This window comes from Nonomuraea sp. NPDC005501 (assembly GCF_040605905.1).
GTDB lineage: Bacteria > Actinomycetota > Actinomycetes > Streptosporangiales > Streptosporangiaceae > Nonomuraea.
In genome coordinates this window covers 1-56,777 of record NZ_JBEXDT010000037.1, presented here as the reverse complement: position 1 = coordinate 56,777, position 56,777 = coordinate 1, and the positions used below count along the sequence as shown (strand labels likewise).

Annotated in this window: 50 protein-coding genes; 20 read left to right on the top strand and 30 right to left on the bottom strand. The window is 72.0% G+C overall.

Annotated features, from left to right (window positions below):
- Positions 1-109: 109 nt before the first annotated feature.
- From ABZS51_RS19700 to ftsE, 4 genes are all read right to left on the bottom strand, one after another.
- Complete coding sequence (locus ABZS51_RS19700) at positions 110-1,984, bottom strand: penicillin-binding transpeptidase domain-containing protein (protein WP_355442736.1); 1,875 nt, start codon at positions 1,982-1,984, stop codon at positions 110-112.
- Positions 1,981-2,448, bottom strand: a complete 468-nt coding sequence (smpB, locus tag ABZS51_RS19695) for an SsrA-binding protein SmpB (RefSeq protein WP_310715704.1) — start codon at positions 2,446-2,448, stop codon at positions 1,981-1,983. Before smpB ends, ABZS51_RS19700 begins: the two co-directional genes overlap by 4 nt.
- A 99-nt stretch (positions 2,449-2,547) precedes the next feature.
- Positions 2,548-3,453, bottom strand: a complete 906-nt coding sequence (gene ftsX, locus ABZS51_RS19690) for a permease-like cell division protein FtsX (protein WP_355442733.1) — start codon at positions 3,451-3,453, stop codon at positions 2,548-2,550.
- Positions 3,454-3,473: 20 nt separating this feature from the next.
- Positions 3,474-4,163 carry a cell division ATP-binding protein FtsE gene (gene ftsE / locus ABZS51_RS19685; protein WP_185088544.1) on the bottom strand — a complete coding sequence of 230 codons (690 nt, stop codon included), beginning with the start codon at positions 4,161-4,163 and terminating at the stop codon, positions 3,474-3,476.
- 203 nt (positions 4,164-4,366) lie between these two features.
- On the opposite strand from ftsE, the gene ABZS51_RS19680 reads away from it, so the two are divergent.
- Positions 4,367-4,558 (top strand): hypothetical protein, encoded by a 192-nt coding sequence (locus tag ABZS51_RS19680; protein ID WP_355442730.1) that lies wholly within the window; start codon positions 4,367-4,369, stop codon positions 4,556-4,558.
- Here the strand turns inward: ABZS51_RS19680 and prfB are convergent.
- The gene (gene prfB, locus ABZS51_RS19675; RefSeq protein ID WP_355442727.1) at positions 4,555-5,670 is read right to left on the bottom strand and encodes a peptide chain release factor 2; all 1,116 of its coding nucleotides are present in this window, start codon (positions 5,668-5,670) and stop codon (positions 4,555-4,557) included. The two genes, ABZS51_RS19680 and prfB, sit on opposite strands and share 4 nt — an antisense overlap.
- 47 nt (positions 5,671-5,717) lie before the next feature.
- Here prfB and ABZS51_RS19670 point away from each other — a divergent pair, with 47 nt between their 5' ends.
- Positions 5,718-6,758, top strand: coding sequence for a hypothetical protein (locus ABZS51_RS19670; protein WP_355442724.1), 1,041 nt, complete (start codon positions 5,718-5,720; stop codon positions 6,756-6,758).
- 57 nt (positions 6,759-6,815) lie between these two features.
- Here ABZS51_RS19670 and ABZS51_RS19665 read toward each other — a convergent pair whose 3' ends face one another.
- From ABZS51_RS19665 to ABZS51_RS19655, 3 genes are all read right to left on the bottom strand, one after another.
- Positions 6,816-11,759 (bottom strand): NAD-glutamate dehydrogenase, encoded by a 4,944-nt coding sequence (locus ABZS51_RS19665; protein ID WP_355442722.1) that lies wholly within the window; start codon positions 11,757-11,759, stop codon positions 6,816-6,818.
- A 444-nt stretch (positions 11,760-12,203) separates the two neighbouring features.
- On the bottom strand, positions 12,204-12,401 hold the full coding sequence (locus ABZS51_RS19660; RefSeq protein ID WP_355442718.1) for a zf-HC2 domain-containing protein: 198 nt from the start codon (positions 12,399-12,401) through the stop codon (positions 12,204-12,206).
- A complete protein-coding gene (locus tag ABZS51_RS19655; protein WP_310715716.1) occupies positions 12,401-12,955 on the bottom strand; it encodes a sigma-70 family RNA polymerase sigma factor in 555 nt (184 codons plus the stop codon). The genes ABZS51_RS19660 and ABZS51_RS19655 overlap by 1 nt, the downstream gene beginning before the upstream one ends.
- Positions 12,956-13,063: 108 nt before the next feature.
- Here ABZS51_RS19655 and ABZS51_RS19650 point away from each other — a divergent pair, with 108 nt between their 5' ends.
- The 6 genes from ABZS51_RS19650 (at position 13,064) to ABZS51_RS19625 (ending at position 19,468) form a co-directional block, all read left to right on the top strand.
- Positions 13,064-13,708: a DUF4142 domain-containing protein gene (locus ABZS51_RS19650; RefSeq protein ID WP_310715717.1), complete on the top strand. Its 645-nt coding sequence runs from the start codon at positions 13,064-13,066 to the stop codon at positions 13,706-13,708.
- On the top strand, positions 13,705-15,240 hold the full coding sequence (locus ABZS51_RS19645) for a DUF1996 domain-containing protein (protein ID WP_355442714.1): 1,536 nt from the start codon (positions 13,705-13,707) through the stop codon (positions 15,238-15,240). Before ABZS51_RS19650 ends, ABZS51_RS19645 begins: the two co-directional genes overlap by 4 nt.
- A gap of 224 nt (positions 15,241-15,464) precedes the next feature.
- Entirely contained in the window at positions 15,465-16,247 is a 783-nt protein-coding gene (locus ABZS51_RS19640; protein ID WP_355442711.1) for a hypothetical protein, read from the top strand.
- Positions 16,244-16,390 carry a hypothetical protein gene (locus ABZS51_RS19635; protein ID WP_355442708.1) on the top strand — a complete coding sequence of 49 codons (147 nt, stop codon included), beginning with the start codon at positions 16,244-16,246 and terminating at the stop codon, positions 16,388-16,390. The genes ABZS51_RS19640 and ABZS51_RS19635 overlap by 4 nt, the downstream gene beginning before the upstream one ends.
- Positions 16,387-17,883 (top strand): NADH-ubiquinone oxidoreductase-F iron-sulfur binding region domain-containing protein, encoded by a 1,497-nt coding sequence (locus ABZS51_RS19630; protein ID WP_310715721.1) that lies wholly within the window; start codon positions 16,387-16,389, stop codon positions 17,881-17,883. Before ABZS51_RS19635 ends, ABZS51_RS19630 begins: the two co-directional genes overlap by 4 nt.
- Before the next feature lie 160 nt (positions 17,884-18,043).
- Complete coding sequence (locus ABZS51_RS19625) at positions 18,044-19,468, top strand: FAD-binding oxidoreductase (RefSeq protein WP_355442705.1); 1,425 nt, start codon at positions 18,044-18,046, stop codon at positions 19,466-19,468.
- Here the strand turns inward: ABZS51_RS19625 and ABZS51_RS19620 are convergent.
- The 3 genes from ABZS51_RS19620 to ABZS51_RS19610 are packed head-to-tail and all read right to left on the bottom strand — an operon-like array spanning position 19,436 to position 23,254.
- Positions 19,436-21,424: an acetoacetate--CoA ligase gene (locus ABZS51_RS19620; RefSeq protein WP_355442702.1), complete on the bottom strand. Its 1,989-nt coding sequence runs from the start codon at positions 21,422-21,424 to the stop codon at positions 19,436-19,438. The genes ABZS51_RS19625 and ABZS51_RS19620 overlap by 33 nt on opposite strands.
- A gap of 58 nt (positions 21,425-21,482) precedes the next feature.
- Positions 21,483-22,340: a serine hydrolase gene (locus ABZS51_RS19615; protein WP_310715726.1), complete on the bottom strand. Its 858-nt coding sequence runs from the start codon at positions 22,338-22,340 to the stop codon at positions 21,483-21,485.
- Positions 22,337-23,254 (bottom strand): LysR substrate-binding domain-containing protein, encoded by a 918-nt coding sequence (locus ABZS51_RS19610; RefSeq protein ID WP_355442699.1) that lies wholly within the window; start codon positions 23,252-23,254, stop codon positions 22,337-22,339. Before ABZS51_RS19610 ends, ABZS51_RS19615 begins: the two co-directional genes overlap by 4 nt.
- Positions 23,255-23,361: 107 nt before the next feature.
- Here ABZS51_RS19610 and ABZS51_RS19605 point away from each other — a divergent pair, with 107 nt between their 5' ends.
- Positions 23,362-24,951, top strand: coding sequence for a penicillin-binding transpeptidase domain-containing protein (locus ABZS51_RS19605; RefSeq protein WP_355442696.1), 1,590 nt, complete (start codon positions 23,362-23,364; stop codon positions 24,949-24,951).
- 3 nt (positions 24,952-24,954) lie between these two features.
- Here the strand turns inward: ABZS51_RS19605 and ABZS51_RS19600 are convergent, their stop codons facing one another.
- The 11 genes from ABZS51_RS19600 to ABZS51_RS19550 form a co-directional block, all read right to left on the bottom strand.
- On the bottom strand, positions 24,955-25,647 hold the full coding sequence (locus tag ABZS51_RS19600; RefSeq protein ID WP_310715731.1) for a haloacid dehalogenase-like hydrolase: 693 nt from the start codon (positions 25,645-25,647) through the stop codon (positions 24,955-24,957).
- An 83-nt stretch (positions 25,648-25,730) separates the two neighbouring features.
- Positions 25,731-26,357, bottom strand: coding sequence for an HAD family hydrolase (locus ABZS51_RS19595; RefSeq protein ID WP_310715733.1), 627 nt, complete (start codon positions 26,355-26,357; stop codon positions 25,731-25,733).
- Between the two features lie 93 nt (positions 26,358-26,450).
- Positions 26,451-26,900, bottom strand: coding sequence for a DUF2690 domain-containing protein (locus tag ABZS51_RS19590; protein WP_355442692.1), 450 nt, complete (start codon positions 26,898-26,900; stop codon positions 26,451-26,453).
- A 99-nt stretch (positions 26,901-26,999) separates the two neighbouring features.
- Positions 27,000-27,581 (bottom strand): hypothetical protein, encoded by a 582-nt coding sequence (locus tag ABZS51_RS19585; protein WP_355442689.1) that lies wholly within the window; start codon positions 27,579-27,581, stop codon positions 27,000-27,002.
- 54 nt (positions 27,582-27,635) lie between these two features.
- Positions 27,636-28,283 carry an HAD family phosphatase gene (locus tag ABZS51_RS19580; RefSeq protein ID WP_310715739.1) on the bottom strand — a complete coding sequence of 216 codons (648 nt, stop codon included), beginning with the start codon at positions 28,281-28,283 and terminating at the stop codon, positions 27,636-27,638.
- A gap of 235 nt (positions 28,284-28,518) precedes the next feature.
- Positions 28,519-29,880: a beta-N-acetylhexosaminidase gene (gene nagZ / locus ABZS51_RS19575; protein WP_355442685.1), complete on the bottom strand. Its 1,362-nt coding sequence runs from the start codon at positions 29,878-29,880 to the stop codon at positions 28,519-28,521.
- Positions 29,881-30,000: 120 nt separating this feature from the next.
- Positions 30,001-31,728 carry a phosphoenolpyruvate--protein phosphotransferase gene (ptsP, locus tag ABZS51_RS19570; RefSeq protein WP_355442682.1) on the bottom strand — a complete coding sequence of 576 codons (1,728 nt, stop codon included), beginning with the start codon at positions 31,726-31,728 and terminating at the stop codon, positions 30,001-30,003.
- A complete protein-coding gene (locus ABZS51_RS19565; protein ID WP_310715744.1) occupies positions 31,725-31,982 on the bottom strand; it encodes an HPr family phosphocarrier protein in 258 nt (85 codons plus the stop codon). The genes ptsP and ABZS51_RS19565 overlap by 4 nt, the downstream gene beginning before the upstream one ends.
- Positions 31,983-32,096: 114 nt before the next feature.
- Positions 32,097-32,543, bottom strand: coding sequence for a PTS glucose transporter subunit IIA (locus ABZS51_RS19560; protein WP_355442679.1), 447 nt, complete (start codon positions 32,541-32,543; stop codon positions 32,097-32,099).
- 11 nt (positions 32,544-32,554) lie between these two features.
- Positions 32,555-32,791: a glucose PTS transporter subunit EIIB gene (locus ABZS51_RS19555; RefSeq protein ID WP_310715748.1), complete on the bottom strand. Its 237-nt coding sequence runs from the start codon at positions 32,789-32,791 to the stop codon at positions 32,555-32,557.
- A gap of 59 nt (positions 32,792-32,850) precedes the next feature.
- A complete protein-coding gene (locus tag ABZS51_RS19550; protein WP_355442676.1) occupies positions 32,851-33,885 on the bottom strand; it encodes an SIS domain-containing protein in 1,035 nt (344 codons plus the stop codon).
- Between the two features lie 118 nt (positions 33,886-34,003).
- Here ABZS51_RS19550 and ABZS51_RS19545 point away from each other — a divergent pair, with 118 nt between their 5' ends.
- The 3 genes from ABZS51_RS19545 (at position 34,004) to ABZS51_RS19535 (ending at position 37,006) form a co-directional block, all read left to right on the top strand.
- Positions 34,004-34,744 (top strand): GntR family transcriptional regulator, encoded by a 741-nt coding sequence (locus tag ABZS51_RS19545; protein ID WP_355442673.1) that lies wholly within the window; start codon positions 34,004-34,006, stop codon positions 34,742-34,744.
- Positions 34,745-34,777: 33 nt separating this feature from the next.
- Positions 34,778-36,244 (top strand): PTS transporter subunit EIIC, encoded by a 1,467-nt coding sequence (locus ABZS51_RS19540; RefSeq protein WP_355442669.1) that lies wholly within the window; start codon positions 34,778-34,780, stop codon positions 36,242-36,244.
- A gap of 321 nt (positions 36,245-36,565) precedes the next feature.
- Positions 36,566-37,006, top strand: a complete 441-nt coding sequence (locus tag ABZS51_RS19535; RefSeq protein WP_355442666.1) for an Rv3235 family protein — start codon at positions 36,566-36,568, stop codon at positions 37,004-37,006.
- Between the two features lie 86 nt (positions 37,007-37,092).
- On the opposite strand, the gene secA is transcribed toward ABZS51_RS19535, so the two are convergent.
- Positions 37,093-39,885 carry a preprotein translocase subunit SecA gene (gene secA / locus ABZS51_RS19530; RefSeq protein ID WP_355442662.1) on the bottom strand — a complete coding sequence of 931 codons (2,793 nt, stop codon included), beginning with the start codon at positions 39,883-39,885 and terminating at the stop codon, positions 37,093-37,095.
- Positions 39,886-40,047: 162 nt separating this feature from the next.
- On the opposite strand from secA, the gene ABZS51_RS19525 reads away from it, so the two are divergent.
- Together ABZS51_RS19525 and ABZS51_RS19520 are read left to right on the top strand one after the other, a co-directional pair.
- Positions 40,048-40,371 (top strand): HGxxPAAW family protein, encoded by a 324-nt coding sequence (locus ABZS51_RS19525; RefSeq protein ID WP_310715760.1) that lies wholly within the window; start codon positions 40,048-40,050, stop codon positions 40,369-40,371.
- A 403-nt stretch (positions 40,372-40,774) separates the two neighbouring features.
- The gene (locus ABZS51_RS19520) at positions 40,775-42,079 is read left to right on the top strand and encodes a crosslink repair DNA glycosylase YcaQ family protein (RefSeq protein WP_355442659.1); all 1,305 of its coding nucleotides are present in this window, start codon (positions 40,775-40,777) and stop codon (positions 42,077-42,079) included.
- Here ABZS51_RS19520 and ABZS51_RS19515 read toward each other — a convergent pair.
- The 6 genes from ABZS51_RS19515 to mtrA all read right to left on the bottom strand — a co-directional run bounded on the left by ABZS51_RS19515 (position 42,072) and on the right by mtrA (position 49,183).
- Positions 42,072-42,770: a response regulator transcription factor gene (locus ABZS51_RS19515; protein ID WP_310715763.1), complete on the bottom strand. Its 699-nt coding sequence runs from the start codon at positions 42,768-42,770 to the stop codon at positions 42,072-42,074. The two genes, ABZS51_RS19520 and ABZS51_RS19515, sit on opposite strands and share 8 nt — an antisense overlap.
- Before the next feature lie 160 nt (positions 42,771-42,930).
- The gene (gene raiA, locus ABZS51_RS19510) at positions 42,931-43,608 is read right to left on the bottom strand and encodes a ribosome-associated translation inhibitor RaiA (protein ID WP_355442656.1); all 678 of its coding nucleotides are present in this window, start codon (positions 43,606-43,608) and stop codon (positions 42,931-42,933) included.
- A 623-nt stretch (positions 43,609-44,231) separates the two neighbouring features.
- Positions 44,232-44,927, bottom strand: a complete 696-nt coding sequence (locus ABZS51_RS19505; protein WP_355442653.1) for a phosphoribosyltransferase family protein — start codon at positions 44,925-44,927, stop codon at positions 44,232-44,234.
- A 46-nt stretch (positions 44,928-44,973) separates the two neighbouring features.
- A complete protein-coding gene (locus ABZS51_RS19500; RefSeq protein WP_355442649.1) occupies positions 44,974-46,755 on the bottom strand; it encodes an LpqB family beta-propeller domain-containing protein in 1,782 nt (593 codons plus the stop codon).
- Positions 46,742-48,484, bottom strand: a complete 1,743-nt coding sequence (mtrB, locus tag ABZS51_RS19495; protein WP_355442646.1) for an MtrAB system histidine kinase MtrB — start codon at positions 48,482-48,484, stop codon at positions 46,742-46,744. The genes ABZS51_RS19500 and mtrB overlap by 14 nt, the downstream gene beginning before the upstream one ends.
- A 21-nt stretch (positions 48,485-48,505) precedes the next feature.
- Complete coding sequence (gene mtrA / locus ABZS51_RS19490) at positions 48,506-49,183, bottom strand: MtrAB system response regulator MtrA (protein ID WP_106236674.1); 678 nt, start codon at positions 49,181-49,183, stop codon at positions 48,506-48,508.
- 267 nt (positions 49,184-49,450) lie between these two features.
- Between mtrA and ABZS51_RS19485 the strand changes: the two genes are divergently transcribed.
- Genes ABZS51_RS19485 through ABZS51_RS19465 form a run of 5 tightly spaced genes read left to right on the top strand, consistent with a single transcriptional unit; the run spans position 49,451 to position 54,988 of the window.
- Positions 49,451-50,746: a glycerophosphoryl diester phosphodiesterase membrane domain-containing protein gene (locus ABZS51_RS19485; protein ID WP_355442642.1), complete on the top strand. Its 1,296-nt coding sequence runs from the start codon at positions 49,451-49,453 to the stop codon at positions 50,744-50,746.
- Positions 50,747-50,757: 11 nt separating this feature from the next.
- Positions 50,758-51,399: a DUF4129 domain-containing protein gene (locus ABZS51_RS19480; protein WP_355442639.1), complete on the top strand. Its 642-nt coding sequence runs from the start codon at positions 50,758-50,760 to the stop codon at positions 51,397-51,399.
- A gap of 52 nt (positions 51,400-51,451) precedes the next feature.
- Complete coding sequence (locus ABZS51_RS19475; RefSeq protein ID WP_355442636.1) at positions 51,452-52,645, top strand: DUF4350 domain-containing protein; 1,194 nt, start codon at positions 51,452-51,454, stop codon at positions 52,643-52,645.
- Positions 52,635-53,615, top strand: coding sequence for a MoxR family ATPase (locus ABZS51_RS19470; protein ID WP_310715780.1), 981 nt, complete (start codon positions 52,635-52,637; stop codon positions 53,613-53,615). Before ABZS51_RS19475 ends, ABZS51_RS19470 begins: the two co-directional genes overlap by 11 nt.
- A complete protein-coding gene (locus ABZS51_RS19465; RefSeq protein ID WP_355442633.1) occupies positions 53,615-54,988 on the top strand; it encodes a DUF58 domain-containing protein in 1,374 nt (457 codons plus the stop codon). Before ABZS51_RS19470 ends, ABZS51_RS19465 begins: the two co-directional genes overlap by 1 nt.
- A 36-nt stretch (positions 54,989-55,024) precedes the next feature.
- On the opposite strand, the gene ABZS51_RS19460 is transcribed toward ABZS51_RS19465, so the two are convergent.
- Complete coding sequence (locus tag ABZS51_RS19460; RefSeq protein WP_355442630.1) at positions 55,025-56,017, bottom strand: stage II sporulation protein M; 993 nt, start codon at positions 56,015-56,017, stop codon at positions 55,025-55,027.
- Between the two features lie 51 nt (positions 56,018-56,068).
- Here ABZS51_RS19460 and ABZS51_RS19455 point away from each other — a divergent pair.
- A partial coding sequence (locus ABZS51_RS19455) for an RDD family protein (RefSeq protein ID WP_355442627.1) occupies positions 56,069-56,777 on the top strand: 709 nt, incomplete at its 3' end.

Below are 56,777 nucleotides of genomic sequence, written 5' to 3'. Positions count from 1 at the left end.
TCACTCTGTAAGACGCCACCGGAGGCCCGCCGGGTTGCTCCCTCGTGTCAGCGTTGCGCCAGCACCTGGTCACGGAACGACATGAGCGCCCTCACCCGGGGGCGGGCGATCAGGTCTGGTCGCGCAGGGCGCCGAAGAACTCGCCCGCGATGGCCGCCGGGTCGTAGCTCTTGGCCAGGACGGCGATCGCCAGGTCGCCCTGCCAGCCGACGAACCACCGCTGCCGGCTCTCCTCCTCGCCCGCGGGCGCGGTCACGCCGTACACGGTGCCGTCGCCCGCCTGCGCGGGCGTGCCGGCTGCGCCGGCCCGCATCATCGCCGTCAGCGCCGTGCGGACCTTCGGGTCGAGCGGCACCGGCCGCGGCGCGGGTACGGGCGTGATCTCGCCGGCCGGGTCGGGCGAGACAGGGTCGGTGACGAGCACCGGCGGCCGCCACGTGCCGGAGGCCACGGCCCCCGCGACGAGCGCCATGGACAGCGGGCTGACCTGCACGTTCTGCCCCGCGATGGCCCTGGCCTTGTCGGCGTCGCTGCTGAGCTCCCCCAGCGAGCCGCTGAACGACTTGAGCGGGAGCTGCCACGGCTGCCCGATGCCGAACGCCTGGGCGCTGCGCGCGAGCGCTCCGGCGTCGACGCGGCGGGCGAGGGAGGCCAGCGCGGTGACGCAGCCCTTGGCGAAGTTCTCCTGGAACGTCGGCGCCGCCTCTGACACGCCGCTCACCTGGCCGGTCTCGACGAACCGGGCGCCACCGACCGTGCGCTCGGCCGGGCACGCCAGCCGCAGCCTGGTGCTCACGCCCGCCTTGACGAGGGCGTCGGTGGCCACGATGGAGAACGCGGTGCCTGCCGGGTACTTGCCGGCCAGCGCGTCCTTCTCCTGGTTCATCCCGCTCGTGGCGACGGCCCGGATCTCCCCCGTCGACTTGTCCACCGCGACGAGGGCGCCCGCCTCGCCCTCGGAGAGCGCCCGGTCGGCGGCCTCCTGGACGGAGCTGTCGATGGTGGTCTTGACCGGCTGGTTCTTGCGGCCGGGCCACTCCTTGAGCAGCGCGACCTCCTTGCCGGTCTTGGAGTCGAGGATGACCACCCGGGTCTGGGTGGAGCCGGTCAGGTAGTCCTGGTACGCCTTCTGCAGGCCGCTCTGGCCGACGGAGTCGCCGGCGCGCTGCGGCCCGCCGAGCTTCTGCTCGGTCTGGGGCGTGAGCGCGCTGACCTTGCCCACGATGTCCTTGGGCTCCTTGGGCGCGAACGGCTGCTCCTGCGGCTGGACCGTGAGCTGCGCGATCTGCCCGAGCCTGTCCTTCAGCTGCTGGTAGCGCTTGCTGCCGAAGTGGGCGAGCGGCACGAACTCGTTGGGCGGCGACGACCGGATGCGGTTGAGCAGCCGGTCGTGGGCGAACCCCGTCTCCTTCGACAGCTGCTGGACGACCTCCTCGGCCCGCGCGCCGAGCTGCGACGGGCGCACCCCGGCCACGTACACCACCTGGGAGGTCTGCAGCGACTGACCGGTGCGGTCGTCGATCGGCTTGCGCTGGATGGCCTGGGGGTCCACCGCGAACCGCTGCCCCTCCTTGAGCTGCGGGTGGATGACCGAGGGCGACCAGCGCACCTTCCACACGCCGTCGACCAGGTGCAGCGGCAGCGTGCCGTCGTAGACCCAGAGCGGGCTGTTCTCGCCCAGGTCGACCTCGGCCCGGAAGTCGGCCCGCGACTCGTCGCCGTTCAGGCCGACGCGCTTGATCTTGAAGCGGAAGGACGCCGCGTCCAGCTCCACCTTCACGTCCGAGAGCGTCTTGCGCACCGCCGCCTCGTCGCCGTCGGTACGGCGGGCGGCGAGCGTGTAGTCACCCGTCTGCCAGCCCACGAGGAAGTCGCGCAGCGCGTCGTGCGGCGACGACTCGTCGAGGCACCCGGTCAGGGTGGTGGACGCGGCCGCGACGGCGAGCGTCGCGGACAGCGTACGGCGAAGACGGGAACGGCTCATCGGTTGCGGTGGCGCAGTGCCCTGGCCATCTCCCGCTTGGCCTGCTGCTCGGCCAGCGACTGCCGCTTGTCCCAGTCCTTCTTGCCCCGGGCCACGCCGATCTCGACCTTGGCCCGGCCGTCCTTGAAGTACAGGGAGAGCGGCACGATCGTCAGGCCGCCCTCCTTGGTCTTGGCGGCCAGCTTGGCGATCTCCTTGCGGTGCAGCAGCAGCTTGCGCTTGCGGCGCGCGGCGTGGTTGGTCCACGTCCCCTGGGTGTACTCGGGGATGTGGACGTTGAGCAGCCACGCCTCTCCGTCGTCGATGCTGGCGTAACCGTCGACGAGCGAGGCGCGTCCTTCGCGCAGGGACTTGACCTCGGTGCCCTGCAGCACCAGACCCGCCTCGAAGGTGTCCTCGACATGGTAGTCGTGCCGAGCACGCTTGTTCTGGGCGATGACCTTCCGCCCCGTCTCACGTGGCATGCCTCGACCTTACCGGCGTCCGGAGCGACGAGCAGGACCGCAGAGAGCGAGCCTGCGATGCCAACGGAGGTCCGTCGGGAGTGCGACCATGAACACGGCTCAGACCCTGAGATAGCGGCGGAGCGTCACGAACGAGGCCAGCACACAGATCACCACGCCGATCACCATGGTCAGCGTGATGGCCTGCGCCACCTGGTCCCAGCCCAGCTCGGCGCCGATGGCGACGAACCGGCTCAGCTCCTCGAACATGAAGACCTTCGCCACGATGAGCATGACCGCGGCCAGCACGCCGCCGATCAGGCCGGCGATCATGCCTTCCATCACGAACGGGAGCTGGATGTACAGGTTCGAGGCGCCGACCAGTCGCATGATCCCGGTCTCGCGGCGGCGGTTGAAGGCCGACAGCCGCACCGTGTTGCCGATCAGCAGGGCGGCGGCGAGCACCAGGATGATGGCCACCGTGAGGGCCCCGGATCTGAGCGTGTCCAGCATGCCGAAGAACTTGCCGATCAGCTCCTTCTGGTTGATCACCTGAGAGACGCCCTGCTGTCCCTGCATCGCCTGGATGACAGGTTGGTAGATGTCGGGGTCCTTCAGCTTCACCCGGAACGAGGTCGGCATGTCCTTGACCGTCGTGGCCGCGAGCAGCGCCTTGTTGGAGGCGTAGGTCTGCTTGAAGTTCTCGTAGGCCTGCGTCTGGTCCTCGTAGATGACATCGGCGACGCCGGTGGTCTTGAGGAGCTTGTCCTTGAGCGCCGCGGTCTGCTGTGGAGTGATGGCCTTGCCGCCGCACGACTCGGCGGGCGAGGTCCTGTCACAGAGGAAGACCGAGATCTCGACCTTGTCGTACCAGAAGTCCTTCATCATGCCGACCTGGGCGTTGATCATCAAGCCGACGCCCAGCATCGCCATGCCGACCGCCACGGTGATCACCACCGCGATCGTCATGGTCAGGTTGCGACGGAGGCCGATCCAGACCTCGGAGAAGATGAAATTCGCCCGCATGGTTTGCCTGCTGCTCCCTGTCAGTACGCCTGGCCGTAAACGCCACGCGACTGGTCGCGGACGATCTTGCCGTCCTCCAGCTCCACGACACGCTTGCGCATGGAGTCGACGATGGCCGCGTCGTGCGTGGCCATGACGACAGTAGTGCCGGTCCGGTTGATCCGGTCGAGCACCTTCATGATGCCGATGCTCGTCGCCGGGTCGATGTTGCCCGTCGGCTCGTCGGCCAGCAGGATCATCGGCCGGTTGACGAACGCGCGGGCCATGGCGACGCGCTGCTGCTCGCCGCCGGACAGCTCGTCGGGCATCCGGTGCGCCTTGCCCTCCAGGCCGACCAGCTCGATGACCTCGGGCACCACCTTGCGGATGAACCGCCGCGGCTTGCCGATGACCTCGAGCGCGAACGCCACGTTCTCGTAGACGTTCTTGTTCGGGAGCAGGCGGAAGTCCTGGAACACGCAGCCGATGCGGCGGCGCAGGTGCGGCACCTTGAAGTTGGAGAGGCGGCCCAGGTCCTTGCCGGCGACGTGGATGGCGCCGGAGTTGGGTCGCTCCTCCTTGAGTACCAAGCGCAGGAACGTGGACTTGCCTGATCCCGAGGGACCGACGAGGAACACGAACTCGCCCTTGTCCACGTCAACCGAGACGTGGTCGAGCGCGGGCCGGTTCTGGTTCGCGTAGACCTTGGTGACATTATCGAAATGGATCACGAGAGCATCACGGCATGCCAGTCTAGGGGTCAGGACGGAAGCGAGGGTGGCACATGCCCACTTCCCGCCGCGCGGCTATCGGGGACGCCAGGTTTTACCAATGATCGACGTTCCGATTGGCCAGAGGACAGTCTAGGGGGAAGACTGGCATGGAACGTCCATAACGGAAACAAAACGATTGTGCGGCTACACTTGGGGCTGACATGAGTTGCCAACACCTCGTCTGCGCGCAGTGCGCCCACCCCGTCATCGAGGGGCGCTGTGCCTTGTGCCGCGCCAATCGCGAGCGGCTGCACAACCACGGCTTCGCCGGGCTGTCACCCGCTCTCATCGTCGGGCTGCTGCTCGCGCTGCTGTTCCTGACCCTGGTGCTCGAGCACCTGAGCCGTCTCTAGGCGGTCTCCGACTCCTGCCGGCGCATCCACCGGATTTCCGACTCGATGAACCCGTCGAGGTCGCCGTCCAGGACCGCCGTCGGGTTGCCCGCCTCCGTGCCCGTGCGCAGGTCCTTCACGATCTGGTACGGGTGCAGCACGTAGTTGCGGATCTGCGTGCCCCATGACGTGGTGGTGGCGCCGCGCAGCTCCGACATCTTCTCCGCCTCCTCCTGGCGCTTGCGCTCCAGCAGCTTGGCCTGGAGCACGACCATGGCCGTCGCGCGGTTCTGGAGCTGGGAGCGCTCGTTCTGGCAGGAGACGACGATGTTGGTCGGCAGGTGGGTGATGCGGACCGCCGAGTCGGTCGTGTTGACGCCCTGGCCGCCGGGGCCGGAGGAGCGGTAGACGTCGACGCGGATCTCGTCCTCGTTGATGTCGATGTGGTCGGTCTGCTCGACGACCGGCACGATGTCCACGCCGGCGAACGAGGTCTGCCGGCGGCCCTGGTTGTCGAACGGGCTGATGCGCACCAGGCGGTGGGTGCCGTGCTCGCCGCGCAGCGTGCCGTAGGCATAGGGGGCCTTGACCGTGAACGTGGCCGACTTGATGCCGGCCTCCTCCGCGTAGGAGGTCTCGTAGACCTCGGTCGGGTAGCCCTTGCGCTCGGCCCAGCGCAGGTACATGCGCAGCAGCATCTCGGCCCAGTCGGCGGCGTCGACGCCGCCGGCCTGGGAGTTGATCGTGACGAGCGCCTCGCGCGCGTCGTACTCGCCCGACAGCAGGGTGCGGACCTCCAGCGCGCCGATGTCGGAGCGCAGCGTGGCCAGCTCCTTGTCGGCCTCGGCCCGCGTGTCGTCGTCGGCCTCCTCGGCGGCCAGCTCGTAGAGGACGGTCAGGTCGTCCATCCGGCGCGCCAGCCCGTCCACCCGGTTGAGCTCGCTCTGGAGGTGGGACAGCTTGCTGGTGACCTTCTGGGCCTGCTCGGGGTCGTCCCACAGGTCGGGGGCGGCCACCTGCTGCTCCAGCTCCTCGATCTGCTTGCGCATCCCGTCGAGGTCGAGGACGTCCTGGATGCTCCGGAGCGTGCCCGCGAGCTCGTTGATCTCTTCTGCCGGATCGATGACTGCCACGTCTCCCAAGGGTACGCGACCCTCGCGCGCCCGAATAACATGGCGAGGTGCGTGCATACGGTCGGCTGAAGGCGCTGGCGCTCGCCGGCGGGCTGCTGGCCGGTGCGGTCGCTTGTTCGAGCGGTCCGGCCGCGCCCGTGCCGGCCCCCACGGGCGCCGCTGTCACCTCCTCGGCGTCCGCCGCGCCGGCGCTGCCGCTGCCGGCCGTCACGCCCGCGCAGGCCGGCGAGGTGTTCTCCACGCTGACGGCCACCGACGACGTGCTGCGGGCCGCCGCGCCCAAGCTGCGCGACGGCACGCTGCGCGACGCGCTCGACCTCACCCGGGACGCCGAGGCCCAGCTCACCACCGCCGCCTACCAGTCCACCGGCTTCCGTCCGCAGCGCTACGAATGGGGCTCGCCCGTCCTGTACGTTCCGCGCTTCCCGACCGGCCCCGGAGCGCCGGCGCCGTGGTTCACGGCGCTGGTGACCCGCGACGGCCATCCGACCCTGGTGACCTTCGCCAAGGGCGCCGAGTGGCAGATCAGCGCGGTCACGCGGCTGCTCGACGGGCAGGACCCGCCGCCGGTCCAGCTCGACGCCGAGGGCTACGCGACGGCGCTGGCCCTGGGCGACAAGAGCGTCACCATCAGCCCGCAGTACATGGGCCCCCTGCACGCGACCGTGGCCGAGGCGGGCGCCACCGGCGTGACGGCCGGCCTGATCGCGCCCGGCCCCTACACCACCGACCTCGCCGAGGAGATCAGCCATGAGCGCGAGCAGGCCAAGGGGTCCGGCTTGAGCTACGACTCGATCTTCAGCGGCAACGACTACCCGGTCTACGCGCTGCGCACCCGCGACGGCGGCGCGCTGATCCAGTACTCCCTGTCGCGCAACACGACCACGACGACGCGGACGGACGAGAAGGGCCCCGGCATCCCGGTGCCCGACGACGCCGAGTGGGCGATCGACACCAAGACGGTCCGGCGCACGCTGAAGCTGACCGAGACCCACCAGTACGCCACGGTCGTCCCCCCGGCTTCGGCTCCGGCCGCGGCCCGGGTCATCGCCCATGAGGGCTCACTCACCCGCGCCTCGGGCGAGTGAGCCGGGGCGGTCGAGGCGGTACGGCCCGCCCGCGGCGGGACGGGCCGTACCGGTGAGTCAGGACTCGGCGTGCGGGAGGTTGCTGGTGGCGACCAGCGTGCGGACGGCGCGCAGCGCGACCGAGAGCGTGGCCAGGTCGAAGTTGTCGCTCTCCCAGATCTCCGACAGCGTCTGCCTGGCGCGGCTGACGGCGGCCGAGTTGGCCTCCGTCCACAGGGCCAGCCGCTCCTCCGGCGACAGACCGGACGTGCTGTGGGCCAGGACGTCGCGGGTGAGCGAGGCGTGCGCGGCGTAGAGGTCGTCGCGCAGCGCCGAGCGGGCCATCGCGTTCCACCGGTTGTCACGCGGCAGGGCGATGACGCGCTCCCGGAGCCGGGCGAGCTGGAGCCGGTCGGCCAGGTCGAAGTAGACCTCGGCCACCTCGTTGGCCGGCCGCTCCGTCACCGCCGAGACCTCCACCAGGTCGAACGTGGAGTAGGCCGGCACCATCGCCGCGACCCGCTCGGCCAGGTCCACGGGTACGTCCCGGGCCACGAAGGAGTCGCGGCGCTCCTCGAAGGCCGCCAGGTCGGGGCCGGTGAGCAGCTTGGGGATGTGCGCGAGCAGGCCGTTGACGCCCTTGAGGAAGAAGCCGGCCGAGCCCGCGAGGTCGAGCGGCGGGCGGCGGTTGGTGAGCAGCCAGCGGGTGCCGCGCTCGGCCAGCTTGCGGGCCTCCAGCAGCATGGCGATCTGCGTGCTCGTGTCGACGACGTTGTCCAGCTCCTCCACCTGGCGGTAGAAGCTGGGCAGGTCGAAGACCTCGCGGGCGACCAGGTAGGCGCGCACGATGTCGGGCGTCGAGGCGCCGGTCTCCTCCGCGAAGCGGAACATGAACGTGGTGCCCATGGAGTTGACCAGCTCGTTCACCACGCAGGTCGTGATGATCTCGCGGCGCAGCGGGTGGGCGTCCATGTACTCCCGGAACCGCTGGCGCAGCGCCGACGGGAAGTACGACACCAGCCAGGACGCGAGGTACGGGTCGTCGGGCAGGTCGGAGGCGAGCAGCTCGGCGTCCACCACCAGCTTGGTGTAGGCGAGCAGGACCGAGAACTCGGGCGCGGTGAGCCCGAGCCGGGCCTGGCGGCGCTCGGCCAGCGTCTTGTCCGACGGCAGGAACTCCAGCTCCCGGTTGACCAGCCCTTCGCGTTCGAGCCGCCGCAGGTAGCGGGCGTGGATGTGGAGCATCTCCACGGCCTGGGCGCGGGCGGCGGCGAGCACCACGTTCTGCGCGTGGTTGTCGCGCAGGACGAGGTGCGCGACCTCGTCGGTCATCGAGGTGAAGACCTCGTTGCGCTGCGTGTCGGTGAGCCGGCCGTCGCGGACGACCTGGTCGAGCAGGATCTTGATGTTCACCTCGTGGTCGGAGGTGTCGACGCCCGCGGAGTTGTCGATGAAGTCGGTGTTGACCAGGCCGCCGTTGAGCGCGAACTCGATGCGGGCGAGCTGGGTGAAGCCGAGGTTGCCGCCCTCGCCGATGACCTTGCAGCGCAGGTCGGCGGCGTCGACGCGGAGCGGGTCGTTCGCCTTGTCGCCGACGTCGGCGTTGGACTCGGCGCTCGCCTTGACGTAGGTGCCGATGCCGCCGTTCCACAGCAGGTCGACCGGGGCCTTGAGGATGGCGCTGATCAGGTCGTTGGGCGCCAGGGAGTTGACGCCGGCGGGCAGGGCGAGCGCCTCGCGCATCTGCGGGGTGATGGAGATCGACTTGGCGGTGCGCGGGAAGACGCCGCCGCCGGGGGAGATCAGCTCGGGCGCGTAGTCGGCCCAGGAGCTGCGGGGCAGCTCGAACAGGCGCTGCCGCTCGGCGAAGGAGGCGGCGGCGTCGGGCGTGGGGTCGATGAAGATGTGGCGGTGGTCGAACGCGGCGACCAGGCGGATGTGCCGTGACAGCAGCATGCCGTTGCCGAACACGTCCCCGGACATGTCGCCGACGCCCGCCACGGTGAAGTCGGTGCTCTGGACATCCACCCCCATGGTGCGGAAGTGGTACTTGACCGACTCCCAGGCGCCGCGGGCGGTGATGCCCATGACCTTGTGGTCGTAGCCGATGGAGCCGCCGGAGGCGAAGGCGTCGCCCAGCCAGAAGCCGTACTCCTTGGCCACGCCGTTGGCGATGTCGGAGAACGTCGCGGTGCCCTTGTCGGCGGCCACGACCAGGTAGGGGTCGTCGCCGTCGTGCCGGACGACGTCGGCCGGCGGCACGACCTTGCCGTCGACGAGGTTGTCGGTGACGTCGAGCAGGCCGGAGATGAACATCCGGTAGCAGGCCACGCCCTCGGCCAGCACCTCCTCGCGGGAGCCGGACGCCGGGGGCCGCTTGACGACGAACCCGCCCTTGGAGCCGGTCGGCACGATGACGGTGTTCTTCACCATCTGCGCCTTGACCAGGCCGAGGACCTCCGTCCGGAAGTCCTCCATCCGGTCCGACCAGCGCAGGCCGCCCCGGGCCACCTTGCCGAAACGCAGGTGGACGCCCTCGACGCGCGGCGAGTACACGAAAATCTCGTACTTGGGCCGTGGCAGCGGCAGCGCGCTGATCGCCTGCGAGTCGAACTTCAGCGAGATGTACGGCTTGCGACGCCCGTCGACCGTCTGGAAGTAGTTGGTGCGCAGCGTCGCCCGCATCATCTCCAGGTACGCCCGCAGGATCCGGTCCTCGTCGAGCGAGGCGACCTCGTCGAGCGCGCCCAGGATCTCCTCCTCCAGGGCGCCGGCCAGGTCGGCGCGCGCGTCCTCGGAGCGCCGCGGGTCGAGCCGGGCCTCGAACAGCCGCACCAGCAGGCGCGACAGCCGGACGTTGCCGGTCAGCACCCGCTCCATGTACCGCTCGGAGTAGGCGCTGCCCGCCTGGCGCAGGTACTTGGCGTAGACCCGCAGGATCTCGACCTGCTCCCAGGTCAGGCCGGCGCGCAGGATCAGCGCGTTGAAGTTGTCGGCCTGGATCCGGCCGCTCCACAGCGCGACGAGGCCGTCCTCGAACAGGCGCTTGACGTCGTCGCCGGCGGCCTCCTCCGAGGCGGTGAAGCGCAGGCCGAAGTCGTAGATCCAGCAGTTGCGGACGTCCTCGCCGGGCTCCCCGGAGTTCTCCTCCAGGGTGACGCCGGTGGCGGAGTCGGGGACGGCCGTCCGGTACGTGTCGATCTCGTACGGGCGCTCGTCCACGACCTCGACGCCGAGCCGCTGGATGAGCGGCAGCGCCTTGGACAGCGAGATCGGGCGGCCGACCTTGTAGATCTTCAGCCGCCGCTCGCCCTCCTCGGCGTCGTCCGGCACGTACAGGTCGATGTCGATGGCGTCGTCGTCGCCGGCGGCCAGCCGCTCCAGCCGGCGCACGTCGGCGACGGCCGTCTCGGGCGAGAAGTCCGCTTTATACCCCTCGGGGAACGCCTGCTGGTAGCGCCTGACCAGGCGGGGCGCCTCCTCCTCGGAGGACGTCTCGGTCAGCGCCACGGCCAGGTCGTCGGGCCAGGAGCGGGTGATCGCGGCCAGCCGCGCCTCCAGCTCCTCGACGTCCACCTCGGGCTGCGGCAGCTGCTTGCCCCGCTCGCCGCGCACGACGACGTGCAGCCGGGCCAGGGCCGACTCGCCGATCATCGCGCTGTAGTCGAGCGACCTGCCGCCGAGCGCCTTCAGCAGCACCTCCTGCATCTTGAGCCGTACCTGCGTGGTGTAGCGGTCGCGCGGCAGGTAGATGAGGCAGGAGATGTAGCGGCCGTAGTCGTCGCGGCGCAGGAACAGCTTGACCTGCTTGCGCTCGCGCAGCCGCAGCACGCCCAGCGCGATCGGCAGGAGCTGGTCGATCGAGGTCTGGAACAGCTCGTCGCGCGGGAACGTCTCCAGGATCTCGATGAGGTCCTTGCCGTCGTGGCTGTCGGCGGCGAGCCCGGCGCGCTCCAGGACCGCGCCCAGCTTGCGCCGCAGCACGGGGATCCGGGAGATCGACTCGTTGTAGGCCACGTGGGTGAACAGGCCGAGGAAGCGGCGCTCGCCGATGACCTCGCCCTCGGGCGAGAACAGCTTCACCCCGATGTAGTCGAGGTAGGCGGCCCGGTGGACGGTGGCGCGGGAGTTGGCCTTGGTGATGATGAGGAGCTGCTTCTCGCGGGCCTTCGCGCGCACCTCGGGCGGCAGCACGGAGAAGCTGGTGGAGCCGATCTTGTCGTCGCGCAGGATGCCGAACGCCGTGCCGGGCAGCGCGCGCAGCGCGTCGCCCTCGTCGGTGCTCTCCAGGCGGTACTCGCGGTAGCCGAGGAACGTGAAGTGCCCGTCGGCGAGCCAGCGCAGCAGGTCGAGGCTGTCCTCGACCTCGGCCGGCTCCAGCGGCGGCGGGTTCATCGACAGGTCCTCGGCGGTCTGCACGGCCAGGGCCCGCATCTTCGAGAAGTCCTCGACCGCGTGCCGGACGTCGGCCAGCACCCGCTGGAGGTCGCCCTCCAGCCGCTTGAGCGCCTCGGGGTCGGTCTGCCGGTCGATCTCCAGGTGCATCCACGACTCGACCATGAGCTGGCCGGTGACGTCCTCCTGGCCGCGGCCGAGCATGCGGCCCGTCATGTCGCGGCGCACCCTCATCTGGGGGTGGACGAGCAGGTGGATGCCGATGTCGTGCCGGTCGAGCTCCATCGTGACGGAGTCGACCAGGAACGGCATGTCGTCGGTGACCACCTCCACCACCGAGCGGCCGGGGTCCCAGCCGTGCTCGGCCACCGTGGGGGTGTAGACCCGGACCGTCGCGCGGCCCTGCGGGCGCACCGCGGCCAGCCGTCGCTGGGACATGGCCGGGCCGTACACCTCGACGGGGCCGCGGTCGAGCAGGTCCTCCGGCGCCACGTGCCGGTAGTACACCCGCAGCAGGGCCAGTGCCTCCTCTGGACTCATGTGGTCGCTCACGGCCGCGTACCTCTGCGCGGCTCGCTGGAGCAACTCGTCCTTGGCCTCGTCGAGCTTGGCCTCGTCGAGCGGCATGTCGCTCTCACTCCTTTGTGAGGGTTTGCCATACATGTTCATAGCCAGGCCTCTGGTTCCCACGGGGGCGGGAAGTAGTACGCGCGCGTCATCGCCCGCGGACGGCAAGGGCCCTTCGGACCGCCCGTGCCCGGACCTTCTGTGTCCGGCACGGCGCCGGTCCGCATGCGGGGGCCGCCGCGGTGAAGCGGCAGGCCACGCTGGGAAAAGGCGGTGCCACCAGCATCCCACAAGGCGGGCGCGCCCGCCTTGGAGAAGGGAGTGCCGTGCCGACGCGGCAAAGCGCCGCGGGATGGCGGGCCGCCTTCTTCGCCGGCCCATCCGTACGGGAGGATGGGCGCAGCCGTGTCGGGCCCCACCGAACACCTCCCCCAGATCGCCCGGCCTTCGGTCGGCCGGACGCATGCCTTGCCGTACCGATATCACCCGAAAAGGGCGAAGACGTCAACGTGACATCGACATGGGGGGATCGTCCTCGGAGGCGGAGGGGTGGTGCTTCAACTCGTCGAGCTGGTCGGGGAGCGTGGCCAGCTCCTTGAGCTCCTCCTGGCATGACGCGCACGCGTCGAGGTGACGCTCGAACGCCTCCAGCTCCTCTTCGTCGAGGACGCCAAGGACGTAAGCGGCCACCTCTTCGTGCATCAGCCGGCTACCCCCTTGTCCCGCAGAAGCTCGCGCAGAGCGCGGATCCCGTAATACAGCCTTGACTTCACCGTACCCGGTGGGATCCCCAGTATCTCCGCCGCCTCGCTTATCGTACGGTCCCGGAGATAGGTCTGCTCAATGACTTCGCGGTGCTCCTCCGACAGGCTCCGCAGCGCGTCGGCGACGACGATCGCCGACAACGCCCGCTCGGACCCGTCGGGGACCGCCAACATGTCGACTTCGGGGGGTTCGACCTCATGGGGCCGGACGCTCTTGCGCCGGCGACCGTCGATCACGATGCGGCGGGCCACGGTCAGCAGCCACGCCCAGATGAGACTCGGTTCCCATTGCAGTCTTGCCGAGTTACGCCAGGCCCTGACGAGCGTCTCCTGTACGACGTCCTCAGCCCATTGAAGATCGTTACCGGTCGACTTGCGTATGTGGCGCAGCAGAGGGCCGCCGAACTCCTGGTAGAGCACCGCGATGCGATGCTCCGCCTCGGCATCCGCACTCTCGAACCTGCCGTCGAGGTGACTTAGCACGGGGCACATCTTTACACCTTCGTTATGCGTCCGGTAGCCACTCCGATAACTCCAGTCATTTCTGACTATTCGCCGCTATGAGTGAACCGGTCCTGGAGGCTCCGCGTACCTCCGGTCATGCACAGGCTTCTACGCGGTGAGGTCCTCATGTTCGGCGGCTTCGCCGTGGCCGCGGTGGCGACGATTTTCCTGGTCATGCCATCGTCGGCCGCGCCCGTGTCCGCCGAGTGGACGGTGCTGCCCTCCGGCCCGCTGGGGCCGGCCGACCGCGACCTCCTGGTCAAGGTACGGCAGGCAGGGCTCTGGGAGATACCCGTCGGACGGTACGCGCAGGAACGCGCGGGGTCCGATCGGGTCAAGGACGTCGGCATGCATCTGGTGGAGGACCACACCAAGCTGGACGTGGTCACCCGCCGGCTCGCGGCCAAGCTGGGCGTGCCGCTGCCCGACCAGCCCAATCCCGACCAGCAGAGCTGGATGGCTCAACTGGCGGCCGAGAACGGCCCCGCCTTCGACCGCGACTTCGCCAACCTGCTGCGCGCGGCGCACGGGAAGGTCTTCACCGTCGTGGCGGGCGTCCGATCCGGGACCCGGAACGGCGAGGTGCGCAAGTTCGCCCAGCAGGCGGTGAACGTGGTCATGAAGCACATGACGCTGCTGGAGTCCACCGGCCTGGTCGACTTCGACGAGCTGCCCGAGCCCCCGACCCCCTCGGCCACTCCACCCGCCCCCGCGGCGGTCGAAACAAGGAGACAACCATGAGTAAGTCGAGACGCATGGCCGCGGCCATGTCCGCCCTGGCCGTGGTGGCCGGCGGTCTGGTGTCCGCGGCCGTCTTCAGCGTCAGCCCGGCGCTCGCCGACCACTGCGACCCCGCAGGCCAGGGCCACCAGGAGCAGACGACGACGAGGGCCCAGCGCCAGGGGCAGCCCACGCAGGCGCCGGACGGCCAGGACCAGGACAACCAGGACCAAGGCCAGCAGGACCAAGGCCAGCAGGACCAGGGCCAGCAGGACCAGGGCAACCAGGACCAAGGCCGGCAGGACCAGGGTCAGGACCAGAACAACCAGAACCAGGACCCGGACCAGGCCAACCAGCCCCCCGACGGCCGGCAGCAGAACACGAACCAGCGCAACGGCGACCAGCAGCAGAACACCGACCAGCAGGGCGACGGCGGCGGTGCGCTCTCCCCGGCACCCGACCCGAACGGCCAGGACCAGGACAACCAGGACCAGGGCCGGCAGGACCAGGGCGACCAGCAGGCCGACGAGAACGGCCAGGACCAGAACGACCAGCAGGCGGCCCAGCCCACCCAGTCGGCGAACCCGCTGTTCCGCCGGCGCGGCCGGGGCAACCAGCAGCAGCCGACCCGGCGGCCCACCGCCACGCCGTCCCCCACGGCCACCGGCGGCGGCGAGGCGGAGTGCGCCGACCTGGGCCCGTTCCTGACCGACTTCGTCGACATCCGCCAGGTCCAGCAGACCTCGATCGACCCGCCTCGTGGCGGCCGGGGCGGTTCGCGTGGCACGTTCGTCTCCGCGTGCGGCACCAACCGCAACGGGCACAACAACCCGGACAACTTCATCGTCGCGCCGGGCGTGTCGAACGGCGCCCACCACCTGCACGACTACGTGGGCAACCTGTCCACGAACGGGTTCTCGACCGACGAGAGCCTCTCGGCGGCGGGAACGACGTGCCGGTTCGGCGACAAGTCGACGTACTTCTGGCCGGTGCTCCGCGACCGCAAGGTGGACGTGAACGTCAACGACCCGGACGGCAACGTCGGCCAGGTGCTGCGTGCCCGCTCGGTGACGCTCCAGTTCCGCGGCAACCCGACGTCCCGGGTGACGGCCATGCCGCGGTTCCTGCGACTGATCACCGGTGACGCCAAGGCGGCCACGAACGGCGGGGCCAACGCCCGCGCGGCCTGGAGCTGCACCGGCTTCCAGAACCGAATCACCACGAAATATCCGCTTTGCCCGCGGGGTAGTCAGGTGCTGCGTATTCTGGACTTCCCGAGTTGCTGGGACGGGCAGAACACCGACAGCGCCAACCACCGCACGCACCTGGTCTTCCCTGACCAGAGCGGTGCCTGCCCCGGAGGTATGAAGGCTGTTCCGCAGCTGCGGATGACCCTCTCCTACAGCGTTCCGCAGGGTCCCTCGTTCGCCGTGGACGCCTTCCCCGAACAGCAGCACAACCCCATCACCGACCACGCGGACTTCGCCAACGTCATGCCCGACCGGCTGATGTCCTTCGTGGTCGACTGCATCAACCGGGGCCGCCGCTGCTGACCTGATCACGCGCCATCCACCGGGTCGCCCGCCGGCCCCGCCACCCGACACCGCCCTCCCGCCGTACCGCGCACGAGCCCGCCTCCCCGGGCAGGCGCGGCGGCAAGCCGGAGCGGCGGTCACGGGCCGGCGGGCGCCGGACGGGCGATCTGGGTGGACGGCGAAGGATCAGAACGGCCCGGACCCTCCCGAGGCGCACCCTCAACTGACCTTGGAGGGAAAGAATGCTCCACAGACGACACCCTCGGCACGCGCCGGCCAAGCTGGACACCAGGAACGTCCGGCTCGGCTTGAGCGCGGCCATCATGGCGCTGGCCCTGTCGGCCTTCGCCCTGACCAGGACCGACCGCGGCATGTCCGTGTTCGGTCAGGGGGTGAGCTTCCTCGAGTTCTACGCCGGGGTCTTCGCCCTGGTGCTGCTGACCGCCACCGTCGGGCTCGGCCTGCTCACGACCGAGCGCGTCTTCCTCTCCCCGTCGAACCGCGTCAGGGCCCAGCTCGCACACCGGGCCACCGCCGCGATCGGCATGGGTTACATGTTCACCCACATCGGTCTCATGGTCAGCCTCGGCCACGTCCCGCCGGCCGCGGCCGTGATCCCCGTGGCCGGTGTCTGGGTGGGCTTCGGCGCCCTCGCCTCCAACCTCATGATCGCGGTCGTGGTGACGGGCGTCATCCGGGGACGCTTCGCGGTGACGGGCAAGCCGTGGATGTGGCGGACGATGCACGCCGGCGCCTACCTGGCCTGGCCGGTGGCCATCCTGCACGGGCTGACCGCCGGCCGTAACGCCGCGGCCTGGGTCACCTGGTCGTACTCGGCCTGCCTGGCGGCGGTCGGGTCGGCATTGCTCGTCCGGGTGCTGGCCACGGTCCTGCGCCCGGCGGTACGGCCGGAGCTCGTGCCCACTCCCGCGGTCTCCGACGCGCCCGCGGCTCGCCGCCTGAAGGAGGTCGACGCCCCGGTCAGCCTGGCCGCCGCACGGCGGAAGTACAGGGAGGCGGGATGATCCCGCCCCGCGCCTCCCAGGAGACCCCCGCTCCCACGGGGCTCCTCGCTTTTCAGGAGACCCCCGCTCCCGGGGACCTCCGCATCACCAAGGAGATCTCTCTCCTCGCCCCCCAGGAGACGACCATCCAGGAGACGTTGTGATCCCGCACCGAGCACCGGATGTGCTGCGGCTGGGCCCCGCCCGGCTGACCGCCGGGCTGGACCACACCAGGCGGCTCGACCTGCCGGCGCACCGCACGCTGCACGGCGAGCCCGCCCCCCGCGACGTGGAGACCCTCATCGCGGAGGTGAACGAGGTCGACATGCGCGGCCGGGGCGGCGCCGCCTTCCCCTTCGGCCGCAAGCTGCGCGCCGTCGCCGACGCCGCCGGCTCCCGCGAGAGCGTGGTGCTGGTCAACGGCGCCGAGGGCGAGCCGGCCAGCTCGAAGGACGCGATGCTGCTCATCCGCGCCCCCCATCTCGTCCTCGACGGCGCCGTGCTGGCCGCCGAGGCGCTGAACGCCCGCGAGGTGATCGTCGCCACCGCCCGCGGCGAGGTGGCCGAGTCCTCCATCGCCGCCGCCGTGGCCGAGCGGCGCGCCGCCAAGGTCGCGGGCGCGACCGAGAGCCACATCCCGATCCGCGTGGTCGGGATCGAGGAGCGGTTCATCTCCGGCGAGGGCGGGGCACTCGTCCGCGCCGTGAACGGCCTGGAGGGCATCCCGCCGGGCCGCAAGAAGCGGGCCGCGACGAGCGGCGTGGACGGCCTGCCTACCCTGCTGTCCAACACCGAGACCTTCGCCCAGCTCGCCCTGCTCGCCGAGCTGGGCCCGGAGAAGTACGCCGAGGTGGGCACCAGCAAGGAGCCCGGGACCGTGCTGCTCACGGTCAGCGGCGGCGCCGCGACCAACGTGGTCATCGAGGCGCAGACGGGCACGCTGCTGGCCGACGTGCTCGACCTGTGCGACGCCGAGCCGGGCGAGGGCGTGCTGATGGGCGGCTACCACGGCGCCTTCCTGACGCCCCAGGCGGCCGTGTCGGCGGTCATCTCCCGCGAGGGCATGAAGCAGGCCGGCGCCGACCTCGGCGCGGGGATCATCGTGCCGCTGGGCGAGGCGACCTGCCCGCTGGGCGAGGCGGCCCGGGTGGCCGCCTACCTGGCCGCGCAGTCGGCCGGCCAGTGCGGCCCGTGCCGGCTGGGCCTGCCGGACGTCGCCCGGCAGCTCCTCGCGCTGGCGGACGGGACCGGCTCGACCGACGCCGTGCGCCGGGCGGTGCGGGCCGTCGAGCGGCGGGGCGCGTGCTTCCACCCGGACGGCACGGCCAAGTTCGTGCTGTCGGCGCTGGACGCGTTCGAGAGCGACATCGCGCTGCACCTGGAGTTCGGCTCGTGCGGCCGGCCGGTGCTCGGCGTGCTGCCGCTGCCGGAGCAGGAGGTGGAGCCGGAGTACCGGCTGGACGTGGACTGGACCCGCTGCCAGGGGCACGGGCTGTGCGCGCACCTGCTGCCGGAGTTCGTGGAGCTGGACGAGTACGGCTTCCCCTCGTTCCGGACCGTGCCGGGCTGGATGGCGAAGGAGGCGCGCCGCGCGGTCGACATGTGCCCCGCGCTGGCGCTGCGCCTGGCCGAGTCGTCGATGGCGCGCACGGGCTGAGCGGCCCCGGGCCCGCCGGGAGGGGCTCCGGCGGGCCCGGGGCTCCCCGCGCGCGCCTGCGACGGGCGTGTCCTGCGCGCATACATCAGATCGTGATGAACCCGCACGTCCACGGCGGCATCTCACCGGATGTACCGACGATGACCGCTGGGAGCCGATCATGGACCGCCGCCACTTCCTCCGCGCCGCGGCGCTCGCCCCTGTGCTGGCTCCCGTGCTCTCCACCGGGCACACCCGGGCGCCGGACTGGGCGAAACTGCGGCGCGGGCTGTCGGGCACGCTGGTGCTGCCCGGCGACTCCGGCTACGGCTCGGCCCGCCGCCTGTTCAACCCGGTCTTCGACCGGATCAGGCCGCGCGGCGTCGCCTACTGCGCCGGCCCGGCCGACGTCGCGCGCTGCCTGGCGTTCGTCCGCGCGAACGGGCTGCCGGTCACCGCCCGCTCCGGCGGCCACTCCTACGCGGGCTGGTCCAGCGGCACCGGCCTGGTCGTGGACGTCTCCCGGATGAACAAGGTCGGCTACGCGGACGGCCGGGCGACGGTCGGGGCCGGGGCCAAGCTGATCGACGTGTACTCCACGCTGGCCCGGCACGGGGTGGGCGTCCCGGCAGGCACCTGCCCCACGGTCGGGGTGGGCGGCCTCGCGCTGGGCGGCGGCATCGGCGTGCTGTCCAGGAAGTACGGCCTGACCTGCGACACGCTGGAGTCCGTACGGATCGTGACGGCCGACGGCCGGGTGCTGGACTGCGACGAGCGGAACCATCCCGACCTGTTCTGGGCGTGCCGGGGAGGTGGCGGCGGCAACTTCGGCGTCGCCGTGTCGTTCACGTTCCGCACCCACGCGACGAGCGACCTGAACGTGTTCTTCCTGCGCTGGACCTGGGCGAAGGCGGCGGCCGCGCTGGCGGCCTGGCAGGAGTGGGCGCCCGCCGCGCCCGACGAGCTGTGGTCCACGCTGCACCTCACGCGCGACCCGGGCGGGCCGGAGGTGCGGATCACCGGGGTGCACCTGGGCGGCAAGGCCGAGCTGGATCGGCTGCTCGCCCCCGTCGTGGCCCGGATCGGCCGCCCGGCGTCCCGCACCGTCTACCGGACCTCGTACCTCCAGGCGATGAAGGTGATGGGCGGGTGCTCGTCGCTGACCGTGGACCAGTGCCATCCCTCGCCGCACGGGCGGCTGGGCCGGGCCGCCTTCGCCGCCAAGTCACACCTGGCCTACCGGCCGCTCACCCCCGACGGGGTGCGGGCGCTGGTGGCCGAGGTGAGCCGCCCCGGGCCGCACTCGGTGCTGTTCGACGCCATGGGCGGCGCCGTCGCCCGGGTACGGCCCGACGCGACGGCCTTCCCCCACCGGGCGGCGCTGTACAGCGTGCAGTACTACCAGGAGGGCAACGACCGCGCCTGGCTGCGCCGGATCCAGAGCGCCATGGCCCCGCACTTCGGCGAGCACGCCTACGTCAACTACATCGACCCGGACCTGAAGAACTGGCGTACCGCCTACTACGGGGCGAACGCCGCCCGCCTGGCCCAGGTCAAGGCCGTCTACGACCCGTCACGCCTGTTCCGGCTCCCTCAGGGGGTCTAGCCTGAAGTGCTCCAGGACCTCCGGGTTGGCCATGGCGTCGGGGTTGGCGGCCTGCTCGACGGGGGTGCCGAGGAGGATTCTGCGGACCGGCACCTCCAGCTTCTTGCCCGACAGGGTGCGCGGGATCCCGGGGACCGCCCGGATCTCGTTGGGCACGTGCCGGGGCGACAGCTCGTCGCGCAGCGCCACGCACAGGGCGCGCGTCAGCTCGTCGGTCAGCTCGGCCCCCTCGGCCAGGGTCACGTACAGCAGCAGCCTGCCCTCCTGGCCGAGCACGCCGGTGTCGATGACCAGGCTGTCGGCGATGTCCTCGAACCGCTCGACCACCCGGTAGAACTCGCTCGTGCCCATCCGGACGCCGCCCCGGTTGAGGGTGGAGTCGGAGCGGCCGTAGATGACGCAGCTCCCGTCGTCGTCGATCTTGATCCAGTCGCCGTGCCGCCAGACGCCGGGGTAGACGTCGAAGTAGCTCTCGCGGTAGCGCTCGCCCTCGGGGTCGTTCCAGAACTTGACCGGCATCGACGGCATCGGCCGGGTGAGCACCAGCTCCCCCACCTCGCCGACGACCGGCCGCCCCTCGGGGTCGTAGGCGTCCACGGCGGCGCCCAGCGAGCGGCACGGGATGACGCCCGCCCGGATGGGGTGCAGCACGGTGGCGCCGACGAAGCCGGTGCACACGTCCGTGCCGCCCGAGAACGAGCCGATCGGCACGCCCGGCAGCTCCTCGTGCACCCAGGCGAAGCCCTCCGGCGACAGCGGCGAGCCGGTCGAGCCGACGCCGCGCAGCCGCTCCAGCCCCTCGGGGTGGAGACCCGCCTTGAGGGAGGCCATGATGTACGGCGCGCCCACCCCGAAGTAGGTGACGCCCTCCGAGGCGGCGATCCGCCACAGGGTGGCGGGTGAGGGATGCGTGGCCGAGCCGTCGTACAGCACCGGGACGGCCCCCACCAGCAGGGCGCCGATGAGGTAGTTCCACATCATCCAGCCCGTGGTGGTGTACCAGAAGAACACGTCCCCCTCGCCGAGGTCCTGGTGGAAGGAGAGGGACTTCAGGTGCTCCAGCACCACGCCGCCGTGCCCGTGGACGATGGGCTTGGGCAGGCCGGTGGTGCCGCTGGAGTAGAGGATCCACAGCGGGTGGCCGAACGGCACCCGCTCGAACTCCAGCGGGCCGCTCTCCGAGCGCAGCCCCTCCCAGCCGATCACCTCGCCGTGCGGGAGCGACCGCGCCGGACCGGGGGCGGGCTCGGCCTGCTGGGGCGGCAGGCCCTCGGCCGCCGCCGACAGGTACGGGATCCACACGGTGGCGCGCAGCGACGGCAGCGCGGCGGCGATCTCGTTCACCGCGGTCGAGCGGTCGTAGGCCTTGCCGTTGTAGCGGTAGCCGTCGACCGCGATCAGCACCTTGGGCTCGATCTGCTTGAACCGGTCGACGATGCTCGCCACCCCGAAGTCGGGCGAGCCGGCCGACCAGATCGCGCCGAGGGAGGCGGTGGCGAGGAAGGCGACGAGCGCCTGCGGGATGTTCGGCAGGTAGGCGGCGACGCGGTCGCCGCGGCCGACGCCGAGGCGCACCAGGCCGGCCCGGACGCGGGCGACCTCCTCGCGCAGCTCCTCGTGGCCGATCTCCTGGCGGGCGCCGTCCTCCGAGACGAACACCACGGCCGTGCCCCCGGAGTGGCGCAGCGCGTTCTCCGCGTAGTTGAGGCTGCTTCCGGTGAACCATTCGGCGCCCGGCATCGTCCCGGAGATGACGGGCCCGTCACCACGCTCGCCGACGACCTCGAAGTGGTCCCAGATCGACGTCCAGAAGTCCTCCGGACGCTCGACGGACCACCGCCACACCTCCTCGTAGCCCGCCCCCGCCCGGCCGAGCCACTCCAGGTACCGGGTGAGCTTGGCCTGCTTGACGATCTCTTCGGTCGGCTCCCAGAGAAGTGCCCCTTCAACAACCATGTGCCCCATCCTGTCGCCCGTGTGGCCGGAAGTCATACCCGATCCGCCACACAACTAGCTAGCGCCTCAGGTGGTCCACCGCCATACGCGCGGCCGTGCCGATCACGGCGTCGGCGCGCGGCTGGTTGACCGCGGGGCTGAAGGACCGGGTGAACACCGCCACCGCGTACCGGCCGCCGTCGGGGTACTCGACCACGCCCGCCTCGCTGCGCAGCGTCGGCAGCGTGCCGGTCTTGCCGCTGACGTCCACGTCGTCGTACGGGAAGCCGGAGGCCAGCCGGTGCGGCCACACCTGCTTGTTCAGCACGGCCCGCATCCAGGCGCAGGAGGAGGGGGAGGCGGCCTCGTCCCGCCAGATGAGCCCGAACAGCGTGGCCATCTCGCGCGGCGTGCTGCGGTTGGTGCGCCGCGGGTCGAGCACGCGCAGCCGGTCGATCTCCTCCAGGTCGAGGTACGGCCAGTTGTGGCCGGCGTCCTCGGCCATGCTCGCGTAGAGGTCGGCCGCCTTCTGCCGGACCCGGGTGCCCGTCAGCCCGAACCCGGCCAGCATGGCGTTGATCGCCTCGAACCCCACCTGCTCCGACAGCACGTCCGCGGCGGTGTTGTCGCTGACCGCGATCATCAGGTAGGCGAGGTCCCGCAGCGACATCGTGACGTCGTCCAGCATGGCCGACAGCCCCGTGGGCCCGAAGACCCGCTCGCCCGCCCGCACGGTCACCGGCGCGGCCGGGTCGAGCAGCCCGGCGTCGGCCTGCCGGCAGAAGGCGACCAGCAGCGGCACCTTGAACACCGACGCCGTCGGCACCGGGTCGTCGGAGCCGTGCCCCACCTGCCTGCCGGTGTCGATGTCGGTCGCGTGCAGCCAGCCGGTGACGCCCGCCGCGCGGAACACGCCGCCGAAGTCCGGCCCGCTCATGCCAGCACTCCCGGCCGCCGGCTGACCCGCCGCACGGGCGCCGCGCCCTCGTCCACCATCCCGGCGCGCTCCTTCAGGGTTCGTACGGCCATCGCGGAGAACGCGGCGACCGCTTCGCTCTCGGCCCGCCAGGCTGTGGAGACCCGACCGGCGATCGGCGAGCCTAGCAGCGGGCGCCAGGCCAGCCCCGGCAGCTCCGCCCGCGGCCCGAACGCGACGGCCGCGCCGGCGAGCACCAGGCCCAGCCCGGCGCCCTCGTGGACCTGCGGCGGCACGTACCCCTGGCGGCGGCATTCGGCCAGCACCTCCGCGTGGACGCCCGGCTCGCCCTCGCGGGGCGGCATCAGCAGCTCGCGGCCGGCCAGGTCGGCCAGGTGCAGCTCGCCGCCCCGGGCCAGCTGGTCCTCCTCGGCCAGCAGCACGCCCTGCGGCTGCACCAGGGCCGGGCCGAACAGCAGGCCGGGCGCGGTGACGGGGTGGCGCACGATGCCGACGTCGATGGCGCCCTCGGCCAGCGCGGCGACCTGCTCGGCCGTCCAGATCTCGGCGGGCGCGAGCCGTATCCCGGGGTGGCTCTCCCGGAAGCCGGCGACGAGCCCGGCGATCACGGCGGGCGCGAGGTCGGGCGGGACGCCGACGCGCAGCACGGCGCCCTGGCCGTGGCGGGCCAGCTCACGCAGCCGGTCGACCCGGGCGACGATCTCGCGGGCCTCGCCGAGCAGCAGCCGGCCGGGCTCGGTGAGCCGGACCTGCCGGGCGGAGCGGTCGAACAGCCGCACGCCGAGCTCCTCCTCCAGGCGCTTGATCCGCTGGCTGAGCGGCGGCTGTGCCATGCCGAGCCGGATCGCGGCATTGCCGAAGTGGAGTTCCTCCGCCACCACGATGAAGTAGCGAAGGTGCCGGACGAGGTCCATGAGCAGCAACTATATCTGAACTCATATCACTTCTTCGCCCATATCAGTATTGGACAGGGCGCAGGTCATTCTGGTCTTCTCACCTCATGGCACCACCAACGGGGACAATGTACGCCCATCTCAGGGAGGAGAGCCCACGGCCGCGCAGGCGGCGCAGGTGGCCGTGGATCACCGCGGCACTTCTCGTCCCGGCGCTCGCGGCCGGCGGCACGCTCTGGGCGCTACGCACCGAGGGCTCGCCGGAGCAGACCGCCGACGCCTACCTGAACGCGTGGTCGGCACAGGACTACGCGGCGATGCGCCGCCTCGTCGCCGACCCGCCCGCCGACTTCGAGGACTGGCACCGGCGGTTCCTCACCGATCTCCAGGCGGAGCGCGCCTCCTTTCACCGCGACATACCGAACGGGGTCTTCGCCCAGAGCGTGGGGGACGACGGGACCGTGTCCTTCGACGCCGGGCTCCAAGGAGTGAAGGACTGGGACTACGACGGTGAGCTCAAGCTCGTCGAGCGCGGCGGCACGTGGAAGATCGCCTGGAGCCCGGCCACCATCCACCGCCTGCTCAGGAAGGGCAGGTCGCTGCGGACGATCACCCGGCCGGGCGAGCCGGCGCACGTCCTCGCCGCCGGCGGCGAGCGCATCGACACCCCCGGCACGCCCGGCTCCGTGCAGCAGCTCGTCGAGGGCCTCAAGCAGACGTACCCCGACTGGTTCGCCCCCTACAAGGAGAGCACGATCGAGCTCTACGAGGGTGAGCAGCCGGTCGAGACCCTCGTCAAGGCCACGGGGAAGGAGTCGCTGAAGACCACGATCGACCTCAAGGTGCACCGGGCGGGCGCCCGGGCGCTGGAGGGCGTGGACAAGCCGGCCTCGCTGGTCGCGCTGCGGCCCTCCACCGGCGAGATCCTCGCCGTGGTCAACAAGCCCGGCGGCTTCAACCGGGCGCTGCTCGGCAAGTACCCGCCCGGGTCCACGTTCAAGGTCGTCACCGCCTCCGCGCTGGTCGCGGACGGCGCGAAGGCCGACGCGCAGGTGAACTGCCCCGCCGAGCAGAACATCGGCGGCTTCCCCTTCCACAACGCCGGCTTCAAGGACTACGGCACGCTGCCCTTCCGCGGCGCCTTCGCCCACTCGTGCAACACCACCTTCGGCGCGATGACGGTGGACCGGCTCGGCGCCGACCGGCTCGCCAAGGTGGCCGCCGACTTCGGGTTCGGCGCGGCGATCACGCCGGGCGTGCCGGCCGTGAAGGCGGAGTTCCCGGCGCCGAAGGACGACACGGACCTCGCCTCCGCCGCCATCGGGCAGGGCCGGGTGCTGGCCAGCCCGCTCAACATGGCCTCCGTCGCCGCGGCCGTCGCCGCCGGCGCCTGGTGGCCGCCCCGGCTGGTCCCGGAGGAACGGATGCCGGACCACACGCTCCGGCCCCGTCCTCTGGAGCAGAACGTCGTGCGGGCGCTGCGCGACCTCATGCCGGCCGTCGTGACCGACGGCACGGCGCACGACGTCAGCTTCCCGAAGGGCACGGCCGGCAAGACCGGCACGGCGGAGTACGGCTCGGGCAAGGAGCCGCCCGCGCACTCGTGGTTCGTCGGCTACCGCGGCGACCTGGCGTTCGCGGTGATCGTGGAGGGCGCCGGAGCCGGGTCGGCCGTCGCCGCCCCGGTCGCGGCCCGCTTCCTCAAGGCGCTCGCCTGAGCGTCACGCCGGGGTGGTGAGGCGGGCGACGGCGGCCACCACCTCGGCGGCGTCGGACAGGTCGGGCAGCACGATGTCGGCCCCGGCCTCGCGCAGCTCGGCCGTGGTCGAGCGGCCCGAGGCCACCGCGATCATCGCCGCGCCGCCGATCCGGGCGGCCTGGACGTCGCGCGCCGAGTCGCCGATGACCACCGTGTTGGCGGCCGTGAACGGCGTGCCGAGCCGCTGCCTGGCCCGCCCCTGCGCGACCTGGAGCAGCGTCGCCTTCGGGTAGGCCTCCTCGCCGTAGCCGCCGAGGTCGAAGTCGATGTGCTTGTCCAGGCCGAACGCCTTCAGCTTCAGGACGGCATTGCCCTTGATCGTGCCGGTCAGCACGGACTGGACCACGCCGTCGAGCCGGGCCACGGCCTTGAGCGCGTCCTTGGCCCCGGGCATCGCCCGGCCCTCCTTCGGCAGCCGGCCGCGCCGGTCGGCGAAGGCCGAGGCCAGCGCCGCGAGGAACTTGGGCAGGTGGGCGTCCTCGGCCACGACGCCGTTGACGGCCAGGGTCTCGAAGACGATCTCGGAGTCGGGGCGGCCCAGCGCCGGGGCGAGCTTGACGAGCGGGCGGCCGGTCACGGCGCGGAACGCCTCGGCGTAGGCGTCACGGGTGACGATGGCGACGTCGACCAGGGTCAGGTCGATGTTCCAGAGCACTAGGCGGTTGATGGCGGCCTCCTGGGGGGACCCTGCAAGGGTACGGCCGGGGGAACCGGCGTGGCTCCCGAACCCGGCGGCCGTCAGATGTGGTCGAGGGCCTGGGCCAGGGTGTCGACGACCGGCAGGCCCGTGGCCTCCAGGTCCGCCCGCGAGGTCATGCCGCCCGTGTAGAGGACGGCCCGCGCCCCCACGTGGCGGGCGGCGATGCCGTCGTCGACGCTGTCGCCGATCACCAGCACCTGGCCGGGCTCGACGTCGAGCGCCTCGATGTGGGCCGCCATGTGCTCGGCCTTCTCGCCGCCGGTGACCCCGACCAGCCCGTCCACCCGGGTGAAGTGACCGGTGATGCCGAACGACTCGACGATCGGCACCAGGTGGGAGTGGGGGGCCATCGAGCACAGCGACTGCGTGCCCGTCCAGCTCGCCAGCGTGGCCAGCGCGCCCTCGGCCAGGCCGCAGGCCACGCTCAGCCGGAAGTAGTGCTCGTGGAAACCGGTGTCGAGCGTCTCCCACTCGCCCTCGGTCAGCGGGCGGCCCAGCAGCCGCTCGTAGGCCAGCCAGATGGGCCGGGTGTAGACGGCGCGGAAGCCGTCAGCGGTGAGAGGGGGCAGCTGGTAGGAGCTGAAGACCTCGTTGGTCGCTCCGACGACGGCGTCGATGTCGTGGAAGAGCGTGCCGTTCCAGTCCCAGATGATGTGCTTCGTCATGGCCGTTCCAGACTAGCTGCCGGCGGTGACATCCCGGTGGACGGACGGGCCGCGGCCCCCTGGACCGCGGCTGCGCCCGTCGGGGACGGGCCGCTACTTGCAGGCCTGGCCGGTGCCCCCGGAACCGCGCTGGCCGCCCTGGCCGCTGCCCCACTTCACGCTGGCGCTGCCCCAGGCGCAGATGTTGTTGCCGTTCACCATGTTGCCCCAGTGGCGGCCGCCGTTGCCCTTCTTGAACTGGAAGGTGTCCACCGTGCCCCTGGCGTTCTGGACGGTGATCGAGCCGTAGCCGGCGGTGATCGTGCTGATCTCGACCCAGTTGGTCTTGCACCGGTACGAGTACTTGAGCATGACGGTGCCGATCTTGCCGTCGAGCTGGCTGTTGATCTTCCCGGTGCGGACGGTGCGGGCGGAGTTGCCGCACCCGGTCTGGTAGGGGTCCTTGTGGTCGTACCCGCGGGCGGAGGCCGCCTGGGCGGGGGACGTCACGATGAGGGCCGTGGCCAGCGCGCCGACCGCGGTCACCACTGCTCGAAGCTTCACAGGAACAGACTCCTTCTGTCAGGGACAAGTCCAGCCTGTGATCTTAGCCAGTCCGATCAAGAAAGGGTCAAGGCACTTTACCCGGTATTTAACATGTCCCTAATGATCTTCTCGGAGCAGGTGCGGGATCTCCTGCGTGGCGTACCACATGAGCTCGTGCGCCTCGGCGCCGTCCACGGTGAAGCGGGCGTCGTCGTCGCCCGCGTCGGAGGCGGGCAGCGCTTCGATGGCCGCCCCGATGTCGGGCACGGCGTACAGGTCGTCCACGTGCACCGCGGCGACCTTGGACATCGGCACCGGGCGCGTCAGCCGCACCGTGGCCCGCTCCTCCAGGTCGGCGCCGGCCTTCAGCGTGTCGTCGGGCACCTCGGCGGCCACCACCACCCGCCGCGGCGCCCACGCGTGGCCGTCCTCGTCCTTCTCGGGCCGCGGCTCGTCGCCTGCCGGCGGCTCGTCCCCGGGCTTCACGGGCTCGGCGGGGCGGTCCGCGGCCAGCAGCCTCAGGGAGGCGCGGGCGGCCTCGGTGAGCGCGACGTACTCGAGCTCCTCGGTGTCGCCCGAGGCGTACCACTCGGTCAGCGCGGGCGTCACCGCGTAACCGGTCAGCGGGGCCGGGCCCAGCTCGCCCGCCTCCACCGCGCGGGCGAGGGCGGGCAGCGTGCACGGCAGGTAGACGCGCATCAGGAACCTTTCAGAGCGTGCGGAGGCACCGGTCGGCAGGGTGCGAGGGCACCATCATGCCGGTCGGAGGGGGATCTGGAGGAGCGACTCGAGGGACGCGATGGTCGTCTCGGGGTCGCGGTGGTGGATGCCGTGGATGCCGAGGGCGCGGGCCGCGGCGATGTTGGCCTCGATGTCGTCGATGAACACGCACGACTCGCCCGGCAGCGCCAGCAGGTCGAGGGCGTGCCGGAAGATGCGGGGCTCCGGCTTGCGCATGCCGACCTCGCCGGAGATCACGACCGCGTCGAAGATCTCGTCCCAGTCGTCGCGCGGGTAGGTGTTGGACCACGAGTTGGACAGCAGGCACGTGCGCAGCCCGTGCCGCTTGACCGCCCGCAGCATGTCGTACATGGCCTCGGCGCGCTCGAAGCCGACGAACATCCGCTCCAGCAGGCCCTCCGCCTCCGGCGGCACCCCGTCGAGGGTCAGCAGCCGGGCGGCCAGGTCACGCTCGAAGACGGAGCCGTCCAGCTCGCCACGCTCCAGCGCGTGGACGACCGTCTCCTCCTCCGCGTCGCCGTACGCCTGGTGCACCATCTCGCTCATGACCGCGTGATAGTGGGCGTGGTCGATGCGGTCGGCCGCGATCCACTTCGCGATGGAGTCGGACATGCTGGTGGTCAGCACCCCGCCCCAGTCGATCAGAACACCCGCTACCACACCGCCTCCTCGGACCGCTCCCGCTCCTGCTCCGCTCCAAGCGTAGAGCGTCGCACGTGTGGCGATGATGGGCACTATTCCCGGATAAAGGATCACCGGATTACCTGGTTGAATCCTTCCAGGGGGTCGGCGAGCCGGCCGTGGCCATGACGATCGTGATGACCGCCTGTTCACCCTCCTGGCCGCGATCTTCGTCGCGAACGGCCTGCACGGCGAGCACTGATCCCAGGGACGGTCACCCGCCCTCGCGGGCGACACGGGCGGCCAGGCGGCGGTGCTCGGCCGAGCGCAGCACGCCGGCCGCCTCGGCCGCCGAGGCCCGCGGCGCCGCGGGCAGGAAGCCACGGGCCTGCCGCAGGGTCAGCAGCCGCGTCACGGACTGGTCGAGCCGGGCGCGGCTGATCCGTCCCGACTTCACGGCGGACAGCACCGCGTCGTACGCCTTGGGCAGGTCGTTGGGCATGAGCAGCAGGTCGGCGCCGGCCAGCACGGCGCGCACGGCCACCTCGCCGTCGCCGTACTTCTTGCGCACGCCCTCCATGTTGAGCGCGTCGGTGGAGATCACGCCCTTGAAGCCGAGCTTCTCCCGCAGCAGCCCGGTCAGGATGGGCTTGGACAGCGTCGCGGGGTCGCCCGACGGGTCGAGCTTCGGGAACACGATGTGCGCGCTCATCACCGCGTCCACCCCGGCCGCGATGGCCGCCCTGAACGGCGGCGCGTCGATCCGCTCCCACTGCGCGCGCGTGTGCTTGATCACCGGGAGCCCGGTGTGGCTGTCGACGTCGGTGTCGCCGTGGCCGGGGAAGTGCTTGGCGGTGGCGGCCACCCCGGCGTCGCCGAAGCCCTTGACCGCGGCCGAGACCATCGTGGCGACCTTCGCCGGCTCGTCGCCGTAGGCCCGCCGGCCGATGACGGGGTTGTCCGGGTTGACGTTGACGTCCGCGACGGGGGCGAAGTCCAGGTTGACGCCGACGGCGCGCAGTTCCTCGCCGGTCGCCTCGGCGACGGCCCGCGCCCGCGCCGGGTTCCGGGTGGCGCCCACGGTGGAGGCGCCCGGGAACGTCGTCATCAGCGCGCCCATCCGGGACACCAGGCCGTTCTCCTGGTCGGTGCCGATGATCAGCGGCACGCGCGGGGACGCGGCCTGCAGGCCGTTGGTGAGGGCGACGACCTGCGAGACGCTCTTGATGTTGGCGGGGAAGAGGATGACACCGCCGAGGTGGTACCTGGCGATGACCTTGGCCGGGGTCTGGGCGCCGTACCTGGCCTGGTTCTCGCCGGACACCGTGCCGGCGGCCGTGCCGTACAGGACGGGCATGAAGAGCTGGCCGACCTTCTCCTCCGCGCTCATCCGGGCCAGCACCCGGCGCACGTCGCCGCTCGCGGCGGGGACACGGCTCGGCGCGGAGGCCCGGGACGTGCTCGCCGGGGTGTCCTCACCGGCCGGGGCGGTGCCCGTGGGGGAGGCCGTGGAGGAGGTGGGCGCGGCGGGTGGGGCGGCGGCGCGGGTGCCCGGTGTCGCCCCCGCCGTGCCGCCTCCCCCGCACGCCGTCAACGCGAACACGAGCAGCCCTGCCATGCCGATCCGTCCAGACATGCCTCCAACCGTATCCACGCCACGGCCCCCTCGGCGCCGCGCGCGGCTACCGGCAGCCCACGGCGGACGGGCCAGGCGCGCCACCGCGAGTCACAAGCCGCAGGTCACGAGGCCGTCCGGTCACAGGCCGAGGGCGGTGAGGGCCGGGAGCTCGGCGCGGGCGGCGGTGCGGGCCTGAGCCGGGCTCATGGCCGCGCGGGCCGCCTCGGCCGCCCGCCGGCACTGGTCCAGCGTGTGCTCCCCCAGCCCCGCCCGCACGGCCGGCAGCGCGGCCGCCCCCATGGACAGCGACGTGACCCCGAGCCCCACCAGCACACAGGCCAGGGCCGGATCGGCCGCCGCCTCCCCGCAGACACCGCACGGCCGTCCCGCCCCCGACGCGCCGGCGGCGGTCAGGTGGACGAGGTCGAGCAGCGCGGGCTGCCACGGGTCCTGGAGGTCGCCCAGCGTGCCGAGCTCCCGGTCCGCGGCGAACGCGTACTGCGCGAGGTCGTTGGTGCCGATCGACAGGAAGTCCACCTCGGCGGCCAGGCTCGCGGCCCGCAGCGCCGCCGCCGGCACCTCGATCATCACTCCCGCCCGGGGCAGCCCCCTGGCCCGGCACGCCTCCGCGAACCACGCGGCCTCCTCGGCCGTGGCCACCATGGGCGCCATGACCTGGAGCTCGGCCGTCTCGGAGGCGGCGGCCCTGGCGAGCGCCCCGAGCTGGACGTCCAGGACGTCCCCGAACCTGCGCAGCAGCCGCAGGCCGCGCTCCCCCAGCGCCGGGTTCGGCTCCTCGGCGGGAGGCGGCAGGAAGGCCAGCGGCTTGTCGGCGCCGGCGTCGAGCGTGCGGGCCACCACCGTGCGGCCGGGGAAGGCCGCCAGCGCCGCCCGGTAGGCCCGCTCCTGCTCCTCGGCCGGCGGCGCCTGCCTCCTGCCCAGGAAGAGGAACTCGGTCCGGTAGAGACCCACGCCCTCCGCCCCGTGGTGCAGGGCGGCGTCCAGGTCGCCGGGGCCGCCGATGTTGGCGAGCAGCGGCACGGGGTGGCCGTCACGGGTCCGGCCGGCCTCGCCCGCCCGCTCCACGGCCGCCCGGCGGGCCCGGGCGGCGCCCGCGACCCTGGCCAGCTCCTCACCGGTCGGGTCGGGCCGTACCTCGCCGGAGGTCCCGTCGACCAGGACGGTCGTGCCGGGCGGGATGGCGGTCGCGCCGGCGCAGCCGACGACGGCGGGCACGCCCATCGCGCGGGCGAGGATCGCGGTGTGGCTGGTCGGCCCGCCCTTCTCCGTGACGAACGCGGCGACGACGGCTCTCGACAGCAGCGCGGTGTCGGCGGGGGCGAGGTCGCGCGCGATCAGCACGTACGGCCGGGGCGCTCCGCCGGGCTCGGCGGGCGGGGCCGGCTCGCTGGGCAGGCCCGGCAGCGGGTGGCCGGTGAGCAGGGCGATCGCGCGGTCGCGGACGTCGTCGAGGTCCGCCACCCGCTCTCCCAGGTAGCCCCCGGCGCCCGCCAGCGCCGCCCGGTACTTCGCGAAGGCGGAGAAGATCGCCCGCGGCGCGGCGACCCCCTCGTCGACGAGCGCCTCCACCCCCACGGCCAGCCCGGGATCGGCGGCCATGAGCGCCTGCGCCCGCAGGATGTCGGCGCCCTCGCGCCCCGGGGCGTCGGGGTCGGCCTCCAGCCGGTCCGCCCGCGACTCCAGCTCGCCCGCCACCTGGTGGAGGGCAGCCAGGGCGCGCTCCTTCTCGGCGTCCGCGTCGCCCGCGTGGGCGGAGTCCTCGGGGGGTTCCGGGACGGACGCCGTCAGGATGTACGCGGGTCCGTGTCCGGCGCCCGGGCTCACTCCCGCCCCCGCCAGGCTCATGGCGATCCGGCGATCTTCGCGAGCTCGTCGAGGACGGCGTCGGCGCCGTCGCCCTCGGCCTTGATCACGACCGTCTCGTCCTGCTGCACGTCCAGCGCGAGGATCTGCAGGATGCTCTTGGCGTTGACCGGGTCGCGGCCCGGCTTGGCGATCGAGACGTCCATGGGCGCCTTGACCGCCGCCCGCACGAACGTGGCCGCCGGGCGGGCGTGCAGTCCCACCTCCGCCACCACGGTGACCTTGCGTTCAGGCATGAAAAACTCCTTCTTCCTGTGCCGGTCCAGACCGTGCTGGACCTCCTACCATCATCGATGCCGGAAAAGGCGCGAAGCCACGCGGGTCATCACCGCCCGGCCAGACCAGACGGGTCAGAGCCAACGGAACAACTCCTCCCCTACCCGGACGGTTCCCGCCGCGACGCCGCTGATCGAGCCGGCGTCCGCGTCGAGGGCGACGACCGGGCAGACCGGCGACCGCCCGCCCGCCTCGATCGCGGCCGGGTCCCAGGCCACGACGGGCTGCCCGGCGCTGACCCGGTCGCCCTCCGCCGCGAGGAGCTCGAACCCCTCGCCCTTGAGCTGCACCGTGTCGATGCCGAGATGTACCAGCACGCCTCTGCCGTCGTCGCCGACGATCACGTAGGCATGCGGGTGCAGTTTCATGATTCTCCCCGATATGGGGGCCACGGCCTTCCCGGGCTCCCTCAGCGGGTCGATCGCCGCTCCGGGACCCACCATCCCAGCGGAGAACACCGGATCGGGGACGGCCGCCAACTCCACCGCCGACCCCTGGACAGGGGCGAGAACAGTCGTCATGGTCTCGCCCTCTAGCCGATGAGGTCCTCGATGTCGCTGGCGATCGTGTCGGCCTCCGGGCCGACGACGACCTGGACCACGTTGCCGGCCGCCATCACGGCGTGGGCGCCCGCCGCCTTGAGGGCGGCTCGGTCGACCTTGGACGCGTCGCGCACCTCGGTCCGCAGCCGGGTGATGCAGGGCTCGATGTCGATGATGTTCCCGGCACCGCCGAGCCCGGCGATGATCGCGCTCGCATCCGCCGCCATCCGTCCTCCTCCTTACCGTCCGACCAAGGCTAGACGACCGTCCGTGACCGCCGTCCCGCTCAGTCGGTCTGCGTCACCTTGTTGAGGCCGCGGGGGGCGTCGGGGTCGACGCCGAGCCGGCGGGCCAGGGCCTCGGTCAGGAGCTGACCGGGGACGATCAGCCCCATCGGCGCGACCCACTCCGGCAGGTCCGGGCCGTTGAGCGAGGCGGTTCCGGCCGCGGCGAGCGCAGGGCCGCCGCCGATCGTGAACGCGGGCGCGCCGGCCGCGACGACCCGCTCGGCCAGGGCGACGGTCCCGGCCAGCGTGGGGCTGTTCTCCGCGGCGAGGAGCAGCGCGGGGGTCTCGGCGTCCACGACCGCGATCGGGCCGTGCAGCAGGTCGGCGTACGACAGGCCCATGGCGTGCAGGTAGCACGCCTCCTTGAGCTTGAGCGCGGTCTCCAGGGCGGTGGAGAAGGCCAGGCCGCGGGCCGAGACCACCGCGCCGTGCTTGTCGGCCAGGCCCTCGACGACGGCGTCCAGGTCGCCCGGCGCGTCGATGAGCCCCTCGACGGCGTCCGGCACCCGCTGGAGGTCCTTCTCGTCCACCTCGGCGCCGAGGCCGAGCGCGAGCACGGCCAGCGCGGCGAGCTGCGTGGTGTAGGTCTTCGTGGCCGGGACGGCCTTCTCCTCCCCGGCGAGCGTGCACAACGCCAGGTCGGCCGCCTGCGCGAGCGGGCTGTCCGGACCGCCGTTGGTGATGCCGACGGTCTTCGCGCCGCAGTCGCTCGCCCAGGCCAGCGTCTCCACGATCTCCTCCGTACGGCCGGACTGGGAGATCGCCACGGCCAGCACGCCGTCCAGGTCCAGCCTGCGGCGGTACGTCGTCGCGATGGACGGCGCGGCGAGCGCGGCCAGCCTCCCCGCGCGCGACTCGATGAGGTAGCGGCCGTAGACTGCGGCGTTGTCCGACGTGCCGCGGGCGATGAACAGCAGCTGGCGGGTCCGCTCACCCAGCGCCCGCACCTCGCCGACCCGGGGGAGCAGGGAGTCGAGCGTGGCCCTCAGCGCCGCGGGTTGCTCGGCGATCTCGCTGCGCATCTTGCTGGTCATCTCACGCTCGCAATCGTTACCGTTCGGACTTGACCCTGTTTTGCGACATGTGGTCTAGTCCGGACTAGACCAGTACGAACCATAGCCCATTGCCCAGGTCAGATCGAGGGGAGGATCCGTGGCCCACATCGATCCGGACAGCCCGGTGCCCAAGTACTTCCAGCTGCGCGAGATCCTGCTGGACCTCATCGACAGCGACGAGCTGAGCATCGGCGCGGCCATCCCGTCCGAGCGGGAGCTCTGCCAGCGCTTCGGCCTGTCCCGCATGACCGTCCGGCAGGCGGTGGACCACCTGGTGTCCGAGGGGCGGCTGCACCGCGTGCCCGGCAAGGGCACGTTCGTCGCCCGCCCCAAGATCGAGCTGGCCCTCCAGCTCACCTCGTTCAGCGACGACATGCGCGCCCGCGGCATGGAGCCCGGCTCGCGCGACCTCGACCGGCGGATCGTGCGCGCCAGCGCCCACCTGGCCAAGGAGCTGGGCATCCAGCCGGGCGAGGAGGTCCACTTCATCGAGCGCCTGCGCACCGCCGACGGCGAGCCGCTGTCCATCGAGCGCGCGCACATCCCCGTCCGCCTCGCCCCCGGCCTCGGCGAGCTGGACCTGTCCGGCAAGTCGCTGTACGAGCTCCTGGAGAGCCGCTACGGCCTCGTCATGGACGCGGGCGAGCTGACCATCGACGGGGGCATCGCCGACCCGAGCGACGCCGACCTGCTCAAGCTGCCGCGCGGCGGCGCCGTGCTCCTGCTCCAGCGCAGGTCCTTCGCCGGCGGCGTCTGCGCCGAGCTGGGCGTCTCGACCTACCGCGCCGACCGCTACCAGTTGCGTACCATCCTGGAAATGCCCGCCAGACGGGGCTGAGGGCCCGGCTCCCACCCTCAGGAGGAACGCCCGGTGAACGAGACCACCGCCCGGCCTTCGCCGCCCGCCCGCGCCCTGAGCGCCCTCCGGCCGCGGTTCGCGCGGGTCATGACCGTACTCCAGCGGCTGGGCCGCTCCCTCATGCTGCCCATCGCCGCCCTGCCGGCCGCCGCGCTGCTCATGCGCTTCGGGCAGTCCGACATGCTGGGCTCCAACGGCCCCGCCCCCGGCGGCCTGGCCGACGTGGCCGGGTTCGCGTGGATGGCGCAGATCGCCCAGGTGCTGGAGGCGGCCGGCGACGCCCTGTTCAAGAACCTGCCGCTGCTGTTCGCCGTGGGCGTGGCCATCGGCTTCGCGCGCAAGTCCGACGGGACGACCGCGCTGGCCGCCGTCGTCGGCTACCTGGTGTTCGACCGGGTGTCCAAGGTGATGTTCCTCGGCTCGTCCATCCGCGACACCGTGCTGCTGCGCAAGGTCGAGGACGGCGGGATCAAGGAGGTCGTCGACTACGGGCTGCAGAACCCCACCCAGGTGCTCGGCGGCATCATGATGGGGCTCGTCACCGCCGTGCTGTGGCAGCGCTTCCACCGCATCAAGCTGCCGTCCTGGCTGGCGTTCTTCGGCGGGCGGCGCTTCGTGCCCATCGTCACGGCCATCGCGGCGCTGCTGCTCGGCGTGGTCATCGGCTGGATCTGGCCGTTCCTCGGACAGTGGATCAGCGACGCCGGCCAGGCCCTCACCACGCTGGGACCGCTCGGGACCGGCATCTACGGGCTGATCAACCGGCTGCTCATCCCGCTGGGGCTGCACCACTTCGTCAACTCGATCGTGTGGCACGTGGTGCCGCAGTGCGAGGTGGGCGGGCGGGTCCTCGGGGGTGACTGGAACTGCTACTTCGGCGGGGCCGAGCACTCCGGGCAGTTCATGGCCGGCTTCTTCCCCATCATGATGTTCGCGCTGCCGGCCGCCGCGCTGGCCATGTGGCGGGCCGCGCCGCCGCACCGGCGCCGGGCCGTGGGCGGCATCATGCTGTCGGCCGCGCTCGCGTCCCTGGTCACGGGCATCACCGAGCCGATCGAGTTCGCGTTCATCTTCGTGGCGCCGCTGCTGTTCGTCGTGCACGCCGTGCTGACGGGCGTGGCGGTGGCGGTGACGACGCTGGCCGGGGGGCAGCTCGGGTTCGGCTTCTCGGCCGGGCTCCTCGACATGCTGCTCAACGCCAGCAAGTCCAACACCCGCAACCTGCCGGCGATCCTGGCGATCGGGGTGGTGTACGGGGTGGTGTACTACGTGGTGTTCAGCTTCCTCATCCGCCGGCTGAACATCATGACGCCGGGCCGGGAGCCCGAGCCTGACGTGGACTCCGGCGAGCCCCGCACCCCTCCGGAGGCCCCCGCCCCTCCGGAGGCCCCCGCCCCTCCGGAGGCCCCCGCCCCTGCGGAACCGGCCACGGAGGGACCGCCGAAGACGGCGCCGCCGGAGACGCGCCCCCTCTCCTAGGACCGTTTCGCTAGCCGCCGTTTCGCCCGGGCCCTTCCCGCCGGCGACCCTTTCGCCGGCGTCCCCTTCACCGGCGTCCTTTTCGCTGGGGCCGTATCGCTGCTCGACGGCGGTCCGGAACGCTTCCGGACGGCCGGATCCACGTCGCCGGCGACCGGAACGCCGCGCGGGACGGCCGGACACCACTCCAACTCCCGGTGATCTTCTCCGCCAACTCCCCCGAACCACCGCCCCCATCCGAGAAGTTGGCGGCCGAGGTATCCGGGGGCCGGGCCGAAAACTCCTTGTAGCGATCGTCTCCCCCGCGATTCTGGAGGGCCCATGCCATCCCTTCCCCGCACGCGCGCCGCGCGCCTCACCCCGGTCCCCGCCCGCCGCCCCGAAGCGGAGCCGCCCGCGGTGGCGGGGTCACTCGCCCTGGACTCGTTGCCGCTGGTGTGGGGTCCGCCGGGTGCCCCGCCGGACGAGCGAAGCCTGCGCCTGCTCGGTCAGGCGGTGGCCGAGGTCCTCGCCGGACGCCGCCCGCCCGAGTCGGTCGCGGACCGGCTCACCGACCACGCGTACCGGGGACTGGTCCGGGCGGGCCGCATGCTGGACACGCGCCGCCCGCCGTTCGCCGCCGTGCCCCACGTGACGGAGCCCGCGGACGAGGTGGTGGAGATGTGCGTGCTGCTGCACTGCGGCGAACGCAGCCACGTCCTGGCCATGCGCCTGGAACGACGCGGCGTCCAGTGGCTCGTCACGGACCTCGAAACCGCCTGACCCGGAAGGACGACGCCTCACCCCCGGAAGCCGAGCGGCCCCGCTCCCCTCGCGTGAGCGAGAGGGCGGGGCCGTGGAGCCTCGGGTCAGGCCGCGTTGCGCGGGTCGCCGTGGCAGCGCTTGTACTTCTTGCCGGAACCGCACGGGCACGGCGCGTTGCGCTCGACGTTGCCGTAGGCCGCCCGCTCCGCCGCACTGGTGCGGACCCGGGTGTGCTCGACGTCGCCCTGCTCGCCCGGCGCGGTGTACTCCAGCTCCGCGGGCCGCTCGGGACCGCGCAGGCCGCGCGCGATGATGGAGCGGGTCTCCGCCATCACCGCGTCCTCTTCCTCCTCGACGATCGGGTTCTGCTGAACCTCGACCTCGATGTTGAACAGGAACCCGACGGAGTCCTCCTTGATGCCCTCGAGCATCGCGGCGAACATCTCGAAGCCCTCGCGCTGGTACTCGATCTGCGGGTCCTTCTGCGCGTAGGCCCGCATGCCGATGCCCTCGCGCAGGTAGTCCATCTCGTACAGGTGCTCGCGCCACTTGCGGTCGAGGACGGACAGGATGACCCGGCGCTCGAACTCGCGCATCGCCTCGGAGCCGAGCTCCTGCTCGCGCCGGTCGTACGCCTCCAGCGCGTCCTTCTTGACCTTCTCGCTGATGAACTCGCCGGTGAGCTCCTCGCGCGAGCCGGCCTCCTTGACGAGGTCGTCGACCGTGATCTGGATCGGGTAGAGCTCGCTGAACGCCTTCCACAGCTTGTCGAGGTCCCACTCCTCGGCGAAGCCCTCGGAGGTGGCGCCCACGACGTAGCCGTCGATCACCTCGCCGACGAAGCCGCGGACCTGCTCGTGCAGGTCGGCGCCCTCCAGCACCCGGTGGCGCTCGGCGTAGATGACCTTGCGCTGGCGGTTCATCACCTCGTCGTACTTGAGAACTTCCTTGCGGATCTCGAAGTTCTGCTGCTCGACCTGGTGCTGCGCGGAGGCGATGGCCTTGGAGACGATGCCGGACTCGATCGGCTGGTCGTCCGGGATGTTGAGCCTGGTCATGATCATCTCGACGCGGGCCGAGTTGAACAGGCGCATCAGGTCGTCGCCGAGCGAGAGGTAGAAGCGCGACTCGCCGGGGTCGCCCTGACGGCCGGAGCGGCCGCGGAGCTGGTTGTCGATGCGGCGCGACTCGTGGCGCTCGGTGCCGAGGACGTAGAGGCCGCCGATCTTGGTGACCTCGTCGTGCTCGGCCTTGACCGCGGCGTTGGCCTTCTCCAGCGCCTCCGGCCAGGCCTTGTCGTACTCGTCGGGCGTCTCGACCGGGTCGAGGCCGCGCTGGCGCAGCTCCAGGTCGGCGCGGAACTCGGGGTTGCCGCCGAGCATGATGTCGGTGCCGCGCCCGGCCATGTTGGTGGCGACGGTGACGGCGCCCTTGCGGCCCGCCTCGGCGATGATCGCGGCCTCACGCTCGTGGTTCTTCGCGTTGAGCACCTCGTGCGGCACGCCCCGGCGCTTGAGCGCCCGCGACAGCCGCTCCGACTTCTCGACCGAGGTGGTGCCGACGAGCACCGGCTGGCCCTGCTCGTAGCGCTGCCTGATGTCCTCGACCACGGCGTCGAACTTGGCGTCCTCGGTCTTGTAGACCACGTCCGCCTGGTCCTTGCGGATCATCGGCCGGTTGGTCGGGATGGGGACCACGCCGAGCTTGTACGTCTTGTGGAACTCGTTGGCCTCGGTGACGGCGGTGCCGGTCATGCCGGACAGCTTCTCGTAGAGGCGGAAGTAGTTCTGGAGCGTGACGGTGGCGAGAGTCTGGTTCTCGTCCTTGATCTTCACGCCTTCCTTGGCCTCGATGGCCTGGTGCATGCCCTCGTTGTAGCGACGGCCGTGCAGGATGCGCCCGGTGAACTCGTCGACGATCAGGACCTCGCCGTCGGAGACGATGTAGTCCTTGTCCTTCTTGAAGAGCTCCTTGGCCTTGAGCGCGTTGTTGAGGAAGCCGACCAGGTGGGTGTGCTCGGGCTTGTAGAGGTTGTCGATGCCGAGCCAGTCCTCGACCTTGGCGACGCCCGCCTCCAGCACGCCGACCGTGCGCTTCTTCTCGTCGACGACGTAGTCGCCGGTGCTCTCCTCGCCGGGGTTCTTCGCCTCGACGCCCTTGCGCAGCCGGGGCACGATCTTGGCGAACTCGGCGTACCACTTGCCGGACTGCTCGCCGGGGCCGGAGATGATCAGCGGCGTGCGGGCCTCGTCGATGAGGATGGAGTCGACCTCGTCGACGATCGCGAAGAAGTGGCCGCGCTGCACGCACTCGTCCAGCGACCAGGCCATGTTGTCGCGCAGGTAGTCGAAGCCGAACTCGTTGTTGGTGCCGTACGTGATGTCGGCCTCGTACTGCTTGCGGCGCTCGTCGGGCTGCTGGCCGGACAGGATCACGCCGACCTCGAGCCCGAGGAAGCGGTGGATGCGGCCCATCTTCTCGGCGTCGCGCTTGGCGAGGTAGTCGTTGACCGTGATCACGTGCACGCCGTTGCCCGCCAGCGCGTTGAGATAGGCGGGCAGGGTGCAGGTCAGGGTCTTGCCCTCACCGGTCTTCATCTCGGAGATGTTGCCCATGTGCAGGTTGGCGCCGCCCATGATCTGGACGTCGTAGGGGCGCTGGCCGAGCACGCGGCGCGCCGCCTCACGCACGGTGGCGAACGCCTCGGGAAGCAGCTCGTCGAGCGATTCGCCGTCGGCGTGGCGCTGCTTGAACTCGTCCGTCAGCGCGCGCAACTCCGCGTCGGACAGGCTCGTGAAGTCGTCCTCAATGGAGTTGACCTGGTCTGCGATCCGCTTGAGCTTGCGGAGGATCTTGCCCTCGCCGGCACGCAGGATCTTGTCGAGAATGGCTGCCACTTTATGTAAAGCTCCTCGCAGGTCTACCCCGGCGGCGCCGCCAGGAGGAGAGGCCGAGACAAACTTCCCCGTTGCCATGGTAGGCGGTTCCGCCAGCGGACACAGCCACCGCGGCAGCGAGGGCGCAGGTGATGTCTGGGAGAATGGGGTCAGGCAGAGGGTATGCCGGTTGACAGCCGGCTCGCACCAAATAGCGGGATATCCGGCAAAGGGAAGGATTTTGTCATGGTTGAAGGCCAGAAGACGGAGCAGACTGAGAATCTCGGCAGTCACGGCGGTCGTGCGTCTTCGTGGCTGGCGGTCACCGTCATGCTGATCGGGTTCATCGTCGGCGGAGTCGGCATGACCATGGCGACCTGGACGCTCATCTGGATCGGCGTCGGCCTGGTGGTCGTGGGCGGCATCCTCGCGCTCGTCTTCGACATCTTCACCGACGTCGTGATCGACGCGCCCCGCGTCGGCATGTCCACCGAAGACCACCGCTGACCCCGTCCGTCCGGGCACCGGAGCGGCGCCACCCAGGGATGCCGCCGCTCCCCCGCCCGGACGAGCCACGGACCCGGACGAGCCACGGACCCGGACGGCCCGAGGGGTACGGACGGGCGGTCCGGGTCCGGCTGGGCGTCTCAAATCGCCGGGCCTCCGGGGGTTTCCGGAGTCCGGGGTCCATCGCGCGCGTCGGCCACGTGTGACGGCATGCGCGCGGCCACGGACCGGCCCCACGGCAGCGTCCCGAGACGACCGTGTCGTACCGGTCTAGGTAGGACACTCCCACCTTGGGGGTAAGCCGGTGGACTGGGTGTGATTTCTCCGCTCTCCACCGCCGACCCGTTCTGTCGGTGGGCGGCGCTAGCATGCGCGGCATGCTTCGCCGTACGGACTCGTTGACATGACGGACCTGACCGCTGACGAGGCGCGCCGCATCATCCTGCGCGCGCAGGGACTGCTCGGCGCCGAGGGGCGCCGGGGCGGCGTGCGGGGCATGCTCCGCAGGCTCGGCGCGGTGCAGCTCGACACGATCTCCGTCCTCGCCCGCTCCCACGAGCTGGTCGCCTACGCGCGCCAGGGAGCAGTCGGCAGGCCGGCGGTCGAGCGGGCCTACTGGGACGACCCCGCACAGAGCTTCGAGTACTGGTGCCACGCCGCGTGCATCCTGCCGATCGAGCACTGGCCGCTCTACGCGTTCCGCCGCCGGGCCTACCAGGAGCGCAAGTTCCGGTGGCACCAGGTTCCCACCGGCCATGTCGAGGAGCTGCTGGAGCGGGTGCGTGCGGCGGGTCCGGTCACGACGGCGGACGTGGGCGGCGCGCGGGCGGCCAGGCGCTCCGACGGCGACGGGCAGGCCGGCGAGTGGTGGGACTGGTCCGAGTCCAAGATCGCGCTGGAGTGGCTGCTCGACATCGGCGAGCTCGTCTGCACGCGGCGCGTCGGCTGGCGGCGGGTCTACGACCTCGCCGAGCGCGTGGTCCCCGCCGATCTCCTGGCCGAGGACCTCACCGACGAGGAGTGCGTCGTACGGCTCGCGCGTGTCGCGGGGCGGGCGCTGGGCGTGGCGACCCGGGGCGACCTGATCGACTTCCTGCGGCTCAAGGGCAGGTACGCCGCGATGCTGGACGAGTGCCTGCTCAGCGGCGCGGCCGGGCTGGTGCCCGTCACCGTGTCGGGATGGCCGGCACGGGGCGCGGCCAACGGCGCCACCACCGCGAGCGGCGGCAACGGCAAGGCGGCGGTCGCCGTCAACGGCCAGGGCACGGCCAAGAAGGCGGCGACGGGCAGGGGTGCGGCGGCGTGGGCCGATCCCGAGGCGCTCGCCACCGAGCCGCGCGGCCGTCACCGCACGACGCTGGTCTCGCCGTTCGACTCGCTCATCTGGCACCGCGGCCGCACCGAGCGGGTCTTCGGCTTCTCGTACACGCTGGAGCTGTACGTGCCGCGCCACAAACGCGTGCACGGCTACTTCACCATGCCCGTGCTGGCCGGCGGCCGGCTGATCGGGCGGGTCGATCCGGCGCGTGAGGGGTCCACCCTGGTGGCGCGTCAGCTCAGCCTGGAGCCCGGCCTGAGCGGGGCGAAGTGGGCCGACGCGCTGCGTGACGCCCTGTGGTCGGCCGCCGAGTGGGTGGGCTGCGACGCCGTGCGGGTCGAGCGCGCCGACCCGGGCCTCGCCGCCCACCTGGAGACGGCCGTCAGGTGATCTCCAGCATGCGCTCGCGCACGGCGTAGACGACCGCCTCCATGCGCGAGTGCAGCTGCAGCTTGTCCAGGATGTTGCGGACGTGGTTCTTCACCGTGTTCTCGCTGATGAAGAGCTGCTTGGCGATCTCCCGGTTGTTCATGCCCTTGGCGACCAGGCGCAGCACTTCCATCTCGCGCTCGGTGAGCCGCGGGACCGGCAGCTGGGGCGGCCGCTCGGCCTCCTTGCGGCTCATGTTCGCGAACTCGGTGATGAGCTTGGCCGCCATGGCCGGGTTGATGAGCGACTGGCCCTCGTGGACGCCGCGCACCGCCGCCGGGACGTCGTTGATCTGGACGTCCTTGAGCAGGTAGCCCGTGGCGCCGGCCTTGATGGCCTCGAAGAGGTCCTCCTCCTCGTCGCTCACCGTGAGCATGATGATGCGGGTGCTCGGCACCGAGGCCTTGATGCCCTTGGTGGCCTCGATGCCGTCCTGCCGGGGCATGCGCACGTCCATCAGCGCCACGTCCGGCATGAGGCGGTCGGCCAGTTCGACCGCCTCATGACCGTCGCTCGCCTCTCCGACCACGTCGATGTCGGGCTCGGCGGCCAACGCCAGGGCCAGACTCCGCCTGATCAGCTCGTGGTCGTCCACGATCAGCACGCGGATCGGCTCGCCGCCGGGCGCGCCGCCCTCACCGGGCTCGGTCACAGGGCCTCCTCGGTCAGCCTCGCGACCTCGCTTCGCTCGCTCACACACACCTGACTGAGCTCGCTCACGTCTCCTCCTCGTCGGGGGGCCAGAGCCGTTGGACCGATGATGACACGAGTGCCCGATCCTCGGTTGGTCGAGAAGATCCTTTAAGACGCTATCAGGGCTCGACGAGCCGCAACACGCCGTAGTTGTACCCGCGCCGGTTGTAGACGACGCACGGCTGGCCGCTCTCCTTGTCACGGAACAGGTAGAAGTCGTGCCCGACCAGCTCCATCTCCAGGAGGGCCTGGTCGATGGTCATGGGTTCGGCGCGGTGGAACTTCTCCCGGACGATGAGCGGGCCGTCACCTTCCATCTCGATGGGGACGATGTCGTCGTACTGCTGGTCGTCGTACTGGGAGTCCTCGGGCAGGTCGTCGTTCTCGGGCTCGGCCTCGGCGGTGACGAGCGGGGACGGGGTGGGCGCCAGGTCCGCGGCGTCAGGGAGCGTCGCGGTGAGTTCCGCCACGGAGGGCGGGCAGTGGTTGCCGTGGTGGACCTTGCGCCGGTCGGCGAGCCTGCGCAGGCGGCCTTCCAGCTTGTCCAGGGCGATGTCGAGGGCGGAGAAGCGGTCGTCGGCGGAGGCCTCGGCCCTGATGGCGGGTCCCCGGGAATGGATGGTCAGCTCGACGCGCTCGCGTTGTCCGGCGAGGCGCGGATTGCGTTCCTTCGACACCTCCACGTCTACTCTGATCAGCTTGCTGTCGAGACGCTCGATTCTGGCCAGCTTGGTCGTCACTTGGTCTCGGAACCGGTCACTCACTCCTGTGTGCCGGCCCTTGACGATGATGTCCATGCAACAGCCCCCCTTCGCCTAACGACTGAGATAGAGCGCCCGGCGACGCGCCTGCCGAGCGGGGTCCTCTGTTCGCCTCCTGTTCACCGTTCCCCGCTTTTGGCCGTCCATCACCGGGGTTTCGGATGGCACCCGTCCGGCCGACCTGGTCTTCGACCCCACATCCGCCTGCTGAGGGTTTCGCGGCTCTGATGCCACTACTGCCCTTCTCTCCTGACGAGGGACATCTGGACCCTCGGGAAGGCAGGACTTACCCCTAAGCCGCACCGTGATCGGTCGACAAAGAGTCGCCTTACGTGGACCGTTTCGCCTGCGGCTGGCATCGGCTAGCAGAGCCGGGGCTCCCGGCTCTGCGCAACCACGGACCCGAACGGGTGCCATGTCAGAACGCTATCCGGATCGGACCCGAATGTCAGCCGGAGGATTACCTAAATGATCACTTTCTGTGATTTTCGCTTGGGGTGACCTGGGGGAAAGTTGCCCCGGTTTAGGATCTCCCTACCTTTATGTACGGCGAGATGATCTCTCTGAGCTGGTCTCATGTGGTACACGGGGTAGTCGGATGTGACCCCGCCGTGAGCGCGGCCGGGCACGCAGCGTCACCACGATGACCGTAATCCTTGTTAGAACCTTCGGCGTGTCGCCGCAACGGTCGCGGCGCACACCACCTCCGCGCCCGACCCGCGCAGCGCCCTCGCGGCCTCGGCGAGCGTGGCCCCGGTGGTCACCAGATCGTCCACGACCACCACGGGACTCCCCAGAGGGGCGGGAGCGCTCCTGTGCGGGCTCCTGGGCCCGGTGGTGACGCGCAGGGAGCCGGCCAGGTTGGCGGCCCGCTCGGCCGCGCCCAGCCCCGCCTGGTCGGCCACCCGCCGCGCCGGGGTCAGCGCGCGGCACAGCACGGCCGGATGGCCGAGCCGCCGCAGCGCGCGCACGGCCCGGTCGGCGAGCCGGTCCATCGGGTCGTGGCCCCGGGCCCGCACGGCGCGGCGGGCGCTCGGCACCGGCACGACCAGGAACGGGCCCTCGACGCGGTGAGCCTCGGCGAGGGCCGAGGCGACGGTCAGGGCCAGCAGTGCGGCGAGCGGGGCCGCCAGGCCGGTCTGGGCGCGCTCCTTGTAGGCGATCACGGCCCGCCGCACCGGCCCTTCGTACCGGGCCCCGGACCAGCACCCGGGGAGGCCGGCGGGACACGGGACCGGCATCCGGGGGGCCGGGGCGACGAGGGGCCCGAGGCACTCGCCGCACAACGGCTCGCCGGCCGCGCCGCAGCCCACGCAGGCGCGCGGCAGGAGCACGTCGAGTACGGCGTTCAGCACGCGACCCAGCATGCAGGACCGCACCGACATTCCCGACGGGGACAGGTCAGCCGAGGGAGAAGACCGGGTTCTCGGCTTCGCCAGTGGCCTTGGAGACCCACGCCTGCTTGTCCTGGTTGAGCTCCAGGATCTCCTTGCTGTCCGCCGTGGCCGCCAGCACCCGCACCCCCAGGGCACTGATCGAGGAGAGCCGCTTGACCGGCGGGAGCTGCGTGGTCTGACCGTCGCCGACGTAGATCTCCCTGACGCTCTGCACGTTGTTGCTCTGCACCAGCACCAGCAGCCGCTCGCCGTCGCGCCAGGCGATGTCCTTGATCTCCTCCTCGTCGGCCACCGTCGTCAGCGTCTGGAAGTTGCCCAGCATGGGCGCCCCGCCGCCCCCGGTGATCGCGCCCACCCGGACCTCGTTCTTGCCGATCGTCACCGCGACCCGCACGCCGTCGCGGGAGATGCGCAGCCGCGTGACGTCGAGCCCGTCGAGGCCGGGCGCGGCGACCCGCTCGGGGCCGCGGCCGGCGCCCGGGTCGCAGCGCAGCACGGCGTCGTTGGCCCGGTCGTAGGTCCACAGGGTGCCGTCGCGGTGCCAGGAGGGCGGGGTCAGGTCCGCCTCGCGGCCCTCGATCCAGCGCTGCCACCGGCCGTCGGGGGCGATCCGGGCGACCCAGATGCCGCCTCCGGCCGCCTCCGTTCCGCGCCCGGCGACCATGGCGCCGCCGTCGGCCATCGCCAGGCTGCGGTACAGGTCGTTCGGCTGGCCCGCCGGGCCCTGGACGGCGTTGCCGGGCCGCTCGTCGCCGAGGGAGCGCACCGCGCCCCGGCTGACGTAGTAGGCGGGGCTGACGTTGCTGCCCAGCCAGTCCTCGCGCATGTCGTCGGCCCGGATGACCAGCGGGTCGGAGGAGTAGAACGGCTCGCCGTCGATCTGCACCTCGATGGTGCGGCCGTTGGCCATGTCGTTGTTGTTGAGCGTCCACTTGAGCTGGGCCTTCAGCCCGTCGGTGTAGAGCTCGTCGGGCTCGATGGGGCCGTGCAGGTCGACCACGACGCGGTCGTCGTCGGACCTGACCGAGCGGACGCTCATGCCCTGCGGGAAGACGCTGCCGACCGCGCCGTGCAGCACCTTGCTCGGCCCCTCCAGGAGGCGGCGGACGATGGTCTGCGCGAAGTTCTCGGCGGGCTTGATGCGCAGCCAGACCCGGTCGACGATGAGCCGCCGCTCGGCGAACGCCTGGCTGACCCCGGGCGGCCCGGCCAGGTAGTACAGCTTGGTCGGCCGGTAGGCGCGGGCCACGTCGTCCATGGTGAGCAGCAGCCCGGCGCCCCGCTCGATCGACTGGACGTGGTAGGCGCCCTGCGCGTCCTTGACCAGCGTGAAGTCGACGGAGATGTCGCCCGCCGAGGCCGCGAACGGCATGTACGTGTCGTCGGACTCGATGCGGGCGACGGGGGTGCCGGTGAGCCGGATGACGACCTGATCGCCGTCGCTCTTGCCGACGTAGTCGTACTTGGGACGGTTGGCGATGACGGTGACGGGCCCGTCCGGTTTCCACGTCTTCGCGGTCGCGGGCGTGAGGTAGGTGAGCAGCACGTCCGGCTCGTCGGCGTACGCCGCCATCGCCGCCTGGAGTCCCTGGACGACCTGGAGGGGCGCCCACGCCGGCTGCGGCCTGACGGCGATCATGCGCTGGAACGGCTTGCTCATCGGGTCGCCGCCGCCGGCCTCGTCCACGGGGAACGGCCCGCCGACCGGGATCACCGCGCAGCCGCCGCCCGCCCACGCCGCGACGGCGACGGCCAGGACGGCGGCGAGCCGCCTATGCCTCCTCATGCACGGCCCCGTCTCCCGACGCCGGCAGCAGCACCGGGGTCATCTGGCCCCGCCAGGTGCGGCGCATCTCGATCTCCGGGGGCACCAGCGGCAGCGGGGACCCCTTGAGGTCGGCCCCCGCCGTCCTGGGCAGTGTGAGCCTGAACTGGGAGCCCTCGCCCGGCTGCCCCCACGCCTGGAGCCAGCCGCCGTGCAGCGTGGCGTCCTCGCGGGAGATGGCCAGGCCGAGCCCGGTGCCGCCGATGGTGCGCGCCCGCGAGGGGTCGGCGCGCCAGAACCGGTCGAACACCATCGTCTCCTCGCCGGCCTTCAGGCCGATGCCGTGGTCGCGTACGGCGACGGCGACGGCGTCGCGGTCGGCGCCCACGGTGACCACCACGTCACGGCCCTCGCCGTGCTCGATCGCGTTGAACAGCAGGTTGCGCAGGATCCGCTCGACCCGCCGGTTGTCCATCTCGGCCATGCACGGCTCGTTGGGCAGCCGGAGCTCGAAGCGGGTGGCGTGGCGCTCGGCCAGCGCCTCGGAGTCGGCGATGGCGCGCAGCACGACGTCGCGCACGTCGACGGAGTCGAGGTCGAGGGTGGCGGCGCCGGCGTCGTAGCGGCTGATCTCCAGCAGGTCGGCCAGCATCGACTCGAAGCGTTCGAGCTGGGCCTGCATGAGCTCGGCCGAGCGGGCGGCCATCGGCTCGAAGTCCTCGCGGGCGTCGTAGAGCAGGTCGGCGGCCATCCGCACGGTGGTCAGCGGCGTGCGCAGCTCGTGGGAGACGTCCGAGACGAACTGGCGCTGCACCTGGGAGAGCTCCTCCAACTGGTGGATCTTGAGCGCGAGGTTGCCCGCCATCTCGTTGAACGAGGTCGCCAGGCGGGCCAGGTCGTCCTCGCCGCGTACCTTGAGCCGCTCGTCGAGCTTGCCGGCGGCCAGCCGCTCGGCGGCCTGGCGCGCCAGCCGGACGGGAGTGACGACCTGGCGTGCCACGAGGTAGGCGATCGCGGCGAGCAGCAGCACCAGCCCGAAGCCCACCACGACGATGGCGAGCCGGACGTTGGAGAGCATCTGCTCTTCGTCGTTGAGCGGGAAGAAGTGGTAGACCTCGTAGGCCGGCTGGGCCTCGGGCGGGACGAGGCCGCCGATGACCAGCGTCAGCCGGGGCTGGCTGTCGCCGCTGAAGCGGATGAGCGCCTGGTGCCGCAGCGGCTTGTCGTAGCGCATCTTCTGGGCCTGGCGTTCGAGGCCCTGCCGGAGCGCGACCGGCACGTCCCGCGGCGACACCTTGCCGGAGGCGCGCGAGGCGCCGGGGGTGGTGGTGTTGAGGACGAGCACCTCGTAGCGCTTCTTGGAGCCGTTCTCGCCTGAGCCGGTGATGGTGTTCATCACGGCGTCGAGCGGGTCGGCGGGCGCGCTCTTGCCCGTCTCGGAGGGTTTGGCCTGGTCGTCGGGCTCCTGGCTGAGCGCGGCGGCGATCTGGACGCGGTCGGCGAACGCCTCGCTGGCGGCGGACGCCTGGCTGCTCGCGATGACCGACTTGTTGATCTGGTCGGAGAGGAACACGCCGAGCACGACCACGACCGTCACGGAGATGACCAGCGTGCTGGTGACGACCTGGAGCTGGAGCGAGCGCCGCCAGGCCCGGCGGACCGCCCCCACCGCACGCCGCGCCCGCCGGCGGACCCCGCCCAGGATCTGGCGGAGCGTCCGTCGACGGAGACCGTTCCTCGTCGGGGGCATGGCGTGGGGGAAGGGACCGCGCTAGGCGGGTCCGGCCTTGTACCCCACGCCGCGGACGGTGACCACGATCTCGGGGTGCTCAGGGTCCTTCTCGATCTTGGCCCTGAGACGCTGCACGTGCACGTTGACCAGGCGCGTGTCGGCGGCGTGCCGGTAGCCCCAGACCTGCTCCAGCAGCACCTCGCGGGTGAACACCTGCCGCGGCTTGCGGGCGAGGGCGACGAGCAGGTCGAACTCGAGCGGCGTGAGGTTGATGGTCTCCTCGCCCCGCTTGACGGAGTGGCCCGCGACGTCGATCGTGATGTCGCCGATCTGCAGGATCTCCGGCGTCGGCTCGTCGGTGCGGCGCAGCCGCGCCCGCACACGCGCCACCAGCTCCTTCGGCTTGAACGGCTTGACGATGTAGTCGTCGGCGCCGGACTCCAGCCCCAGAACGATGTCGATCGTGTCGCTCTTGGCCGTGAGCATGACGATCGGGACCCCTGACTCGGCCCTGATCCTGCGCGCCACGTCGATGCCGTCGGCCCCCGGCAGCATCAGGTCGAGCAGCACGAGATCCGGGCGCGTGTCCCGGAACGCGTCAAGCGCCTTGTCGCCGTCGGAGACAAAGGATGGTTCGAAGCCTTCCCCGCGCAACACGATGCCCAGCATCTCGGCGAGAGCGGCATCGTCGTCGACGACCAGCACGCGACCTTTCATGGCCCCTCATTCGTTCTACGCATTCTGGGACATACCAGCACGATCGCTGAAGGTTACCCTTGGTCGGCTCATGTGTGGGACACGAGACCTTCAAATGACGAATTTTAGACTCGCACCACGATCGCCGTCTCAGTCTGCGGTAACCGACCGCCTTTCTGCCATCCCCCGGCGAGATCACCCCGCTTGAATCACCCGCGAATGCGGGCAAGTACGCACCGAAAGCCCTCCCCGACACCACGGCGTCCCCCAGCGTGCCAGGATTGGGATATGTCTGACGGTCACGGCCCCTCACCCGAGACGCCACCAGGCTGGGCGGCCGAGCAGCCCCCACCCTACGGCGCTCCGCAGCCTTCGCCGTGGACCGCCCCCGGCTCCGCCCCGGGAGCTCCGCACGGCGACGGCCCGGAGACTCCCCACCAGCAGGCCGCTCACTCTCCGTACACGACCCATCCCCAGCAGCCGCCGGGCGGCCGGCCCCACGGGTACGGGCCCCAGGGCTACGGGCCGCAGGGATACGGGCCCCAGGGCTACGGCTACGCGCCGCCGGCTGCCCCGCGGCCCGGCATCATCCCGCTGCGCCCGCTGCGGCTCGGCGACATCCTCGACGGCGCCATCAAGCTGGTCCGCTCCAACCCCAAGGCGGTTCTCGGGCTGTCCGCCGTCGCCGCGCTGCTGGCCTCCGTGCCGGTCGCCGTGGGCCAGGCGTTCCTGCTCGGCTCGATGCGCACGGCCATCCGCGACTCGTTCACCGACCCGACGGCCGTCGGCACGACCGGCCTGTACGACGACTTCCTCGCCCAGTACGGCGGCACGCTCGCCTCGCTGGCCATCAGCTTCGTGGCCGTGACCATCCTGACCGGCGTGCTGACGCGCATCCTCGGCCGGGCCGTCTTCGGCGGCTCCATCACCGCGGGCGAGGCGTGGCGGCTGACCCGGGGGCGGCTGCCCGCGCTCTTCGGCATGGTGGGCCTGCTGGCGGTCGTCATGGTCGTCCCCCTCCTCGTCTTCGCCCTGATCCTCTGGGCGCTGGCCGGCACCGGGTCCCTGTCCGAGGGCGGCCTGGTCGGCGTCGTGCTGCTGATGGCCCTCCTGTACCTGGCGTACGCGTTGTACTTCCGCACCGTCTTCGGGCTGGCGTCCCCGGCCGTCGTCCTGGAGGGCCTGGGCCCGGTCGCCGCCCTGCGGCGCTCCTGGGAGCTCGTCCGCGGCGACTTCTGGCGCGTGTTCGGCATCCTGCTGCTCACCTCGCTGATCGTGGGCGTGGTCGCGAGCATCCTGCAGGTGCCGTTCACCATGGTCGGCACGGTGCTGGGCGTCCTCGGCAGCGGCGCGGGCTCGGCGATCGTGGCGGCGGTGCTCATCGCCGTCGGCGGCACGCTGGGCGCGATGATCAGCTATCCGATCGAGGCCGGCGTCGCGGGCCTGCTCTACGCCGACCGCCGCATGCGCAGCGAGGCGTTCGACCTCGTCCTGCAGACCGCGGCCGTCGAGCAGCAGCGGCAGGGCTGGGTGCACGCGTCGGCGGACGACCTCTGGCGGCCCACCGGCACGCCGCGGCCGTGAGCCTCGCGTCCGTGATCCCGTCCGTGATCCTTTCCGCGAGCCCGATCGGCAGGGACGAGGCCGCCCGCCGGGCCGCCGAGGAGCTCTCCGGGCCCGCGTACGCCCACGAGTCGCTGATCGACCTGGCCTATCGCCGCTTCCTCCAGTTCGTGGAGGACCTCATGGACGCGGTGACCGGCGGTGGCACCACCGGGGGCGTCATCGCGGCCGTCCTCATCACGCTGGTCCTCGTCGGGCTGGTCGCGCTGGGCGCCTGGCGGCTGCGGCGCGCCGCGCGCGAGAACGCGCGGGCCCTGCCGGGCGTGTTCGGCGAGCGGGTGATGACCGCCGCGGAGCACCGGCAGGCGGCCGAGCGCGCCGCCGCCGAGGGGCGCCACGGCGAGGCGATCCGGGAGCGGCTGCGTGCGATCGCCCGCGACCTGGAGGCGCGCGCGCTGGTCGACGGGCAGCCCGGCCGCACGGCCGACGAGCTGGCGGAGGAGGCGGGCCGGGCGCTGCCGGGCTTCGCCGCCGACCTGGCCGCCGCCGCGCGCTCGTTCGACGACGTGACGTACGGCGGCGTGAGCGGCACCCCCGAGGCCTACGCGACCATGCGCGACCTCGACGAGCGCCTCCGCCAGGCCAGGCCCGCCGCGCTGGGAGCACCGGCATGAGCGCCCGCCTCGACCTCCGGGCACCGCTCGGCCGGCGGGCGGAGGGCCCGGCATGAGCCTCGCGACCGGTTCCGGCATGGGGCCCGGCCAGGCCGGGGAGTCGTCGCCCACCTCGCCGACCGTCCGCTCCGCCTGGCGCGCGAGCCGGTGGGCGGCGCTGCTCGGCCTGATCATCGTGGCGGCGGCGGTCCTGGGCGTGGTCATCGGCGGCGGCGGAGAACCGTCGCGCCGGCTCGACCCCGACGACACCTCCCTCGACGGCTCCAAGGCGCTGGCCGAGCTGCTGCGCGACCGCGGCGTGACCGTGGACCGGGTGGACTCGGTGACGCGGGCCCGGGAGCTGGCGCAGCAGGGCGACCGGCTGCTGCTGGTCACCAGCACGAGCCTCGTCCTCGACCCGGCCGCGCTGGCGGCGATCCGCGGCGATCGCGTCGTGGTCGGCGACGTCTACCGCGTCGACCTGCTCGCCCCCGGCGTCCGCGTCGCCTCGGAGGCCCCGCGCGAACGCTCGCGGGAACCGGAGTGCCCGCTGCCCGCCGCGACGGCCGCGGGCAGCGCCTTCATGGGCGGCTCGGCCTTCACCGCCCCGCGCGGCGCCACCGGCTGCTACCCGGTCGCCGGCGACGCGGGCTGGACGCTCGTCAGCCTGCCCAACGCGGGCGGCACGACCACGGTCGTCGGCGGCGGCGAGTTCATGACCAACCGGCGCCTGGCCGAGGACGGCAACGCGGCGCTCGCGCTCAACCTGCTGGGCTCGGCCAAGGCCGTGACCTGGCTGGTCGAGCCGCCGCCGGACGAGACACTGGCCGGCCCCGCCGGCGAGTCGGTCTACGACCTGATGCCGCCCGGCGTCCCGTGGGCCGTGGGCATGGCGGTGGTGGCCGTGCTGGTCACCGCGTTGTGGCGGGGCAGGCGGCTCGGCCCGGTGGTGACCGAGCGGCTGCCGGTCGTCGTGCGGGCCGCCGAGACGGTCGAGGGGCGCGGACGGCTCTACCGGGCCAGGCGCGCCCGGGGCCGGGCGGCCGACGTGCTGCGGGCCGGCGCGATCGACCGGCTCGTGCCCCGGCTCGGGCTGACGGCCGAGGCGGGCCGGCACGAGGTCGTCGCGGCCGTCGCCGTACGGACCGGGCACGATCCGCGGCAGGTCGGGGCGGCGCTGTACGGGCCGGAGCCCGCCGACGACGCCGGGCTCGTCGCCCTGGCCCAGTACCTGGACTCCATCGAAAGGACGGTCGGTGAACACTGAGGAGACCACCCGCGTGGCGGACCGCGGTGAGGCGGCCCGCGAGGCGCTGGCGGCGCTGCGGGCGGAGGTGTCCAAGGCCGTGGTCGGCCAGGACGCGGTGGTGACCGGGCTGGTGATCGCGCTGCTGTGCCGGGGGCACGTGCTGCTCGAAGGCGTGCCGGGCGTCGCCAAGACGCTCATGGTCCGCACGCTGGCCGCGGCCCTGGACCTGGAGTTCAAGCGGGTGCAGTTCACGCCCGACCTGATGCCGGGCGACGTGACCGGGTCGCTGGTGTACGACGCGAGGACGGCGGAGTTCGAGTTCCGCGAGGGGCCGGTGTTCACCAACCTGCTGCTCGCCGACGAGATCAACCGCACCCCGCCGAAGACCCAGGCGGCGCTGCTGGAGGCCATGGAGGAGCGGCAGGTCAGCGTCGAGGGCGACGCCCGCCCGCTGCCCGACCCGTTCGTGGTGTGCGCCACCCAGAACCCCGTCGAGTACGAGGGCACCTACCAGCTCCCCGAGGCCCAGCTCGACCGGTTCCTGGTCAAGCTGACCGTGCCGCTGCCGCCGCGCGAGCAGGAGATCGCGGTGCTGGAGCGGCACGCGCACGGCTTCGACCCGCGCGACCTGTCGCACGTGCGCCCCGTGGCGACGGCCGCCGACCTGGCCGCCGGGCGCCAGGCGGTGGCGGGTGTGCACGTCGCCCCCGAGGTGCTCGGCTACATCGTGGACGTGTCCCGCGCCACCCGTAACTCCCCGTCGCTCCAGCTCGGCGTCTCGCCGCGCGGCGCGACCGCGCTGCTGGCCGCCTCGCGCGCCTGGGCGTGGCTGTCGGGCCGCGCGTACGTCACGCCGGACGACGTCAAGGCGCTGGCCCGGCCGGCGCTGCGGCACCGGGTGCAGCTGCGGCCCGAGGCCGAGCTGGAGGGGGCGACCGCCGACGGGCTGCTCGACGGCATCCTGGCCTCGGTCCCGGTCCCGCGCTGATGGCTCTGACGGGACGCGCCGCGCTGGTCGCCGCGCTCGGCGTCGTGGTGGTGCTGGTGGCGCCGCGGCCGGGGGCGGCGCTGGCCGGGGTCTGCCTCGTGCTGGCCGCGGCGATCCTCGTGGACCTGGCGCTGGCCGGCTCCGTGCGCCCCCTGCGCCTCCACCGCTCCGGTGAGACGCTGGTGCGGCTCGGGCAGCGGGCCACGGTCGAGCTGGTCGTGGAGAACCCGGGCTCGCGGCGGGTCCGCGGCGTGCTGCGCGACGCCTGGCCGCCCTCGGCGGGGGCGTCCCCCCGCGTGATGAAGCTGGACGTGCCGCCCGGCGAGCGCCGCCGGCTCACCGTGACACTCACCCCCACCAGGCGGGGCGACCGCGCGTCCGTGGCGGTGACCGTGCGCTCCGTCGGCCCCCTCGGACTGGCCGCGCGCCAGGGACGGCACCGCTCGCCGTGGGCGGTGCGGGTGCTGCCGCCGTTCCTGTCGCGCAAGCACCTGCCGGCGCGGCTGGCCCGGCTGCGCGAGCTGGAGGGCCGGCACCCGGCGCTGGTGCGCGGGCAGGGCACGGAGTTCGACTCGCTGCGCGAGTACGTGGTGGGCGACGACGTGCGCTCGATCGACTGGCGGGCCACCGCGCGCCGCCACGACGTCGTGGTACGCACCTGGCGCCCCGAGCGGGACCGGCGGGTGCTGATCGTCCTCGACACCGGCCGCACCTCGGCCGGCCGGGTGGGCGAGGCGCCGATACCGCTGGCCGGGGCCGCCGCGAACGGCGGCGGGCCGCTGGTCCGGTCCGGCACGCGTCCGGTGCCGGGCTGGCCGCGGCTCGACTGGTCGATGGACGCGGCGCTGCTCCTCGCCGCGCTGGCCGCCCGCGCCGGCGACCGGGTCGACTTCCTCGCCCACGACCGGGCCGTGCGCGCCTGGGTGTCCGGCTCCTCCCGCACCGAGCTGCTGTCGTCGCTGGTCAACGCGATGGCGCCGATCGAGGCCGAGCTGGTCGAGGCCGACTCGCAGGGCATGGTGGCCGCGATCCTGGCGCGGGCCAAGCGGCGCTGCCTGGTCGTGCTGCTGACCGACCTCAACGCGGCCGCGCTGGACGAAGGGCTGATGCCGGTGCTGCCGCAGCTCTCCTCGCGCCACCTGGTGCTCGTCGCGGCCGTCTCCGACCCCCGGGTGGCGGCCATGGCGGCGAGCAAGGGCACGGCCGAGGAGGTGTACGACGCCGCGGCGGCCGAGCGCACCCGGCTGGACCGGCGGCGCATCACCGCGCGGCTGCGCCGGCACGGGGTCGAGGTGGTGGACGCGCCGCCGGACGACATCGCGCCCGCGCTGGCGGACGCCTACCTCGCGCTCAAGGCAGCCGGCCGGCTGTAGCCGCCGGTTCCGCGTGCCGGCCCGTCGTACCCCCCGTCAGGCGCTGGGGGCGACGTCGGGGGCGTGCTCGATGTCGCCCGTCTCGTCGCGGCGGGCGGCCCGCCGCCCGAACACCAGCACGTACGCCAGGAACAGGACCTCCGCGAGCACCCCGATGGCGATCCGCCCCCACGTCGGCAGCCCCGACGGGGTGACGAACGCCTCGATCAGCCCCGACACGAACAGCACCACGACCAGCCCGAGCGCCACGGCCATGACCGCGCGCCCCTGCTCGGCCAGCGCCTCGGCGCGCCTGCGCGGCCCCGGGTCGACGACCGTCCAGCCCAGTCGCATGCCGACGGCCGCCGCGAGGAACACCGCGGTCAGCTCCAGCAGCCCGTGCGGCATGATCAGCCCGAAGAACACGTCCAGCTTGCCGCGCGAGGCCATGAGGCCGCCGGAGACGGCGACGTTGGCCGCGTTGGTCCACAGCACGTACGGGATGGGCAGCCCGAGGAAGATGGCGTAGACGATGACCTGCGCCGACACCCACGCGTTGTTGATCCACACCCGGCCGGCGAACGACGCGGCCGGGTTCTCGGAGTAGTAGTCGGCGAAGTCGTGCTCGACGAGCCGCCGGATCTCGTCCGGGGACGCGATCGCCGTCTGCACCTGCGGGTCGCCGGCCACCCACGCGCCCATCACCCACGCCACGGCCATGAACGCCACGGCGGTGGCCAGCCACCACCACCGCGCCCGGTAGGCCACCACGGGGAACGACACCGTGAAGAACCTCACCAGCTCCCGCCACGCCGGGGCGTGCGCCCCGGTGACCGCCGAGCGGGCACGGGCGACCAGCGCCGACAGGCGGCCCGCCAGCATCGCGTCCGCCGAGGACGAGCGGACGATCGACAGGTGGGTGGACACCCGCTGGTAGAGGTCGACCAGCTCGTCCACCTCGGCACCGGTCAGGGACGAGCGGTGCTTGGCGAGGTGCTCGAGCCGGTCCCAGGCGGGGCGGTGCGCCGTGACGAACGCGTCGATGTCCACCCGACCATTGTGGCCGGTCGATCAGCGGGCCATTGCCGTTAGGCTCCACATATGTCTGAGGTCGTGACCGGGGACGCCGTCGTCGTCGAGGTACGGGTGGCGCAGCTTCCGACCCGTGCGGTGGCGCTCGTCATCGACATGGTCGTGCAGGTGACGCTGCTCGTCGCCGCTCTCGTCGCGGTGCAGGCGTTCGCGCTGGTCAGCGATCCGGCGATGATCGCCGCCGTCATGATCGTGTTCATGGTGCTGGTGATGGTCGGCTATCCGGTGATCTTCGAGTCGGTCACGCGGGGGCGCAGCCTCGGCAAGCTGGCCATGGGCCTGCGGGTGGTGGGCGACGACGGCGGGCCCGAGCGGTTCCGCCAGGCGCTGTTCCGCGGGCTGGCGGGGATGGTGGAGATCTGGGCGTTCACCGGGGCGCCGGCGCTGATCTCCTCGCTGATCTCGCAGCGGGGCAAGCGGCTGGGCGACGTCTTCGCGGGCACGATCGTGATCGCCGAGCGGGGGCCGCGCGACCAGGGGCACCTCATCGTCATGCCGCCGCCGCTGGCGTCCTGGGCCGCGCGGCTGGAGCTGTCGCAGCTGCCCGAGGAGGCGGCCACGGCCGCCCGGCAGTACCTCCTGCGCTGGCACGACCTCTCGCCCGCCGTACGGCACGAGATGGGGGTGCGCATCGCGACGCAGGTGGCGGCGTACGTGTCGCCCGCGGCGCCCGCCGGGGTGCCGCCGCACGCGTACCTGAGCGCCGTGCTGGCCGAGC

What these genes read in the sequence shown, in the direction of transcription:
- ABZS51_RS19700 (WP_355442736.1), bottom strand. Translation starts at nt 1,984, where the DNA reads ATGAGCCGTTCCCGTCTTCGCCGTACGCTGTCCGCGACGCTCGCCGTC.
- smpB (WP_310715704.1), bottom strand. Translation starts at nt 2,448, where the DNA reads ATGCCACGTGAGACGGGGCGGAAGGTCATCGCCCAGAACAAGCGTGCT.
- ftsX (WP_355442733.1), bottom strand. Translation starts at nt 3,453, where the DNA reads ATGCGGGCGAATTTCATCTTCTCCGAGGTCTGGATCGGCCTCCGTCGC.
- ABZS51_RS19680 (WP_355442730.1), top strand. Translation starts at nt 4,367, where the DNA reads ATGAGTTGCCAACACCTCGTCTGCGCGCAGTGCGCCCACCCCGTCATC.
- ABZS51_RS19665 (WP_355442722.1), bottom strand. Translation starts at nt 11,759, where the DNA reads ATGCCGCTCGACGAGGCCAAGCTCGACGAGGCCAAGGACGAGTTGCTC.
- ABZS51_RS19660 (WP_355442718.1), bottom strand. Translation starts at nt 12,401, where the DNA reads ATGCACGAAGAGGTGGCCGCTTACGTCCTTGGCGTCCTCGACGAAGAG.
- ABZS51_RS19655 (WP_310715716.1), bottom strand. Translation starts at nt 12,955, where the DNA reads ATGTGCCCCGTGCTAAGTCACCTCGACGGCAGGTTCGAGAGTGCGGAT.
- ABZS51_RS19650 (WP_310715717.1), top strand. Translation starts at nt 13,064, where the DNA reads ATGCACAGGCTTCTACGCGGTGAGGTCCTCATGTTCGGCGGCTTCGCC.
- ABZS51_RS19645 (WP_355442714.1), top strand. Translation starts at nt 13,705, where the DNA reads ATGAGTAAGTCGAGACGCATGGCCGCGGCCATGTCCGCCCTGGCCGTG.
- ABZS51_RS19640 (WP_355442711.1), top strand. Translation starts at nt 15,465, where the DNA reads ATGCTCCACAGACGACACCCTCGGCACGCGCCGGCCAAGCTGGACACC.
- ABZS51_RS19635 (WP_355442708.1), top strand. Translation starts at nt 16,244, where the DNA reads ATGATCCCGCCCCGCGCCTCCCAGGAGACCCCCGCTCCCACGGGGCTC.
- ABZS51_RS19625 (WP_355442705.1), top strand. Translation starts at nt 18,044, where the DNA reads ATGGACCGCCGCCACTTCCTCCGCGCCGCGGCGCTCGCCCCTGTGCTG.
- ABZS51_RS19620 (WP_355442702.1), bottom strand. Translation starts at nt 21,424, where the DNA reads ATGGTTGTTGAAGGGGCACTTCTCTGGGAGCCGACCGAAGAGATCGTC.
- ABZS51_RS19615 (WP_310715726.1), bottom strand. Translation starts at nt 22,340, where the DNA reads ATGAGCGGGCCGGACTTCGGCGGCGTGTTCCGCGCGGCGGGCGTCACC.
- ABZS51_RS19610 (WP_355442699.1), bottom strand. Translation starts at nt 23,254, where the DNA reads ATGGACCTCGTCCGGCACCTTCGCTACTTCATCGTGGTGGCGGAGGAA.
- ABZS51_RS19605 (WP_355442696.1), top strand. Translation starts at nt 23,362, where the DNA reads ATGTACGCCCATCTCAGGGAGGAGAGCCCACGGCCGCGCAGGCGGCGC.
- ABZS51_RS19595 (WP_310715733.1), bottom strand. Translation starts at nt 26,357, where the DNA reads ATGACGAAGCACATCATCTGGGACTGGAACGGCACGCTCTTCCACGAC.
- ABZS51_RS19585 (WP_355442689.1), bottom strand. Translation starts at nt 27,581, where the DNA reads ATGCGCGTCTACCTGCCGTGCACGCTGCCCGCCCTCGCCCGCGCGGTG.
- nagZ (WP_355442685.1), bottom strand. Translation starts at nt 29,880, where the DNA reads ATGTCTGGACGGATCGGCATGGCAGGGCTGCTCGTGTTCGCGTTGACG.
- ptsP (WP_355442682.1), bottom strand. Translation starts at nt 31,728, where the DNA reads ATGAGCCTGGCGGGGGCGGGAGTGAGCCCGGGCGCCGGACACGGACCC.
- ABZS51_RS19565 (WP_310715744.1), bottom strand. Translation starts at nt 31,982, where the DNA reads ATGCCTGAACGCAAGGTCACCGTGGTGGCGGAGGTGGGACTGCACGCC.
- ABZS51_RS19560 (WP_355442679.1), bottom strand. Translation starts at nt 32,543, where the DNA reads ATGACGACTGTTCTCGCCCCTGTCCAGGGGTCGGCGGTGGAGTTGGCG.
- ABZS51_RS19555 (WP_310715748.1), bottom strand. Translation starts at nt 32,791, where the DNA reads ATGGCGGCGGATGCGAGCGCGATCATCGCCGGGCTCGGCGGTGCCGGG.
- ABZS51_RS19550 (WP_355442676.1), bottom strand. Translation starts at nt 33,885, where the DNA reads ATGACCAGCAAGATGCGCAGCGAGATCGCCGAGCAACCCGCGGCGCTG.
- ABZS51_RS19535 (WP_355442666.1), top strand. Translation starts at nt 36,566, where the DNA reads ATGCCATCCCTTCCCCGCACGCGCGCCGCGCGCCTCACCCCGGTCCCC.
- ABZS51_RS19525 (WP_310715760.1), top strand. Translation starts at nt 40,048, where the DNA reads ATGCCGGTTGACAGCCGGCTCGCACCAAATAGCGGGATATCCGGCAAA.
- ABZS51_RS19520 (WP_355442659.1), top strand. Translation starts at nt 40,775, where the DNA reads ATGACGGACCTGACCGCTGACGAGGCGCGCCGCATCATCCTGCGCGCG.
- raiA (WP_355442656.1), bottom strand. Translation starts at nt 43,608, where the DNA reads ATGGACATCATCGTCAAGGGCCGGCACACAGGAGTGAGTGACCGGTTC.
- ABZS51_RS19500 (WP_355442649.1), bottom strand. Translation starts at nt 46,755, where the DNA reads ATGAGGAGGCATAGGCGGCTCGCCGCCGTCCTGGCCGTCGCCGTCGCG.
- mtrB (WP_355442646.1), bottom strand. Translation starts at nt 48,484, where the DNA reads ATGCCCCCGACGAGGAACGGTCTCCGTCGACGGACGCTCCGCCAGATC.
- mtrA (WP_106236674.1), bottom strand. Translation starts at nt 49,183, where the DNA reads ATGAAAGGTCGCGTGCTGGTCGTCGACGACGATGCCGCTCTCGCCGAG.
- ABZS51_RS19485 (WP_355442642.1), top strand. Translation starts at nt 49,451, where the DNA reads ATGTCTGACGGTCACGGCCCCTCACCCGAGACGCCACCAGGCTGGGCG.
- ABZS51_RS19475 (WP_355442636.1), top strand. Translation starts at nt 51,452, where the DNA reads ATGAGCCTCGCGACCGGTTCCGGCATGGGGCCCGGCCAGGCCGGGGAG.
- ABZS51_RS19465 (WP_355442633.1), top strand. Translation starts at nt 53,615, where the DNA reads ATGGCTCTGACGGGACGCGCCGCGCTGGTCGCCGCGCTCGGCGTCGTG.